The organism is Nonomuraea turcica (assembly GCF_030718205.1).
GTDB lineage: Bacteria > Actinomycetota > Actinomycetes > Streptosporangiales > Streptosporangiaceae > Nonomuraea.
Map to the genome: position 1 here is coordinate 278,723 of NZ_JAUZQF010000012.1, position 57,545 is coordinate 336,267.

A 57,545-nucleotide genomic window follows, 5' to 3' on the forward strand; every position below is an offset into this window, starting at 1 on the left:
TCCTCTACGTCCTGGAGGCCAACCCGCGGGCATCCCGCACCGTGCCGTTCGTGTCCAAGGCCACGGCGGTGCCGCTGGCCAAGGCGGCGGCCCGGGTGATGCTCGGCACCACGATCGCCGAGCTGCGCGAGGAGGGCATGCTGCCGGCCACCGGCGACGGCGGCACGCTGCCCATGGACGCGTCCATCGCGGTCAAGGAGGCGGTGCTGCCGTTCAACCGGTTCCACGGCGTGGACATCGTCCTGGGGCCGGAGATGCGCTCCACGGGCGAGGTCATGGGCATCGACGAGTTCTTCGGGATCGCCTACGCCAAGTCGCAGGCCGGCGCCTACGGAGAACTTCCCACGAAGGGACGCGCGTTCGTATCCGTGGCCAACCGCGACAAGCGTGCGATGATCTTCCCGGTGAAGGCGCTCGCGGATCTGGGCTTCGAGATCCTCGCCACCGAGGGCACGGCCGAGGTGCTGCGCCGCAACGGCGTCCATGCCAAGATCGTGCGAAAGCAGAGCGAGGGGCCCGGGCCCGGAGGTGAGCGTACGAGCGTGCAAGCCATCCTCGACGGCGAGGTCGACCTGATCATCAACACGCCCTTCGGCAGCCCGGGGCAGTCGGGGCCGCGCCTCGACGGCTACGACATCCGCACCGCGGCCGTGCTGCGCGGCGTTCCGTGCATCACCACGGTGGCGGGACTCGCCGCGGCGGCGGCGGGCATCCAGGCCATCGTGCGCGGCGACGTCGGCGTACGGTCTCTCCAGGAGCACGCGCAGGCGCTGCGGGGCTGACACCGCACGGGAGGTGAAGACGACTGGCCGGCACTCCGGTGCAGGTGACGGGCACGGTGCTGACGACGCGCCGGGTCGACGCCTACCATGCGCTGACGGTGGTGGCGCCCGGCATAGCCGAGCGCTTCCGCCCCGGTCACTTCGTCTCCGTGGCCGTCGGCGGGGCCCACACGTCGATGGTGACGCGCCGCGCGTTCTCCATCCACGACGTCAAGTCCGACTACGGCGGCACGGTCGAGCTCGTCTTCACCGCCGGCGGGCGCGGCACGGCCTGGCTGGCCGAGCGGCGCGCCCGCGACACGCTCGACCTGGTCGGGCCGCTCGGCCGGCCCTTTCCGCTGCCGCGCGACCCCGTCCACTGCGTCCTGGTCGGCTCCGAGTACGGCTCCGCCGTGCTCTTCCCGCTGGCTGACGCGCTGCTGGCGCGGGGCTGCCGAGTGGACTTCGTGCTGGGCGGGGCCGGGGCCGAGCGGGTCTTCGGCGCCATGCGGGCCCGCAGGATCGCCGAGACCACCACGCTGACGACCGAGGACGGCTCGCTCGGGCTGCGCGGCAAGGTCACCGACGCGCTGCCGTCGGTGATCGCCGACACGCGGGCCGACGCCGTCTATGCCTGCGCGCCCATGGAGACGCTGCGGGCCGTGACGGCGGTGGGGATGGAGTTCGACATTCCGGTGCAAGTGGCGGTCGAGGAGCAGATGGCCTGTGGCATCGGGGTGTGCATGACGTGCGTGATCCCGGTCATCGGGGACGACGGGGCCACCAGGATGGTCCGGGCATGCGCTGAGGGGCCGGTGTTCCGGGGGGAGCGGGTGCGGTTCGAGGACGTGGGAACGATCCCGTTCGACGCGCTCGGCGCCCCCGGAGGCGGTGTACGACATGTCGGTTGATATGCGGACATTTCTGGCGCATGTGGAGCTGGCGAACCCGATCACCACGGCCGCCGGATGCGCCTCCTCCGGGCGGGAGCTCGCCCAGTTCTTCGACCTGCACCGGCTCGGGGCGCTCACCACCCGCTCGATCACCATGGCGCCGCGCGCCGGGCGGCCCACGCCGCGCATGGCCGAGACGCCGTCGGGCATGCTCAACGCCGTGGGGCTGCAGGGACCGGGCATCGAGGTGTTCCTGGAGCGGGAGCTGCCCTGGCTGGCCCAGCGCGGGATCAAGACCATCGTGTCCATCGGCGGCGGCACCGTCGCCGAATACTCCGAGCTGGCCCGCAGACTGGCCGACGCGCCCGGAGTGACCGCGCTGGAGGTCAATCTCTCCTGCCCGAACATGGAGGACCGCGGCCGGGTCTTCGCCCGCGAGGGCAGCTCGGCGGCCGAGGTGATCGCCTCCGTGCGCTCCATCATGCGCTACGACGTGCCGGTCGTGGCCAAGCTCGCGCCCGACGTGGCCGACATCGTCGCGGTGGCGCGGGCCTGCGTGGACGCCGGCGCGGACGCGCTCTCCATGATCAACAATCCGCTGGGCATGGCCATCGACACCGAGACGCTGCGGCCCTCGCTCGCCGCCGTCACCGGCGGGCTGTCCGGGCCCGCCGTCCTGCCGCTGGCCGTCCGGTGCGTGTGGCAGGTCCACGCCGCGCTGCCCGGGGTGCCGCTGATCGGCATCGGCGGGGTGATGAGCGGCAGGGACGCCTTCCAGCTCGTGCTGGCGGGCGCCTGTGTGGTCGGTGTGGGCACCGCGCTGTTCCACGACCCGTACGCGTGCCTGCGCATCGAACGCGAGCTGGAGGACCTGCTGAGGGCTCGCGGGCTCCAGCGGCTCGCCGACGCCGTGGGGCTGGCCCACCGGCCGCCGGGGAGCGCTCCCCGGCACCTGCTCGTCGACACCGAGGAGAGCACCTCTTGACTCCCGCACCCATCGCCGTCGCCCTCGACGCTCCTGACCTGGAGACCGCCGCCCACTGGGCGGCCCTCGTGACACCCCATGTCAGCACGGTGAAGGTGGGCCTGGAGCTCTACCTGCGCTACGGCCCCGACGTGATCGCCTCCGTGCGGGGCGCCAGCGGCGTGCAGGTGTTCCTCGACCTCAAGCTGCACGACATCCCGAACACCGTCGCCGGCGCCGCCCGGGCCGTCGCCCGGCTGCGGCCGTCGATCCTCACGGTCCACGCGGCCGGCGGGCCCGCCATGATCCGGGCCGCCGTGGAATCCGCGCCCCACACCAAGATCGCCGCGGTGACGATCCTGACCTCGCTCACCGAGGCCGACCTGGGCCGCATCGGGCTCCTCGGCCCCGCCGACGACGCGGTGCGCCGCCTGGCCACCCTGTCGGTGGAGGCGGGCGCCACGGCGCTCGTGTGCTCGCCCAACGAGGTGTCGGCGGTGCGGGCCGAGGTGGGGGGCGGCATCACGCTCATCACGCCCGGCGTGCGGCCCGCGGGGGCGGCCACGCAGGACCAGATGCGGGTGGCCACGCCTGAGCGGGCACTGGCGGACGGCGCCGACCTGCTCGTCATCGGCCGCCCCATCACGGGCTCCCCGGACCCGGGCGCCACGGCCGCCGCCATCGCCGCCTCCCTCCGCCGCGCGTCCTGACCCGGCACCTGACCCGGCACCGGCTTCGTCCGCATCAGCCGGACGCGGTCCGGGCGTTGTGCGTGCCTCTGGGTGCCGTGCGCGACCGGGCCTCGCCGGGCGCGTCGATCCTTCCCACGGCACGTCGATCTTTCCCATGGCAAGCGGTGTTCCGCGCCTCGGAGGCGCGGTCGTCGCGTGCCGGGGTTCGTCAGCGGGGTGCCGGCCGTACTGGGCAGAAGATCTTTTACGGCAAGCCACCTTGCCCGCACGCGCCGTACCCCGTTGCCGTCTGTCATGGCCGGTCGTGAAGGCTCACGCGGTGCTCGCCGTGACGAACGCGTCCTTGACCGACGCCGTGGTGATGCGACAAGGCGTCGCGGGGTCGCCACGGGCCCCGCGTGCAAGATCATAGCGGGTCTCGAAGGCAAGATCCACATGCATCGTCCGCAAGCCTTGATCGAGATTTCGGGCCTGGTCCGGGGTGGGTTTCGGACATCGGGCGATGGCTGGAATGCGATCATCGTTGCGTTTCGCGACATCGTCGCGCGCCGACGCGTGAATCCGGAAGTGAGGGCGATTTGATCGGCACTGTGTGATTTTGCGATCGCGCAGAGTGATGAAGTGGATTTTGTGGGCAGAGAAACCGCGCTTGACGTTGCTTAGGGGGCGATGACCAGCTAGTTTCCCTTCCCGTCCGAGTACATCGACAGAAATTCGAGGTGACCCGGCGTGGCTCTTCCTCCCCTGACCCCTGAGCAGCGCGCCGCAGCCCTGGAGAAGGCTGCCAAGGCCCGTAAAGAGCGTGCCGAGGTCAAGAACCGGCTCAAGCATGGCGCGGTTTCTCTGGCTGAGGTGCTCAAGGATGGGCAGACCGACGACGTCATCGGCAAGATGAAGGTGTCGGCTTTGTTGGAATCGCTCCCTGGCGTGGGCAAGGTCCGCGCCAAGCAGCTCATGGAGCGGCTTGCCATTGCCGAGTCCCGCCGCGTGCGGGGGCTCGGTGCGAACCAGAGGGCCTCCCTCGAGCGCGAGTTCGGTGGCAACGAGAGCTAATCTCTGTTCCACACGAAAGCGCAGGTTCATTGGGGGTAGGAAGTGACCGACAGGTCCTGGTCCGGCGAGGTCAGTGCCCACGAGGCGATCGGACCGGGGATGGAGGTCGGATTCCTGCCCATGAGCGAACGGCGCCTGACGGTCCTTTCAGGGCCGTCCGGCGTCGGCAAGTCCACGGTCGTCGCCGAGCTCCGGCGGGCACACTCTGAGGTGTGGCTGTCGGTCTCGGTGACCACCAGGAGGCCCCGGCCCGGCGAGGTCAACGGGGTCCACTACTTCTTCGTCGACGGCGAGGAGTTCGACCGGCTGGTGGAGGCCGGCGAGCTGCTCGAGTGGGCGGAGTTCGCGGGCAACCGCTATGGCACACCACGCGAGGCCGTGCTGAAGAAGCTCGCCGAGGGCGTGCCCACCGTGCTCGAGATCGACCTCGAGGGCGCCAGGCAGGTGCGCAGGACGATGCCGGACGCGCTGCTGGTGTTCCTGGCCCCGCCCTCCTGGGAGGAGCTGGAGAAGCGGCTGCGCGGGCGCGGCACCGAGCCCGAGGACGTCATCGAGCGGCGCCTGGAGGCAGGGCGGATCGAGATGGCGGCCGAATCGGAGTTCGACCTGACGCTGGTCAACACGAGCGTCCAGGATGTGTGCCGCCGGCTGATAGCCTTGATGACTGACCCTCAGGGGGTCACGACAACCACCAAACGAGAGGTCTGACCATCGTGGCAGGCACCACCGCGGCTCCGGAGGGCATCACCAACCCGCCGATCGACGCGCTGCTCGACATCGTCGACAGCAAATACTCCCTGGTGATCATGGGCGCCAAGCGCGCTCGTCAGATCAACGCCTACTACTCCCAGCTCGGCGAGGGTCTGCTGGAATACGTCGGCCCGCTGGTCGAGACGCACGCCCAGGAGAAGCCGCTGTCCATCGCCCTGCGCGAGGTCTCCGAGGGCCTGCTCAACGCCGAGCCCATCGAAGGCGCGGTCTGACCCCTTCGATGAAGGTCGTCCTGGGCGTCAGCGGCGGCATCGCCGCTTACAAGGCGTGTGAGCTGCTGCGCCTGTTCACCGAGTCCGGGCATGAGGTGCGGGTCGTCCCGACCCGCGAGGCCCTCAAGTTCGTGGGCGCGCCCACCTGGGCCGCCCTGTCGGGCAACCCCGTGTCGGCCGAGGTGTGGGACGACGTTCACGAGGTGCCCCACGTGCGGATCGGCAAGCAGGCCGACCTCGTCGTGGTGGCGCCCGCGACCGCCGACGTGCTGGCCAAGGCCGCGCACGGGCTGGCCGGCGACCTGCTGACCAACACGTTGCTGACCGCGACGTGCCCGGTCGTGTTCGCGCCCGCGATGCACACCGAGATGTGGCAGCACCCCGCCACCCGCGCCAACGTCGCGACGCTGCGCGAGCGCGGCGCCATCGTGATCGATCCGGCCGTCGGGCGGCTCACCGGCGCCGACACGGGACCCGGCCGCCTGCCCGACCCGGCCGAGATCTTCCAAGTCTGCCTGCGCGTGCTGCGCGGCCGGCCGCGTGACCTGGCCGAGCGCAAGATCGTGGTGTCCGCCGGCGGCACCCGCGAGGCGATCGACCCGGTCCGCTACCTCGGCAACCGATCCTCCGGCCTGCAGGGTTACGCGCTGGCCCGCACCGCGCTCGCGCGGGGCGCCGAGGTGACGCTCGTGGCAGCGAACGTCGCGCTGCCCGATCCTGCCGGGGCCACCGTGGTGCGGGTGGAGTCGGCGGCCCAGATGCGTGAGGCGGTGCTGGCCGCCTCCGACGACGCCGACGTCGTGGTGATGGCCGCGGCCGTGGCCGACTTCCGGCCGGCGGCGCGGCACGAGGCGAAGATCAAGAAGACGGACGCGGAGCCGGAGCCCATCCGCCTGGTCAAGAACCCCGACATCCTGGCCGAGCTGGGCCGGCGCCGCCAGGCGCGGGACGCCGCCCTCCGGGCGGGGGAGGCGGACGGGGCGGCGCTCGGTGGTGGCCGCCCGCTTCCGCACTCGGACGGCAGCATCCGTACCGAGCTCGGGCCGGGGTCCGAGGCATACCCGCTGGTGATCGTCGGATTTGCGGCCGAGACGCACGACGTGCTCGCCAACGGGCAGGCCAAGCTGGCGCGCAAAGGCTGCGACCTGCTGGTCGTCAACCGCGTGGGGGAAGGGCTGGCCTTCGGCACCCCCGACAACGCGGCCACCGTGCTCGTCGCGGGCGCAGAGCCGGTCGAGGTGCCGCTAGGGCCCAAGGAGGACGTCGCCGACGCCGTCTGGGATCTGGTCGCCGCACGCCTCGGCTGAGCGCGGACGACGTACGACGCATATGGCGTAGATCGTACAAATAGTGCAAGACCGATTACCCGATCAGATGTTGCAACACCCCCGGACGCCTGCGGATACTTGGCTGGAAGGGGGACAGAATGCCGGTGGGTTCCGCTGTCAGGGATCGTTGTAGGACATTGCTCGGGGATCAAGGGGAGATCCAGTACGTCTTCCCGGCTTTAGCCTCAAGTGCGGCGGGCACGGGGCATTTCCTGATCGTGGTCACGGACGCGTCCATAGCGGTGCTGGCCACCAGAACGCTCAAGAGCGACCGGCCGGTGTCGGTGTTCGCGGAGTACCCCCGGCACACCAGGCTGGGTCCCATCCTGCCTGGGCCGATCATCGAGCTGGGCTCGGTGGCGTTCGAGTTCGACGAGGAGTACGCGGCGGTGGTCTCGGCCGCCGACGCGGAGGTCTTCGCCCCGGAGACCCTGCCTCCCGATCCTCTCCCCGACCTGTGATCGGGGAGAGAGGTAGTGTCGGTTTCACGACTCGGCACCGGGTAGGGCTAGACTTCGGCGAAGCCCTGGCATGTGTCTCTGTGTCCGGGCCTTGAATTCGTCAGCAGCCGCTGCATGAGGAGCCACTGAGTTGTCACGTCGCCTGTTCACCTCCGAGTCGGTCACTGAGGGCCACCCGGACAAGATCGCCGACCAGATCAGTGACGCGATTCTCGACGCCATGCTCAAGGATGACCCCAAGAGCCGGGTCGCCGTCGAGACGATGATCACTACCGGCCAGGTTCACGTCGCAGGCGAGGTCACGACCGAGACCTACGTCGACATCCCCGGCGTCATCCGGGAAAAGATCCTGGAGATCGGCTACGACGCCTCCTACAAGGGCTTCGACGGCGCCTCGTGCGGCGTGTCGGTGTCCATCGGCGCCCAGTCGCCGGACATCGCCCAGGGCGTCGACGACGCCTACGAGCACCGCGTGGACGGCGATATCGACGAGCTCGACCGGCAGGGCGCGGGCGACCAGGGCCTGATGTTCGGCTACGCCTGCCGCGAGACCCCCGAGCTCATGCCGCTGCCGATCACGCTCGCCCACCGGCTTGCGCAGCGGCTGTCGCAGGTGCGCAAGTCCGGCACGGTGCCTTACCTGCGTCCGGACGGCAAGACGCAGGTCACGATCGAATACGACGGTGACCTGCCGGTGCGCCTGGACACCGTGGTCGTCTCGACGCAGCACGCGGCGGAGATCGACCTGAAGGAGATGCTGACGCCGGACATCAAGGAGCACGTGGTCGATCCGGTGCTCGCGGACCTCGACCTCGAGACCGATGGCTATCGGTTGCTGGTCAACCCGACCGGCCGCTTCGAGATCGGCGGGCCGATGGGTGACGCGGGACTGACCGGCCGCAAGATCATCATCGACACCTATGGCGGCATGGCCAGGCATGGTGGCGGTGCCTTCTCCGGCAAGGACCCGTCCAAGGTGGACCGTTCGGCGGCGTACGCGATGCGCTGGGTCGCCAAGAACGTCGTGGCCGCCGGCCTGGCCGACCGGTGTGAGGTGCAGGTGGCGTACGCGATCGGCAAGGCTCAGCCGGTCGGCCTGTTCGTGGAGTGCTTCGGCACCGAGAAGCTGGCGGTGGAGAAGATCCAGGCCGCCGTGCTGCAGGTGTTCGACCTGCGGCCGGCCGCGATCATCCGGGACCTGGACCTGCTGCGGCCGATCTACTCCGAGACCGCCGCCTACGGGCACTTCGGCCGTGAGGGCTTCTCCTGGGAGTCCACCGATCGTGCAGAGGCCCTGCGGACCGCCGCCGGCCTCTGACAACCTCGCTTCCGCCTGTCGCCCAGAGGCGTCGCCTTCGCATGATGGGACGCCTCTGAGCTTTGCCGGTCTGACTGCGGGTCGGCCGGCCCGTTCGGCGGTGTCCCGGGGCTTGTGGGTGCTTGGGATATACCGCTGCGGCAGCCGGTTGCCGGGGTTTTCCGGGACCTCCCGACATCGATGCGGCGCGGCTTCGTGCTGTGCGGCTCGGGGCGAACGTCCGGCGACGGCCAGGTGATCGGCGAGGGTGGCCGGTTCGTAACGGCCGGGTGGTCGGCGAGTGGCCGGTTCCTGGTGGCCAGATGGTCGGCGAGGGCTAGGTGGGCGGGGCGGTGTGGGGTGCCCGGGCGCGAAGTCCGGGCGTTGCGGGTGGTGGCGTCTGGTAGACGTTAGTCGTGACCGACTCCGACGACGCCCTTCTGCCGCTCGACGCCGTGCGGCCCCCAGCGTCGTCGAAGGACACCAAGGGCGCCGTCGTCCCCGCTCCCGAGCGGCCGGTGGCCAGGGTGGCCGTGGACAACCCCCTGCCGCACCTCGACCGCCCCTTCGACTACCTGATCCCCGCCTCCATGCACGAGACGGCCCAGCCGGGCGTTCGGGTGCGGGTACGGTTCGCGGGCAAGCTGGCCGACGGGTTCCTGCTGGAGCGGATCGAGGAAAGCGAGCATGAGGGCCGGCTGACGCCGCTCGAACGCGTGGTCTCCCCGGAGCGGGTGCTGACGCCGGAGATCGCCGGGCTGGCCAGAGCGGTCGCCGACCGGTACGCAGGCACCCTCGTCGACGTGCTGCGGCTCGCCATCCCGCCGCGCCATGCCAGGGCCGAGGGCGAGACGCCCAAGCCGGACGCGCGGGCCGCCTCGGAGGTCCCGGAGGACGCCGCCCCCCGGCCGGCCGCGCCGACGCAGGGCGGGAGCGCCTGGGATGCGTACCCGAGCGGCCCTTCGTTCCTGGACGCTCTCCACAAGGGGCGCGCGCCCCGGGCCGTGTGGTCCGCCCTGCCCGGCGCCACGGGGTGGGCCGGCGCGATGGCCGAGGCGGTGCGGGCGACGCTGGACGGCGGCAGGGGAGCCGTCGTCGTCGTCCCCGACGGCAAGGACGTGGCGCTGGCCGACGGCGAGTTCGCGCGGGTGCTCGGCCCCGGCAGCCATGTGGCGCTCACCGCCGACCTAGGTCCCGCCGAGCGCTACAGGCGGTGGCTGAAGGTGCTGAGGGGCGAGGTACGCGCGGTCGTCGGCACCCGCGCCGCGATGTTCGCCCCCGTCGCCGAGCTCGGCCTGGTGGTCATCTGGGACGACGGCGACGACCTGCACGCCGAGCGCCTGGCCCCCTACCCGCACGCCCGGGAGGTCCTCGGCCTCAGAGCGCACAGGACCGGCGCGGCGATGCTGATCGGCGGATACGCCCGCACGGCCGAGGCCACGCAGCTCATCGCCAGTCGCTGGGCCAGGCCCATCGTGGCGGCCCGCACGACGATCAGGAGCCTCGCCCCACGAGTGCGGCCCGCGGGAGAGGACGCCGAGCTCGCCAAGGACCAGGCCGCCCGCCTGGCCAGGCTGCCCAGCCTCGCGTGGCGGGCCCTGCGCCAGGGGCTGGAGAGCGGGCCCGTCCTGGTCCAGGTCCCGAGACGCGGTTATCTGCCCGCCCTCGCCTGCCGCCACTGCCGCGCCCCCGCTCGCTGCACCCTTCCGCCCACCCGCATGGCCCCGGGCCTCTTGGCGGCGGCCGTCCCGCTCGGCGGCAGCGCCGGCGCGGGCTCCCCGACGTCGCTCCCGCTGGTCGGGCCCCCGGGCGGTCTTACGCTGGACGTTCCCCTGGCGCTGCAGGTGAATCCCGCTCCCGCAGGAGGCCGGGGCGGCCAGGAGCCGTCGCGCCTTCCACCCGCGCAGGCGCCCCAAGGAGGGCCGGGCGCCCGGCCCCCGGCAGGGCCGGGCGGTCCGGAGTCCCGAGGACGGCTGGGCGGCTCAGGGACCCCGGGAAGGCCGGACGAGCCGGCGGCCCCCCGAGGGCTGGACGGCCCGGCGTCCCAGGGCGGCCCCGATGCACCGGCGGCTCCGGGAGGGCCGGGAGGTTCGGCGTTCCGGGAAGGGGCGGGTGGACCGGCGGCTGCGGGAGGTCCGGTGTCCCGGGAAGGGGCGGGTGGTCCGATGCACCTGGGCGGGGCCGGTGGGGCGGCGTCCCTGGGAGAGGCGGGCGCGCCGGAGTCCCTAGGCGGGTCGGGCGCGGCGAGGCCGCTGGGTGGCGGCTCGGCGTCCATAGGGCCGTTGGGCGAGGGCGTGGCGTTCATGGGGTCGTTGGGCGAGAGCCTGGCGTCCATGGGAGGGCATGCCGAGCCGGCGGCGTTCTGTCACGGGCCGCTCGCGCTGAGAGGCGGCCACGCAGCCCCCTACTGCCGTTGGTGCGGGCGCGTGGACGCCGACTGGCGGTGCCCCTCCTGCGGCAGCCCGCGCCTGCGCGCCGTGGTCGTCGGCGCCCGGCGCACGGCCGAGGAGCTGGGCAGGGCCTTCCCCTCGGTCCAGGTGCGCACGTCCGGCCGCGACGGCGTGCTGGCCTCCGTGCCAGCCACCAGAGCCCTGGTCGTCGCCACGCCCGGCGCCGAACCCGTGGCAGAAGGCGGCTACGCGGCCGCCGTGCTGCTCGATGGGTGGGCCCTGCTGGGCCGGGCCGACCTGCGGGCCGGCGAGGAGGCCGTGCGCCGCTGGATGAACGCCGCCGCGCTCCTGCGCCCCGCCGCCGAACTGGTGGTGCTGGCGGACGCCGCACTGCCCGCCGTACAGGCCCTGCTGCGATGGGACCCCGTCACCCACGCCGAGCGCGAGCTGGCCGACCGCGTCGAGCTGGGCTTCCCGCCCGCGGTCAGGATGGCGACGCTCACCGGCGCGGCGAGCGCGGTCAGGCAGATGCTCGACGAGGTACGCCTCCCGGCCGACGCGCAGGTGCTCGGCCCCGTCCCCGTCGACGACGCCGGCCAGGAACGCGCCATGATCCGCGTGCGCAGGAACGGCGGCGCCGCGCTGGCCGCCGCGCTGAAAGGGGCCAGCGGAGTACGCGCGGCGCGCAAAACACCAGATGTCGTGAGGGTGAGTGTCGACCCCCTCGACCTGATTTAAACCATTTCCCCGATTCGCTCATCTGGAGACCAGCCGTTAGCGTGCCCATGTGTCGATCGAATGGGTGAACCAGGCCATCGACGATCTGCGTGCCTGGGGCCGCGCGCAGGATGTCGAGGTCGATGCGGACGAGGTCCGCCTGCTCTGCGACTACGCCAGCGACTACCTCAACGTCAACGAACTCGGCGATTTCACTCCGGAAACCTTCGACGAGCTGCTGCTATCCATCTACCCGCGCAAGGTCATCACGCCTCCGGAGAGCGCGTCGGAGACCATCGCCGCCGCCCGTACCCTCGTCGGCTACCTCAGCGAGGCAGGCACGGTGCCCGAGGAGCTCGCGGCACGGATGCGCGAGCGGCTCGACGACATCGAGCCGCGCATGTCCGAGGCGCTCGCCGACCCCGCCAACTTCGGCATGGCCAAGAGCCTGTTCAGCTCCATCGGCCCGGAGTCGCTCGAGCAGTCGATCGCCATCCCGTCCGGCGAGCTGCCCGACCTCGGCGGCGATCTGGACGCGCCCTGCGACTGCCCGGGCTGCGCGCCGCTGCCGCCTGCCAGGCTGGCCTCGCCGGAGGAGCTCCTCGCCGCCCTCAGGACCGTGCCAATGCTGCGGGAGCGGCCGCTGCCGCGCACCGGCGAGCCGCTGCGCGAATGGGCCGAGGCCGTCGCCCGCATCCTCGACCGCGACACGCGCGGCGCGATCACCGGCTCCACCGAGGTCGACGAGGGTCTCTACGATCTGTTCGACATGCTCTACCGGCTCCAGGTGCGCGTGCCCGTCACCGTGATCGGCGACTACCTCGACGAGATCGCCGGCGAAGGCGAGCTCGACCTGGCCGCCGTGCTCGACCGGCTGGCCTGGTGCGGCATGATCAAGGTCGCGGGCGACGAGACCGAGCTCACCCCGCTCGCCGTCTGGGCACTGCGCGAGCACTACCTGTCGCTCGGCCTGGACGCCCCCGAAGCCCCGGACCTCGCCGACGCCGACGCGCTCGCCCTCATCGAGAGTCTGCTCGAAGGCGTGCCCGCCGAGCTCGCCGAGGGCGACATCAGCCGCTGGCTGACCGGCAGGACGGCCGGCGAGGCCGCCGGCGAGCTGCTGGCCGCCGCCTCCGGCGCGCCCGCCGTGGCCCGCGGCATCGCGATCACCATCGTCGACCGGCTCGGCGCGGAAGCCGAGCCCCAGGTCCGCGACCATCTCGACGACCAGGAGCTGCGGCCGCACGTCATCCACTGGCTGGCCGCCCGCGGCCTGTCCGCCCCGCAGCTCACCCAGGAGGAGCTGCTCTGGGTCAGCGTCGACATGCTCGCCCTGGCCATGCCGGCGGCCGAAGAGGACCCCGAGATCTTCGCCGAGAACATGGCCGCCTCCGGCCCGCCCGCCCATATGATCGAGGAGATGTGGCGGGTCGACCACCCCGACATCGTCGAGGTCCTGGAGCTGCTCGGACGCTCCATCCCCGACGGCACGGTCGCCAAGGCGGCACGCAAGGCCGCGTTCAAAGCCCGCTCCCGTGCCATCCGTTGAGTACGCCCCTGTGACTCCTGTGCAGTAAGTTTCGTGAGTGGCCAACAACGTCTTCGACCTCTCCGAGCTGCGCAAGCTGATCGATGAGCAGGCCGCTGTGCCGCCACAGCCGGCCGAGGAGCCTACCGCGGGGGAGCACGAGGCGCTGACCTTTCCGCCGGTCCTGCTGGCCCCCGACGCCGAGCTGGCCGCGACGGTGCCCACGGTGCCGCTCGTGGCCGACGCCATCAGGCTCACCACATGGACGGGCGCCCGCGAGGTGAGCGCCGACGGGCATCTCCGCGAGGCCGACGCGGCGGCCGCCGCCGACGAGCTCGCTCTGCCCGCCGTCCGGCTCAGGCTCGTCTGGATCGTCGCCGTCAACACCGGGCTGCTGCGGATCGCCGGCGGCCGGGCCTCCCGCGGGCCGCTGTCGACGCAGCTCACGGCCGAGGCGATGCTGGAGTTCTGGGACGGCGTCGTCATGGACGTGCTCGACCGCGCCGATGAGGGCCTGACCGGCTCGGCCGTGGTCGACGGCCACCTGGCCGAGATGCTCGCCACGATCTACTCCGTGCGCTCCGGCGTGGCCACCGCCAACCTCGCCAGGGGCATCCTGCAATCGCACGAGGTCGCCTGCGCGCCGGGGCCCGTCGAGATGCGCAGGATCGCCGCCGCGCTGCCCGCCGAGCTGCTGGAGGCGCTGTCGCTGCTGACCTACTGCGGCCTGGTCGAGCAGACCGCCGCGGGCCGCACCGCCCTCACCCCGCTCGGCGTCTGGGCCATCCGCCGCGATCTGCTGCGCGAAGGGCACGACGCGCCGACCACGGAGGAAGTGGAGGTGTTCGCCGACCTGTCGGCGGCCGAGCTGGTCGAGGCGCTCGTCAAGGGCTCGGCCACGCAGAGCGCCGTCGCCGGCTGGCTGGAGCGCCGCCCGCCGGAGTCCGCCGCCCGCGACCTGATCGAGATCGCCGCGTCCGGCACGGCCGGCCAGCGCGGCGCGGTCGGCGCGATCCTGGAGGAGCTGGGCCCGGAGGCCCAGGCGCCGGTCAGGCAGGCGCTCGACCACCCGATGACGCGCCGCTACGCCGCCTCCTGGCTGCACATCCGCGACCTGGAGGCGCCGCCGCTCAGCCCTGAGGATCACACGTGGATCGCGGTCGACTCCCTGGCCGCCCTCATGCACCTGTCCGGTCCCGTCGCGGGCCGGCTCGACCCGCCGGAGCCGGGGGAGGACCTGATCAAGCTCGTCGCCGCGATGCCGGGGGTCGGTCACCCCGACACGATCGCCGTGCTCGACATGCTGGCCGCCGCCCATGACGATCAGGCGGTTGTCAAGGCGGCCCGCAAAGCCGCGATGAAGGCCCGGTCGCTCGAGCACACTAAACTGGCCTGATCCACGTGCGAGAAACGGAGTGACCCCTTGGCGATCCAGTCGATCCGGCTGTTCGGAGACCCGGTGCTGCGCACCCCGGCGGCCCCGGTCGTCGACTTCGACAAGGAGCTTCGCAAGCTGGTCAAAGACCTCACCGACACGATGATGGACGCGCCCGGCGCGGGCCTCGCGGCCCCGCAGATCGGCGTCGGCCTGCGGGTGTTCACCTACTACGTGGACGAGCAGCTCGGCCACCTGATCAACCCCGACCTCGACCTGTCGTCCGAGCTCGACGAGGAGGGCGAGGAAGGCTGCCTGTCCTTCCCCGGCCTGTCGTTCCCGACGCCGCGCGCGATCCGTGCCGTCGCCAAGGGCTTCGACATGCACGGGGAGCCCGTCGTGCTGGAGGGCACCGACCTCATGGCCCGCTGCTTCCAGCACGAGACCGACCACCTCGACGGCATCCTGTTCATCGACCGTATGGACCCCAAGCAGCGCAAGCTGGCCATGAAGGCGGTCCGGGAGGCCGAGTGGAGCGGCCTGTCCGCCCCCGTGGTCAAATACTCGCCGCACGCGACCGGCGGAAAGGCGCTCTGAGAGCATGCGTCTGGTCTTCGCGGGCACACCGGAGACGGCCCTGCCGTCGCTGCGCACCTTGATCGACTCGCCGCGGCATGAGGTGGTGGCCGTCGTCACCCGCCCCGACGCACAGTCAGGGCGGGGACGCAAGGTCCACCCGTCGCCGGTGGCCGCGCTCGCCGAGGAGGCGGGCATCGAGGTGCTGCGCCCGCTGAAGGCCGGTGACCCGGACTTCCTCGACCGGCTGCGCGCGCTGGAGCCCGACTGCTGCCCGGTGGTGGCGTACGGGGCGCTGCTGCCGCAGTCCGCGCTCGACGTGCCCCGCCACGGGTGGATCAACCTGCACTTCTCGATCCTGCCCGCCTGGCGCGGCGCCGCGCCCGTCCAGCACGCGATCCTGCACGGTGACGCGATCACCGGCGCGACCACGTTCCAGATCGTCAAGGAGCTGGACGCCGGGCCCGTCTACGGTGTCGTCACCGAGGAGATCCGCACCACCGACACCAGCGGGACGCTGCTCGAGCGGCTGTCCGTCTCGGGGGCGGGGCTGCTCGCGGCCACCCTCGACGGCGTCGAGGACGGCGCCCTGGAGGCACGGCCGCAGCCGGCGGACGGTGTGACCATCGCTCCCAAGATCAACGTGGACGATGCCCGGGTGGACTGGGCCAAGCCCGCCATGCACGTGGACCGGCTGATCCGGGCCTGCGTGCCCAACCCCGGCGCGTGGAGCGAGTTCAGGGGCCATCGGATCAAGCTGGGCCCGGTCGTGCCGGTTTCCGGTGAGCGGCTGGCGCCCGGTGAGGTCGCCGTCACCAAGACGACCGTGCTGGTCGGGACCGCCACCGAAGCCGTGCGGCTGGGTGAGGTGCAGCCGCAGGGCAAGCGGCTGATGGAGGCCGTCGAGTGGGCTCGGGGAGTCCGCCCGGAGGGCAAAGAGACCTTTGAGTGACCCGATCGGGGAAGTCTGACGGTATGAGGACCAGAGGCGCGGGCGGCAGTGCGGGCAGGGATGCGGCCGGCGGCCGAGGCGCGGGCGGCGGTGCGGGCCGGGATGCGGGCGGCGGTGCGGGCCGAGGCGCGGGCGGTGGCGGAGGACGTTCGCGTGGGCCGAGCAGGCCGCCGCGCGACCCCGCCCGCAACGCCGCCTTCGACGTTGTGCGCGCCGTCGACGAACGCGACGCCTACGCCAACCTGCTGCTCCCTCGCCTCCTGCGCGACCGCGGCATCACGGGCCGTGACGCCGCGCTGGCCACCGAGCTCGCCTACGGGACGCTGCGCGGCCTCGGCACCTACGACGCGATCATCGAGCTGTGCAGCGACCGCACGCCCGACCCCGATGTACGCGACGCCCTGCGGCTCGGCGCACACCAGCTTCTGCGCATGCGCGTGCCACCGCACGCGGCCGTCGGCACCACCGTCGACCTCGTGCGCCTGCGCGTCGGCCCCGGCGCGGCCAAGTTCGCCAACGCCGTCCTGCGCAAGATCGCGTCCAGGGCGCTCGAGGACTGGCTGCCCATCGTCGCGCCGGACCCGGCCGACGACCCCGTCGGCCACCTCGCCGTCTCCTACGGCCATCCACGGTGGATCGTCACGGCCTTCCGCGACGCGCTCGGCGGGGACGGCGAGCTGGCCGACCTGCTCGACGCCGACAACGCCCGGCCGCTGGTGACGCTGGTCGCACGTCCCGGGCGCAGCTCGGTCAAGGAGCTCCAGGACGCGGGCGCCACCCCGGGGCGCTACTCCCCCTACGCCGCCTACCTGCCCGAAGGCGATCCCGGGCGGATCGAGGCCGTGGCCGGGACGCGTGCCGCCGTGCAGGACGAGGCCAGCCAGCTGGTGGCGCTCGCCCTGACCCGGGTGCAGGTCGAGCGCGAGGGCGAGGAGCTGTGGCTCGACATGTGCGCCGGGCCCGGCGGCAAGGCAGGCCTGCTCGACGCCATCGCCACCCACGGCGATCCCTCCGGGTTCCAGGGCGGTGCCCGGCTGCTGGCCGCCGACGTGCAATACCACCGGGCCCGGCTGGTCTGGCAGACCACTCGGCACGCGTCGGTGGTGACGGCGGACGGGATGGAGCCCGCGTGGCGGCCGGGGGTGTTCGACCGAGTCATGCTCGACGCGCCGTGCACCGGGCTGGGAGCGCTGCGGCGGCGGCCCGAGGCGCGGTGGCGGCGCGACCCGTCCGGCATCGCCGAGCTCGGCAGGCTGCAGCGGCGGCTGCTCGGCGCGGCGCTGGACGCGGCACGCCCCGGTGGGGTCGTGGCGTACGTCACCTGCTCGCCGCACCTGGCCGAGACCCGGGTCGTGGTGGGGGACGTGATCGGGCGCAGGGACGACGTCGAGCAGCTCGACGCCCGGGACTACCTGCCTGAGGTGGACGGACTGGGAGACGGCCCGCACGCCCAGTTCTGGCCGCACCGGCACGGCACCGACGCCATGTTCCTGGCCATGCTCCGCAAACGGACCTGACGACCGACGGGACGCGGCAGCCGGTTGATGTGCCGTTCCCCTGGGCAGATGTGGTCGGATCGATGCCGTGGACTTCCTGGACGACCTTCATCGAGCGGAGCTGGGGCCGATCATCTGGCTCCAGCAGTGGCCGGACTGGGCGCGGCCGGTGCTGGAACTGGTGTCCGTGTTCGGCACGGACACGTTCTTCCTGCTGTGCCTGCCCGTTCTCTACTGGTGCGTCGATCCCAAGCTGGCGCTGCGGCTCGCCCTCACGGTCATGGTCTCCGCGGCGGCCAACGCGATCGCCAAGCTGGCCCTCCACCAGCCCCGGCCGTACTGGATCGACGGCCGGGTGCGCCCGCTCTCCCTCGAAGGAGCCTTCGGGCTGCCGTCGGGACACGCCCAGAACGGCACCGCCGGCCTCGGCCGGCTGGCCGTGACCGCGGCAAGGCCGTGGGCGTGGTGGACGGCGGGTGGGCTCACGGGGCTGGTCTGCCTGAGCCGCGTCTACCTGGGCGTGCACTTCATCTCGGATGTGGTGACCGGGGTGCTGCTCGGCGCGGCCGTGCTGCTGCTCGTGCTGAAGCTGGAACGCCCGCTGACGGCGTGGTGGCGCGGGCTGGAGCTCTGGGCGCAGGTGGCGGCCTCAGCCGTGCTCTCCGGGGCGCTGATCGGCGCCGCCGCGCTGGCCAACGCCCCGTACGCAGGCTGGTCCCTGCCTGCGGCCTGGAGCGCTGCGGGCCAGATCGCGCCCGAGAGCCCGACCACGATCGTCACCATGGCGGGCGTGCTGTTCGGCACGCTGGCCGGGGCGTCGATCATGCACAGGATGGGCTGGTTCGACGCAGGCGGGCCGTTCGGCCTGCGCGCCGCCCGCTGGCTGCTCGGCACGGCCGTGGCCGTGCTCATCTGGTACGTCCAGAGCCGGCTGCTGCCCCAGAGCGGCGTGGTGACGTACGCCGGATACGCGGTGCTGGGGCTCTGGGTGCAGCTGGGGGCGCCGCTGGTGTTCATCAGGCTCGGGCTGATGTCCCGGGCGAGACAGGCGCAGGCCGTTCACTAGACTGAGGCAAATCATGGCCGTACAGATCTCGCCCAGCATCCTCGCCGCCGACTTCGCCCGGCTCGCCGACGAGGCCGCCGCCGTGCCCAACGCCGACTGGCTGCACGTCGACGTCATGGACTACCACTTCGTGCCCAACCTCACCCTCGGGCTGCCCGTGGTCGAGGCGCTGCGCAAGGCGACCGCGACGCCCCTCGACTGCCACCTCATGATCGCTGATCCCGACCGCTGGGCGCCGCAATACGCGGAGGCCGGGGCGGGCAGCGTGACCATCCACGCGGAGGCGGCCAGGGCCCCGATCCGCACGCTGCGCGAGATCCGCTCCCTCGGCGCGCGGGCCGGGCTCGCGCTCAACCCGGCCACCGCCGTCGAGCCCTACGAGGATCTGTTCGGCGAGATCGACATGCTGCTGCTGATGACCGTCGAGCCCGGGTTCGGCGGGCAGAAGTTCCTCGACGTGGTGCTGCCGAAGATCCGCCGCGCGCGGACGCTCGTCCAACGACACGGCGGCGCCATCTGGCTGCAGGTCGACGGGGGAGTGGACGCCGAGACCATCGGGCGGTGCGCCGAGGCGGGCGCCGACGTGTTCGTGGCGGGCAGCGCCGTCTACGGCGCATCCGACCCGGTGGCCGCCATCGACGCGCTGCGTGCCGCCGCCACCCGCGCCATGGAGTGAAAACGTAGTAGTTCGTTAACATCATCCCCGAACTGGGTAACTATCCACTTATGGGCGACCATGGGATCTTCGGCCCTGGTTCGGTGACGTGGCGGGTGATGGGGGAGCCGATCCTCCTGGTGGGCGGCATCCGGGCTCTGCTCATGCAGGGGCTCCATCCGCGGGCGATGCGCGGAGTGCTGCAGAACTCCGCGCTCATGGATCCGAACGAGGCGTGGTCGCGCTTCGTGCGCACCACCGAGTTCGTCCGCGTCCGCACGTACGGGACCCGCGCCGAGGTCGAAAAGGCCGGCCGCCGGGTTCGCAAGATCCACGCCAGGCTGACCGCCTACGATCCGGACACCGGCACCACGTTCCGCCTGGACGAGCCGGAGGCGCTGCGCTGGGTGCACGTCGGCGAGGTCGACTCCTACCTGTCCGTCGCCCGCCGAGCGGGCGTGCGGCTGACGGACGACGAGGCGGACGCCTTCGTCCACGAGTGGCGGCGGGCCGCCGAGGTCGTCGGGCTGGACGGCGCGGACGTGCCCGGCTCGGTGGCCGAGCTGCACGACTACATCGCCGCCGCGCGTCCCGGGCTGCGTTTCGTACCCGAGGCCGCCCATCCGCTGCGCCTGTCGCTCAACGCGCCGCTCCCGCGCCTGCTGCTGCCGCTCAAGCCCGCCGTGCCCGCGCTGATGATCCTCGCCTTCGCCACGCTGCCGCGCTGGGCGAGGAGACTGTACGGGCTGCCCGCCACGCCCGTCGGCGACCTGTGGGCGACCGCGACGCTGCGTACCCTGCACACCGGGCTCGGACTGGTCCCCGCCCAGGTCCGCTACTCACCGGCGGCCCGCCGCGCGCACCGGCTGACGGCGGCCTGAAGCGGACGCTTGGTTAAAACGGTGGGGGTGGTCGCGTCCGTTGTTTCGGGCATGGCACACTGATAGCGGAAGAAAGCTAGCGTGCTCCGGGGTCGGTGAAACTCCGAACCGGCGGTGATAGTCCGCGACCCGGCCGATGCCATCGGCCGGTTGACCCGGTGAAATTCCGGGACCGACGGTTAAAGTCCGGATGGGAGGTAGCGCGCGAGGTGTCCGGCATACCTGCCGGATGCCTTCTGTGGTGCATCTGTGCACCACTCGAGTCCCCCGGGGCCCGCCGTGGCTTGGAGCTACTGGCGAGTAGGAGACCCGGGTGGAGATACCCGAGCAGGACGCCGCGCACATGGCGCGCGCCGTCGCGCTGGCCGGGCACGGACACGGCACCACCAGCCCCAACCCCGTCGTGGGCTGCGTCGTGGTGGACGCCGGCGGCGCGGTGGCCGGCGAGGGGTTCCACGTGTACGCCGGCGGGCCGCACGCCGAGGTCGTGGCGCTGGCGCAGGCGGGAGAGCGGGCTAAAGGCGGCACCGCGTACGTGACGCTCGAGCCCTGCGACCACACCGGCCGGACGGGTCCGTGCAGTCGCGCGCTGCTCGACGCGGGGATCGCGCGGGTGGTGGTCGCGGTCGCCGACCCCAGTCCGAAGGCGGCGGGCGGCGCCGCGCGGCTGCGGGCCGGCGGGGTCGCCGTGACGATGGGTGTTCTGGAGGGCGCGGCCGAGCGGGTCAACGAGGAGTGGCTCACCTACGCGCGGCTCGGGCGCTCTCACGTGACCTGGAAGTTCGCCGCCACCCTCGACGGCAGGTCGGCCGCCGAGGACGGGACCAGCCAGTGGATCACCTCACCGGAGGCGCGGGCCGACGTGCACCGGTGGCGGTCGGCCGCGGACGCGATCGTGGCGGGCATCGGCACGGTCCTGTCCGACGACCCCCGCCTCACCGCCCGCCCCGCCGCCGACCCCCGTCTCGCCGCGAACGCCGGCTCCGCTCTGAACGCCGGCTCCGCTCTGAACGCCGGCGGTGCGGCGAGTCCGAACGCCGGCCGTGCGGCCGGTGCCGGCTCCGGCTTGGACGTCGGCTCTGGCGCACATGCCGATTCCTGGGATGGCGCGCATGCCGGCGATGGAGCGGGTGTCCGGGCTCCGCTGCGGGTCGTCGTCGACACCGAGGGCAGGACGCCGCCGGACGCCAAGGTCCTCGACGACGCGGCGCCGACGCTGATCGCGGTCGCCGACGACATCACGACCGATCTCAAAGCCGGCCTCTTGCGCCTGCCCCGTCACGGCGACGGCCTGGACCTGCAGGCTCTCCTCCGTGAGCTGGCCGCGCGCGAGGTCGTCAGCGTGTTTCTGGAAGGTGGGCCGACGCTCGCCGGAGCGTTCCTGCGGCAGGGCCTGGCCGACCGCGTGGTCGCCTACCTCGCGCCCGCGTTGCTCGGCTCCGGGCGGGCCGCGCTCGGCGCGGCCGGGGTGGGGACGATCGGCCACATGCACCGCCTGACATTTGACGAAATTTCCCCCATTGGACCGGATGTACGGCTAATCGCCCGGCCCATCGCACAACCATGCAGGGAGCAGTGATGTTCACCGGAATCATCGAGGAAAAAGGCGAGGTCGTCGCCATCGACCGGGCCGGCGGCGGCGCCCTGCTGGCGGTGCGCGGCCCGATCGTCACCTCCGACGCGCGGCACGGCGACTCGATCGCGGTCAACGGCGTGTGCCTCACCGTCGTGAAGACCGAGGGCGACGTCTTCACGGTCGACGTGATCAAGGAGTCGCTGGACCGCAGCTCCCTGGGCGGCCTCACCGAGGGTTCGCCGGTGAACCTGGAGCGGGCCGTACGCGCCGACCAGCGCCTCGGCGGCCACATCGTGCAGGGCCATGTGGACGGCACCGCCGTGCTGCTGTCCCGCGAGCCCGGCGACAGCTGGGACGACCTGCGTTTCTCCCTGCCGGAGCCGCTGAGCCGCTACGTCGCGGAGAAGGGCTCGATCGCGATCGACGGAATCAGCCTGACGGTCACGACGGTTGACGACGACAGCTTCGGCGTGAGCCTCATCCCGACCACGCTGAAGCTCACCACCATGGGCGAACGCCAGGTGGGCGACATGGTGAACATCGAGGTCGACGTGATCGCGAAGTATGTGGAAAGGCTGGTGGCCAGACAGTGAACTGGGCGAACGCCGGATTCACCGTATTCGGCACACACGTGCTCTGGACGGACCTGATCGGCAACATCGCCGCGCTGTCCACGGTCCTGCTCGCCATGCGGAAATCGATATGGACGTGGCCGGTGCAGTTCACCGGCTCGGTGCTGCTGTTCATCGCCTCGATCAACGCGCAGATCACCGGGAACGCGCTCAAGCAAGCCATGTTCGCGGGCCTGGCGATCTACGGCTGGTGGGCGTGGCGGCGCGGCACGCAGAACGGCAGGCAACTGCGCATCAGGCCTGCCGAGCCGATGGAGCGGTTGCTGCTGATCGCCCTCATGCTGCTGGGCACGGCGGTGGTCGGGTTGCTGTTCTTCGCCACCGGCCTGTCGTGGGGCGCGCACGAGCCCCTGCCGAAGGGCGCCTTCCTGGTGGCCGCCGACGCCTACATCTTCGTCGGCAGCGCCGTGGCCACCTGGGCCCAGGGCCGCGCGCTGGTGGACTTCTGGATCGTGTGGGTGGCCGTTGACCTGGTCGGGGTGCCGCTGGCGTTCAGCTCGGGCCTGGTGGTCTCCGGATCCGTCTACGGCGTGTTCTTCGTCCTGGTCCTCATCGGTTTCGTGAAGTGGCTGCGCGAATACCGGTCCTCCCCGCTGGCCGTGGCGGAGGCGGTTGCGCCATGAGCGAGATCAAGCTCGACCCGATCGAGCGGGCGATCGAGGACATCCGCAACGGCAAGCCCGTCGTGGTGGTCGACGACGAGAACAGGGAGAACGAGGGCGACCTCATCTTCGCCGCCGTCAAGGCCACTCCGGAGTTGTGCACGTTCACGATCAGGCACACCAGCGGGATGATCTGCGTGGCCATGGAGGGCAAGGAGCTGGACCGGCTCGGGCTGCCGCTCATGGTGTTCCAGAACAAGGAGCGCATGCGCACGGCGTACACGATCACCGTGGACGCCAGGGACGGCGTCACCACCGGCATCTCCGCCGCCGACCGGGCCAAGACCATCCGCACGCTCGCCGACTCCGCCACCGAGCCCAACGAGCTCGTCCGCCCCGGGCACATCTTCCCGCTGCGCTACCAAGAGGGCGGGGTGCTGGCCAGGCGCGGGCACACCGAGGCGGCCGTGGACCTGGCCAGGCTGGCGGGGCTGTCGGGGGCGGGCGCGCTGGCCGAGATCGTCAACGACGACGGCACCATGGCCAGGCTGCCCCAGCTGCGCCGCTTCGCCGACGAGCATGGTCTCGCCCTGGTCTCCATCGAGCAGCTCGTCGACCACCGGCGGCGGGCCGAGAGCATGGTCAGCAGGGTCGCCGAGACGCGGCTGCCGAACGTGTACGGAATGTGGCGGGCCTACGGCTACTCCAGCGCACTGGACGGCGGCGAACATGTCGCGCTCGTCTACGGCGACCTGAGCGACGGCGAGAACGTCCTGGTCCGGGCCCACTCCGAGTGCCTGACCGGCGACGTGTTCGGCTCGCTGCGCTGCGACTGCGGCGTGCAGCTTGACAACGCCATGTCGGCCATCGCGCAGGAGGGCCGCGGCGTGATCGTCTACCTGCGCGGCCACGAAGGCCGGGGGATCGGGCTGCTGGCCAAGCTCAGGGCGTACAGCCTGCAGGACAACGGCAGCGACACCGTGGACGCGAACGTGGAGCTGGGGCTGCCGGTGGACGCGCGGGAGTTCTCCAACGCCGGGCAGATCCTCGCCGACCTCGGGGTGAAGTCGGTGCGGCTGCTCACCAACAACCCGGCCAAGCTCAAGGGCATGGACGGCTACGGCATCAAGGTCCTCGGCCGCGAGCCCATGCCCGTGGCCATGAACCCTTACAACGAGCGTTACCTGATGGCCAAGCGCGACCGCCTCGGCCACGACATCTCGGAGGCGTCATGAGCGAGCGTAGCGAGCGATCAATTAGACACAGCCGGAGACCGCTCATGTGGCCGACGGAGGAGGCCACATGAGCGGAGAAGGACGGGCGGGCGTCACGGTGCCGGACGCCTCGGGGCTGACGGTGGGGGTGGTGGCGGCCAGCTGGCACGCCAAGATCACCGACCAGCTGGTGGCGCGAGCCGTGCAGGCCTGCGACGACAGCGGCGCCAGGGCCACCGTCATACGGGTGCCGGGCTCACTGGAGATCCCGGTGGTCGCCCAGGCGCTGGCCCGCCGCTGCGACGCGGTGGTGGCGCTGGGCGCGGTCATCCGGGGCGAGACCGCCCATTTCGAGTACGTCTGCGACTCGGTGACCTCGGGCCTGACCCGGATCTCGCTGGACGAGGAGACCCCGGTCGGCAACGGCGTGCTCACCTGCGACACGCTCGACCAGGCCCTGGACCGGTCGGGTCTGCCGGGGAGCAAGGAGGACAAGGGTTATGAGTCGGTCGTCGCTGCGCTCGAGACCGCCCTCCTCCTGCGGAACCTCCACTGAGCTGCGGTAGGTTTCCGTTCGTGTCAGAGCCCGTCCAGTCTCCGCCCCTGCCCGTCACCTGGCGTCCACGCCGGCCGAGGATCGTGGCGTACGGCTTCGCCGTGCTGATCGTGCTGGGGGCGGTGGTCATGGCCGTCTTCATCGCGGAGCCGTTCAAACTGCCCGACCGGGTGGCGCTCGTGGCGTTCGGGTGCGCGGTGGCCTTTGTGCTGCATTTGCTGGGGCGGGTGCGGGTGGAGGCCGACGACGAGGGCATCACGATCGTGAACGCCGTCCGTACGCATCGGTATACGTGGCCGGAGATCCTGGAGGTCACGCTGCTGGTCGGAGACCCGTGGCCGAGGATCGACTTCTCGGACGGGCGGACCATCGGCGCCATGGGCATCCAGGGCTCCGAGAAACCCCGCGCCCGCCGGGCCACGGCCGAGCTGGAGGCCTTGATCCGGGAGCGCGGGGAGGCGCGCGAGACCTAGCCATGGTGACCGGCGTCTTGGCTTACTGTGAGCGATCGATTGCGGCGGAGAATATCGTCAAAGCCGGTGACGACGTAGCCTGAAGGCGTGCTGCGGCGGACAATCAAGGCAATGGACATCGAGTCGCCCGACAAGCTCATCGAGCTTCTCGACCGGCACGCCTACCTGGCCGACGAAGGGCTGGCCACGGCCGCCTTCCTGGCGCTGAGGATGGGGCGGCCGCTGTTCCTCGAAGGGGAGGCGGGGGTCGGGAAGACCGAGCTGGCCAAGACGCTGGCGACGCTGCTCAAGGCGCCGCTCATCAGACTCCAGTGCTACGAGGGGCTGGACGCCGCCCAGGCGCTGTACGACTGGGACTTCGCCCGGCAGCTGCTCCACCTCAAGGCCGCGGAGGCCGCGGGGATCACGGACGTGAGCAGGCTCGAGGGGGAGATCTACGACCGGCGGTTCCTGATCGCGCGGCCGCTGCTCAAGGCCATCGAGACCCAGCCGAGCGTGCTGCTCGTGGACGAGATCGACCGGGCCGACGACGAGTTCGAGGCGTTCCTGCTCGAGGTGCTGTCCGACTTCACGATCTCGATCCCGGAGCTGGGCACGGTCCGGGCGACGACGCCGCCGGTGGTCGTGGTGACCTCCAACCGGACGCGAGAGGTGCATGACGCGCTCAAGCGGCGCTGCCTCTACCACTGGCTGGAGCACCCGAGCTTCGACCGTGAGGTCGCCATCCTGCTGCGGCGGCTGCCGGACTGCACCGAGACGCTGGCCATGCAGGTGGCGCGGGCGGCCGAGCGGCTGCGGCAGGCCGACCTGGTCAAGCCGCCCGGGGTGGCCGAGACGCTGGACTGGACGGAGGCCCTGCTGACGCTGGGGGCCAAGGACCTCGACCCCGGCCTGGCCGCCGCCACGCTGGGGGCGGCGTTGAAGTACCGGGAGGACGTCGCGCACGTGCTCGGCAACGGGCTGCTCACCCATGCGTGACCGTGTGGGTGATCTCGTCGCCACCGTGACGGGGTTCGCCAGAACACTGCGCGCGGCGGGGGTGGGGGCCGATCACGACCGTACGCAGAGCATGTTGCAGGCGCTCGACCACCTCGACGTGACCGACCGAGGCGAGGTCTACTGGGCCGGGCGGCTCACGTTGTGCACCACGCCCGATGACCTGCCCAGGTACGACCGATGCTTCGCCGCCTACTTCGGCGGGCGGCGGGCGGCGATGGCGCGGACCAGCACGACCACCGTCACGAGGCACCTGGCCACGCGGGAGGACGCACAGGACGGCGCCGACGACGGCACCGCCGCGCCCGCGACCGCCAGCCGGGCCGAGATCCTGCGCCACCGCGACGTGGCCAGGCTGACCGAGGCCGAGCGGGCGGAGGTGCACCGGATGCTGGCCATGCTGCGCAGCGGCCGGGCGCGGCGGCGTTCGCGCCGTTTCGAGAGCGCGCACCGGGGGAGCCTGGACCAGCGCCGCACCATCCGCGACGCGCTCAGGAAGGGCGAGGTGGCCCGGCTCCGCCACAAGAGGCACACCACCAGGCCCCGCACGGTCGTGTTGTTCGTGGACGTCAGCGGCTCCATGGCCCCGTACGCCGAGACGCTGCTGCGCTTCGCGCACGCGCTGGTCAGGAGCGAGCCGCGGGCCACCAAGGTCTACTCGGTCGGCACCAGGCTCACCCCGATCACCGCCGAGTTGCGCCACCGCGATCCCGGCACCGCGCTCAATGAGGCGTCGAAGGTCATACCGGACTGGAGCGGCGGGACCCGGCTGGGGGAGGAACTCAAGGAATACCTCACCCGTTTCAGCGCGAGAGGAGCGATTGCCGTGATCGCGTCGGACGGGTGGGAACGTGGTGATCCGGAGCTGCTGGGCACGCAGATGGCCAGGCTGGCCAGGCAGGCGTACCGCGTGATCTGGGTCAATCCGCACAAGGGGTACGAGGAGTATCAGCCGCTGACCGGTGGCATGCGGGCCGCTCTGCCGTACCTCGACGACCTGGTGGCCGGGCATAGCCTGGCCGCGTACGAGGAACTCAGCGAAAGGCTCGCCCATGCGTGACGTGCTTCGGGAAATCCTGCCGTGGTGGAAGTCGGGACTCACGTTCGGGCTCGCGACAGTGGTGAGCACGTTCAGCAGCGCGCCGCGGCCGCCGGGCGCGGCCATGGCGGTGCGCGGCGACGAGGTGGTCGGCAGCGTGTCCGGCGGGTGTGTCGAGGGCGCGGTGTTCGAGCTGGCCACAGAGGTGACCACGGTGGCCGGCGCGCCGGTCCTGCAGCGGTACGGGGTGAGCGACGACGACGCGTTCGCCGTCGGGCTCACCTGCGGCGGCATCATCGACGTCCTGGTCGAACCCATCTCGATCGAGACATTTCCGGAACTGGGGGAGATCGTGGCGGCCGTGGAGGCGCACGAGCCCGTCGCCGTGGCCACCGTCGTCTCGGGGCCCGGTCAGATCGGCGCCCGCAGGGTCATCTGGCCGGACCGCTCGTCGGGCAGCCTCGGCCTTGAACGCCTGGACGAGGCCGTGGACGACGACGCCCGCGGCATGCTCGCCCAGGGCCTGACCGGCATCCGGCACTACGGAGGGCAGGGGGAGCGCCGGCTGGACGACCTGGCGGTGTTCGTGAACTCGTTCGCGCCGCCGCCGCGCATGCTGGTGTTCGGCGCCATCGACTTCGCCGCCGCGGTGGCCAGGGTGGGCAAGTTCCTCGGCTACCACGTCACGGTCTGCGACGCCCGGCCGATCTTCGCCACTGCCAAGCGTTTTCCTGACGCCGACGAGGTCGTGGTCAAGTGGCCGCACGACTACCTGGCGTCCGTGCAGGTGGACGAGCGTACGGTGATCTGCGTGCTCACCCACGACCCCAAGTTCGACGTGCCGCTGCTGGAGGTGGCGCTGCGCACCGACGCCGGTTACGTCGGGGCCATGGGCTCGCGCCGCACCCACGAGGACCGGCTCGACCGGCTGCGCGAGGCCGGGCTCACCGACGAGGAGCTGGCCAGGCTGAGGTCCCCGATCGGACTCGACCTCGGCGCGCGCACGCCCGAGGAGACGGCCGTGTCGATCGCCGCCGAGCTGATCCAGCTGCGCTGGGGTGGCACGGGCCGGCCGCTGACCACCACCGAGGGCCGCATCCACCACGAGGCCCCATGAGGGCCGGCAAGATCGCGGGGCTGCTGCTGGCCGCCGGTCAGGGCGCCCGGCTCGGCACGCCGAAGGCGCTGGTCGAGTACGCGGGCGAGCGCCTGGTCGACCGCGGCGTGCGGCTGCTGGAGGACGGCGGCTGCCACCCGGTCGTGGTCGTGCTGGGCGCGGCCACCGTGCAGGTGCGCGGCGCGGTCACCGTACGCAATCCGGACTGGGCGTCGGGCATGGGCTCCTCCCTGCGCGTCGGCCTCGCCGCACTGCCGGAGGAGGCGGAGGCCGTCGTGATCGCCCTCGTCGACCAGCCGCTGATCCGTCCGGGCGCGGTGCGCGCGCTGATCGGCGCGGGCGCCGGCGTGGCCGTCGCCACGTACGCGGGCAAGCGCAGGAACCCGGTGCTGATCGCCCGAGAGCACTTCGCGGAGGTGGCCGAGCGGGCCGTGGGCGACGTCGGCGCCCGCCCGTTCCTCAAGGCGCACCCCGAGCTGGTCACCGAGGTGCCGTGCGACGAGCACGGCGATCCCGCCGACATCGACACGCCTGCCGATCTGAGCCTGCTACAGGCGGAATGAGGCGATCGCCGCCCGGTGGTCGCTGCCGGTCGCCGGGGCGACGCCCGCCTCGGTCGCCTTCATGCCCTTGAACAGGATGTGATCCGGCCGCGTGACCGGGAACCTCGCCGGCCACGTGAAGCCGAATCCCTCGCCCGCCACGCTCTGCGCGTCGGTCAGCGGCGGGGTCAGCCCCCGCATGCCACGGTCGGTGGTGGCGGTGTTGAGGTCGCCGAGCAGCAGGATCCGTTTGCTGGAGTCGGCGTCGACGAGCTTGCGCGCCCGCGCGAGCGAGGCGTCGCGGGAGGCGGTGTGCCCTGGCCGGGCCGAGGCCAGGTGCATGACGTAGACGGTGACCTTGCCCTTCGGCGTGGCGACCACCGCGCGCAGGGCCCGCGGCCAGCCCAGGCCGACGTCCAGCGGCTTGGTCTCGCTGATCGGGTAGCGGCTCCACAGGCCCACCGTGCTGACCGGGTAGTGGTATTTGAACATCTTGTTGAGCTGCTTGGCCGCGGGTCCGCCGCTGGTGAGCTCCTGGGCAGCCAGCAGGTCGAGGTCCTTGGCGATCGCCCGCACGGCCTCGCCCGAGGCGCTGTTGCGCACCCCCACGTTGACCGTGCCCACGGTCAGGTCGCTCGGTCCGCCCGGGGACGTGCGGAGCAGTGTGGAGCCGAACATCACCGCCCAGACCACGCCGGGCACCAGCGCAGCCACGGCGGCCGCCGTGGAGCGTGCCAGCGCGGCGCCCGCGAGCAGCAGCGGCACGGACAACCCGATCCAGGGCAGCAGGCTCTCCATGACGGGCGTGAACCCGCCGAGCGCGGGGATGAGCTGGTGCCCCGCCAGGGTCGCGGCCACCACGACCGACACCACCACCACAACCCGTCTCAGCACTCGAAACAGGCTAGCGGCTCCCTGCCCGACACGCCGACGCGGTAGCCTGTTGCGGTCTGAACGGAACAACATTCGGTTTCATCGGGAGCCCGGCATGCGGATCGGTATGGCACTCAACTACTCGGGCGGCTTCAAGGAGTCGGTCGCCGAGCTGGCCGACTACGAGAAGGCCGGACTGGACATCGTGTTCGTGGCCGAGGCCTACTCCTTCGACGCCGTCAGCCAGATGGGCTACATCGCGGCCAAGACCGAGCGGCTGGAGATCGCCTCGGGCATCCTGCCGGTCTACTCGCGCACGCCGACGCTGCTGGCCATGACGGCCGCGGGCATGGACTACGTCTCCGACGGCCGCTTCACCCTCGGCCTCGGCGCGTCGGGGCCGCAGGTGATCGAGGGGTTCCACGGGGTGCCGTACACCGCGCCGCTCGGGCGTACCCGGGAGGTCATCGAGATCTGCCGCAAGGTGTGGCGGCGCGAGCGGCTGGAGCACGAGGGCAAGCACTACACGGTGCCGCTCCCGCCGGGCCAGGGCACGGGCCTCGGCAAGGCCCTCAAGATCATCAACCATCCGGTACGCCCCCGCATCCCCATCGTGGTCGCCGCCATCGGGCCCAAGAACGTCGAGCTGGCCGCCGAGCTGGCCGAGGGCTGGGAGCCGATCTTCTACGTGCCGGAGAAGGCCGGCGAGGTGTGGGGGCCGTCGCTGGCCGCGGGCCAGGCCAAGCGGGATCCCGAGCTGGGCGAGCTGGACGTGATCGCGCAGGCGTCGCTGGCGATCGGCGACGACGCGGCGGGGCTGCTGGAGTTCGGGCGGCCGATGGCGGCCCTCTACATCGGCGGCATGGGCGCCAAGGGCAAGAACTTCTACAACGACCTGGCCAGGCGCTACGGCTACGAGAAGGAGGCCGAGCAGATCCAGGACCTCTACCTCCAGGGCAAGAAGGACGAGGCGGCCGCGCTGGTGCCGGGCGAGCTGCTGGAGAAGATGTCGCTGATCGGCAGCGAGGCCTTCGTGCGCGACCGGGTGCAGGCGCTGAAGGAGTCGGGGGTGACCACGCTCAACGTGACGCCGCTCGGCCGGACGCACGAGGACCGGGTGCGGCTGATCGAGACGATCAAGGAGATCGCCGGGTAGGGGGCGAACGAGCCCATGAGGAGGCGAAGGGGGCTGGGTGGCCCTATCGTGGGTCGGAAATCCTGATGTTCGAGTTATTGGCGGGGATATGTCCGACGCGACGCCGGTCGCCGGCCGGTACCGGCTGGACGAGCTCATCGGCAGCGGGCCCATGGGCGAGGTGTGGCGGGGGTACGACACGCGCGCCGATTGGGTCGTGGCCGTGAAGCTGCTCGGCGCCAAGGCGGCGGAGGCCGCCACGCGGGAGCGGCTCAGACGGCACGCCCAGGCCGTGGCCAAGGTGATCCATCCGAACGTGGCCATGGTGCTGGACGTCGGCGAGCGCGACGGGACCCCGTTCCTGGTGATGGAGTATCTCACCGGGCTCAGCCTGGGCGAGGAACTGGCCGCAGGCGGGCCCATGAAGATCGTCGACGTGTGCGATCTCATCGGGCAGGCGGCGGCGGGGCTCGACGCCGCGCATCGGGCCGGGGTGGTGCACGGGGAGATCGATCCTGACAGTTTCCGGCGGGCCGGGAGCGGGGTCCTCAAGGTCGTCGGGTTCGGGCTCGGTGATCAGGAGCCGTCGGCGATCGACGGCCGGTACGCGGCGCCCGAGCGGGCCGCCGGGGGCAAGGCGCAGGCCTACGGGGACGTGTACGCGCTCGGGTGCGTCTGCTATGAGCTGCTCTGCGGCCGCCCGCCCTTCGAGGGGCCGGGACGCGCTGCCGGGACCGCCGCCTCCCACGAGCGCGCCGGAGAGGCCGATGGCGCTTCTTCCGAGGTCGAAGCCGAGGTCGAAGCCGAGGTCGAAGCCGAGGCTGAGGCTGAGGCACGTGCTGAGCCCGTGCCGCCCAGCGCGTACCGGGCCGAGGTGCCCGCCGAGCTGGACCGGCTGGTGCTGGCCATGATCGCCGAGGATCCGGCGGCACGGCCGTCCAGCGGCGAGGCGATCCGCCGGTCGCTGGCCGCCATCGCCCGGCCGCGCGCCAACCCCGGCGCGACGCCGGTCGGCGGCGCCACACCCGTCACCGGCGCCGCCTTCCGCGACGGCGTGGTGACCGCGCCCGCGCGGTCCGCGGGCGGACCTGAGCCGGCGGGTTCTGTGCGACGTGACGGGCCCGCCGAGGCAGACCCAGGGGCCGCCGCGGGGCACGGCGCCACCGAGATCTATCAGACGGCCGGACCCGGCGGCGGGGCACGGGCCGGTGATACCGCCGTCTACCAGCACGACGACCTGGAGGCTGCGCCCCCGTCCAACCGCAAGCTCTTCGTGCAGCTCGGCGTGGCCGTGGCGGCCATCGTGGCGGTGACCGTGGGCATGGTGATGTGGGCCGGGGCACGCCGGGAACCCGTGGCGGTGACCACGCCGAGCGCCACGCCCACCACGTTCGCGCCCAGCCAGACGCCCACGCAGACGCCGGAGCCGGTCACCGAGTCGCCGACCGGCGATCCGTCCCCCGGAGTGGTGGCCACGATCCTGCCGGACCTCGACCAGTCCGGCGAGTCGGCGCCTCCCAAGGCCACCCTGGGACCCCAGGTACCGCCGGGCGGGTGGGGCACGTGGCTGGAGAGGTTCGACGAGGCGGTGTCGTTGCAGGAGAACTCCGGCGGGATCAACCCCGAGGTGGCCGCCAAGGTTCGGGAGAAGATCCAGAACGCGGCCAGGAAGTTCGACGAGGGGCGCCAGGGCGCGACGCTCGACCAGATCGCCGGCCTGTACCGGGACCTGCGGCGGGCGCAGCAGCAGGGCGACATGGAGTCGTCGGGACCGTTGGCGGAGTTCATGAACGAATGGCGCATCTCGGACAGGTGAGCATCATTGCCTCTTGCGCGTACATTGACGCAATGACCTTCGACTACCCGGCGCGCCGGGCGCGGCTCGCCGGGCTGCTGACCGGCCATCAGGTCCCCGCCCTGCTCGTCACCTCCCCGGTCAACGTCCACTACCTCACGGGCCTGGCCAGCTCGAACGCGGCCGTGCTCGTCAGGGCCGACGGGTCGGCGCTGCTGGCGACCGACAACCGCTACATCGACAAGGCCCGCACCCTCGAGGTGCCGGCGGTCGAGGCGCCGGACGTGGCGGGCAGGCTCGCCGAGCCGGGCGTGGGGATCGAGGCGGCGAACATGAGCGTGGCCACGTACCGGCGGCTGGGCGAGGGGCTGGTGCCGCTGGGCCCGGTGGTGGAGGTGCTGCGCGCGGTCAAGGACGACGGTGAGCTGGAGCTGCTCCGTACGGCCTGCGAGATCACTGACCAGGCATTCGCCGATATAGCAGAGACAATCGCCCCGGGCATCACCGAACGCGACCTCGCCCGGCTCCTCGACAACCGCATGACCGAGCTGGGCGCCGACAAGCCCGCGTTCGACACGATCGTCGCCGCGGGCGAGAACGGCGCGGTCCCGCACCACGCCCCCACGGACCGGCCATTGCGCGCCGGTGACCTGGTGACCATGGACTTCGGCGCCAGATACCACGGCTACCACGCCGACATGACCAGAACCGTCAGCCTCGGACCGCCCGCCGCTTGGCAGCGCGAGATCTACGACCTGGTCGCCCAGGCGCAGCGCGCCGGCCGTGAGGCGCTCGCCCCCGGCGCCGAGTCCAGGGATGTGGACGCGGCCGCCCGCACCGTCATCCAGGACGCGGGCTACGGCAGCCGCTTCAGGCACGGCCTGGGCCACGGCGTCGGCCTGGAGATCCACGAGGAGCCGTTCCTGGGCCCCTCGCGGACCGGTAGACTAGAGGATCGAGTTCCGATCACCGTCGAGCCTGGGGTCTATCTTCCGGGCCGGGGAGGGGTTCGCATCGAGGACACCCTCGTGACACGTGAGGGCGGACCGGAACTTTTCACGAAGACGACCAAGGAGCTGCTCGTCCTTTAGAGCGGCCACACGTGGGAGAAGAACGAGTGGCGACGACCAACGACCTCAAGAACGGCATGGTGCTGAAGCTCGACGGCGGTGAGCTCTGGGCCGTTGTGGAGTTCCAGCACGTCAAGCCGGGCAAGGGCGGCGCGTTCGTGCGCACCAAGCTCAAGAACGTGCTCTCCGGCAAGGTCGTCGACAAGACCTTCAACGCCGGCGTCAAGGTCGACGTGGCCAACGTCGACAAGCGCGAGATGCAGTATTCGTACAAGGACGGCGACGACTTCGTGTTCATGGACACCGAGACCTACGACATGGTCAACGTGCCCAGCAACACCGTCGGCAGCGCCGCCAACTACATGCTGGAGAACACCCTGGCCACCGTGGCCTTCAACGAGGGCTCCGCGCTCTACGTGGACCTGCCCGCGGCCGTCGAGCTGACCATCGCCAACACCGAGCCCGGCCTGCAGGGCGACCGCTCCACCGGCGGCACCAAGCCCGCCACGCTGGAGACCGGCGCCGAGGTCAAGGTGCCGCTGTTCATCACCACCGGCGAGAAGGTCAAGATCGACACCCGCAGTGGCGAATACCTCGGCCGGGCCTGAGGTGTCGGCACGCGGCAAAGCACGCAGACGGGCGCTCGACATCCTGTTCGAGGCCGAGCTGCGCAGCGAGGATCCGCTGAAGATCCTCGCCGAGCGCGTGGAGCGCCAGGAACCCCCGGTGAACGAATACACCTCGACCATCGTCGAGGGCGTCGCCAGGCACCACGCGCGCATCGACGAGCTGATCACCACCTATGCCGAGGGCTGGACGCTCGACCGCATGCCCGCGGTCGACCGCAACCTGCTGCGCGGCGGCACCTATGAGCTGCTGTGGATGCCAGACGTGCCCGAGGGCGTGGTCATCAGCGAGTGGGTGCACCTGGCCGGGGAGCTCTCGACCGATGAGTCCCCGCAGTTCGTCAACGGTCTGCTGGCGCGCTTCAAGCAACTCAAGCCAAGCCTCACCCTTTAGACAGCTTTTTCCGCGGGCCATTGCCGCGTGTTCGGGGTACGTTCCAACCACGCCGGCCGCACACGGCTTGCGCAGGCGAGGGACGTGTACCGTCACGCGGTCAGGCGTCCGGCGCCGTCACGGCGGAGCCTGGCCGTGTGATGCGGGCGCCCGCGCCCGTGCGGAGAAGTGGCGCGTCACCAGCCGCGACGCGCCTCTTTTCTGTTGGTGCCCCGCCTTCTGCGTGCGCGCAAGCGGTTCGCCAGGATGCCGGAAGAGGCGTCTCCCCCGCGGCACCGCCGTTCCCCGTGCGTCTCGGTTGCCGCCGGTGGGGAGCGGGCGATCACGTGCACGGCGTAGGCTGGGCCCGTCCGCTGAGGACACGAAGCAGCCGTGCGCGAAGAAGCAGTTCGCGGGGGAGAGGGAGGCGAGCCGACGTTGCGTGCTGAAGGCGTCACGAGGACTCCGGCGGTGCGGACCGCCGTCGTCTGGGACGCGCTGCGGTCGGTGCTGGCCGAGCGGACGGCGGCCACGGGTCGCGAAGGGCTCGACATCGTCGACGCCGGCGGCGGCACCGGCGGGTTCGCCGTGCCGCTGGCCGCGTTGGGCCACACCGTCACCGTCGTCGACCCGAGCCCTGACTCGCTGGCCGCGCTGGAGCGCCGGGCCAAGGAGAGGGGCGTGGGCGTCAGCGCCCTGCAGGGCGACGCCGACGACCTGGGCGAGCTGCTCCACCGCGACAGCGCCGACCTCGTGCTGTGCCATAGCGTGCTGGAATACGTCGAGGACCCGATCAGCGCGCTGACCGCCGTCGCGGGCGTGCTGCGCAGGGGCGGCGCGGTGAGCGTGCTGGCCGCCAACCCGGTCGCCAGCGCCATCCACCGGGCGCTCGTCGGCCACTTCGACGAGGCTCGGGCGGTGCTGGACGACCCCGTCGGCAGCTGGGGCGACCGCGACCCGACGCCCCGGCGCTTCACCGCGGAGACGCTCGTGGAGCTGATGACCGCGACCGGGTTCGCCGTCGGCGCCATCCACGGCGTGCGGGTCTTCGCCGACCTGGTGCCGAGCAGGCTCGTGGACGGTGAGCCCGGCGCCGCCGAGGCGCTCGTGGCGCTGGAGCAGGCCGCCGCGACCCATCCCGTGCTCAGGGACATCGCCACACAGCTGCACGTTCTCGGGCGCCGGGCCTGAGCCCTCGTTATCGAATCCATGTTCGGATAGAATCGGCGGCGTGTCTCGCAAGCAGATCACCGGCATCGGCCCCGCTCCACGGACCGGGGTCGATGACAGCGGCTGCCCGATCCTGCACGTCGACATGGACGCCTTCTTCGCCAGCGTCGAGCTGCTCGAGCGCCCGGAGCTGCGCGGCCACCCGGTGATCGTGGGCTCGCCCGCCGGGCGCGGCGTCGTGCTCAGCGCCACCTACGAGGCCAGGGCCTTCGGGGTGCACTCCGCGATGCCGATGAGCAGGGCGCGCCGGCTGTGCCCCCAGGCCACGATCATCCCGCCCAGCCACGGCAAATACTCCGAGGTCTCCAAGGGCGTCATGGAGATCTTCCACTCGATCACCCCGCTGGTCGAGCCCATCGCCTCCGACGAGGCGTTCCTCGACGTCGGCGGCGCCAGGCGGCGGCTCGGCTCGTCCGCGGCCGTCGCCGCCATGATCAGGGAGCAGGTCCTCGACCGCTACGGCATCACGTGCTCCGTGGGCGTGGCCAGCAGCAAATTCGTCGCCAAGCTCGCCTCCAAGCAGTGCAAGCCGGACGGGTTGCTGGTGGTGCCCGCCGATCAGGTCGTGGACTTCCTCCATCCGCTGCCCGTGTCGGCCCTGTGGGGCGTCGGCGAGCGCACCGAGCAGTCCCTCGTGCGCCTCGGCATCCGCACGGTGGGCGATCTGGCCAGAGTGCCTCCCACGACGCTCCAGCGCGAGCTGGGGCAGGCCGCGGGCGGCCATCTGGCGGCGCTGGCCTGGGGGCGCGACGAGCGGCCGGTGAGCGCCCACGTGCCCGACAAGAGCATCGGCAACGAGGAGACGTTCGCCACCGACGTCGACGACCCCGAGGTGATCAGACGGGAGCTGCTGCGCCTGTCCGAGCGGGTGGCCGCCAGGATGCGTAAGGCCGGACACGTGGGAAGAACTGTATGTGTGAAGCTTCGCCGAGCCGATTTCACCACGATCACCCGCTCGCGCACGCTGCGCGAGGCCACCGACGTGGCCCAGGTGATTTACGCCACGGCCTGCGAGCTCTACCGGGCCGCGGGCCTGGAGCGGGTGCGGCTGCGCCTGGTGGGGGTCAGGATGGAAAACCTGCGACCCGCCGAGGAGGCCACCCGGCAGCTGGGTCTGGGCGAGCGGGAGACCGGCTGGCGTGAGGCCGAGCAGGCCATGGACAAGGCGATTCGAAGATTCGGTCCCGATGCGGTGGTCCCAGCATCGCTCGTACGTGGCAAGCTTGATGAAATAGAGACATAACGCTGATGTCCGGACTCTGTGGCGCGTCGGTGTCACGATTTTGGGGGAAGGGGGGCGAGATGGGCCACAATGGAGCCATGACGTCACCTCCGGTTTGGTCTGCGTTGGACGTTTGCTTTCGCCTACGTCTACAGCCTCGTATTCTGGGGATAACCGACCGCGAGGTTCGGACACCCCGTGTCGTCCGTTGCCGTCTTCCCCGTCCTGGGGCTGTCCTTGGGAGGCGCCGTGCCGCTCTCTGAGCACGAGCAGCGCTTGCTCGACCAGATCGAGCAGGCCCTCTACGCCGAGGACCCGAAGTGGGCCAACACCGTAAGGATCAGTGACCCGCGCAGCCATTACAAGCGTCGCCTGATCAGGGCCTCCATCGGCTTTGCTCTCGGCGTCGTCATCATGATGGTCGGCGTGGTGTCGAGCGGCAGCGCTCTGATCCCGCTCGGCGTCGGCGGTTTCGTGGTCATGCTCGCCGCGTGTCTGTGGGGCCTGTCCAGTTGGAAACGTATGAACGGGTTCGGTGACTCGGCCCCGTCCTCCGGCCCGGCCGTGCCACCGGGCAAGCAGGCGCGCCGGGGCAACCGGGGCAGCTTCATGGAGCGCATGGAAGAGCGCTGGCGCCGTCGTCACGACGAGCGCTGAGCGAGCCGTTCCCGCGGTCGGCCCGGCCACGACGGCATCCCGCCCACCCGGCGGGACACCAGGCCGGGTCCTCCAGAGGACTACTCCGGGCCTCATGCCCCGATCCGGAGACGACCCAGGCCGGCGTGCCTGGGTCTAACAACGACCAGCGACGGTCCCAAAACGACGGAGCGTGCGGTCCGTCCCCTCATGGGGATGGGCGCACGCTCCGTCTTTTGCGTCCCTCAGGAGCCCTTCTGGGCCGCCGTACGCCGCAGCCTGATGGTCTCCAGCAGGTCGAACCCGTCCAGCAGGCGCTCGCCGAAGCCCCGCAGCCGCCGCAACGTCGACGGAGGCATCAGCACCGCCCGCACCCGCCGCCCGCGTGACACCGTGGCCGCCAGAGCCTGCCGCACCGTACGCAGGTCCTTCTTCATGGGCCCGATCCGGCCGGGGTCCCTGGCGAACAACACCCGCTCGACCGCCGAGGCGATGGCGGACACGGCCGCCGAAGAGGCGGCGTCGAACTCGTACTGCTGGGTCAGCCGCCGCGCGAGCGCCCGCGGGGTCTCGCTGGCCTGGCGGCCCATGCCGTAGTCGTACAGGATGTCGTCCAGCTCGGCCCAGGCCGCGGCCACCGACGGATGCCGGCCCGCGGCCCCCTCACCCGACACGATCCTGGCCGTCAGCTCGTCCGACGGTTGCGACACCTTCCAGCCCAGTGTGCGCACGCGCCGGTTCCTGGTGATCAGCCGCATGCCCGCGGGGATCAGCAGGACGAGGAGCAACGCCAGGGCTCCGATGCCGATCTGGGCGATCAGCGGCATCGACTCCTCCGTGGGCAGGGCGCCGGGGATGAGCTGGCTCTCCCGGTCGAGCGCGCGGATGTTGTCCCGCGCCTGCGGGTCGACCGGCTCGTCGGCGGCCGAGGAACCGGTGGCCCCCGGCGTCGGCGCCGCGGAGGAGTCCGTGGGGCGGGGCGCGGGCTGCGTGTACGCGGGCACCCGCGCGCTGCCCTGGCCGAGCGCCCCGGCCGGAGTCGGCTCGAACGGCAACCAGCCCACGCCCTCGAAGTACAGCTCGGGCCAGGAGTGGGAGTCGGTCGTGCTGACCTCCCACCGGTTGCCGATCTTGGTACCGCCCGTGTAGCCGATCGCCACCCGGGACGGGATGCCGACCAGCCTGGACAGCACCGCCATCGACACCGCGAACTGCTCGCAGTAACCCGCCCGGGTCTGGAGCAGGAAGTCCCGCAGCGCCGAGGTGCTGTGCCCCTGCGTGCGCAGCGTGTAGGTGAAACCGCCGGTCTTCGTGAAGAACTGCTGGAGCTTCACCGCCGCGTCGTAGTCCGACGTGGCATTCGCGGTCTCCCTGTCGGCCAGCTCTCTGATGTCGGGAGGCAGGTCGTCGGGCAGCCTCAGATAGCGCTGGTCCACCGCCTCCTGGTTGCCGTTCAGCGACTCCAGCAGGTCGGAGGTCGGCTCCGGCTCGCTGGTGGCCACGTCGTACTCCAGCCCGGCGGCCTCGTCGCGGGTGGAGAAGACCATCAGCGAGCTGACGTCGGCGCGCCAGTCGCCGTCCACCTGGACCTGCCTGGGCGGGTACGGCAGCGGCAGGAACTTCAACGCCGCGATCTCGTCGCTGATCTGAATGTTCGTCAGCACGCTGTTGATCTTCGGATTCCCGGTGAGCCCGGGCGGCGGCGGCAGCGGGCCGTTGTCCGTCCTGTTGTCGGGAGACCCCTTCGGCTGCGTCATGCCGAACTGCTGGCCGTCGAACGTGTCCAGCGCGTAGATCCGCAGGTAGCGCGGCTTGTCGTCGTTGTTGGCGTAGGTGAGGACCGTCCGCCGCTCCGGCAGGTCCAGCTGCCCCTTCAGGTTGGCGATCGGGTTGGGGATGCTGATCGAGTTGCCCCGGCCGCCCGTGCCGCTGCCGCCCACGCCGAACTGGAAGAACGACACCGGCTCCATCGTCGGCAGCAGGGCCGGCACCAGCACGGCCAGCGCGATCGCGGCGAATCCGATGCGCTTGCCCGACACCCGCAGGCCACTGGTGTCGGCGGAGGCCTGCGGGCCTCTCGCGGACGGACCCGTGGCCGGCCGCGCCGCCAGCCGCGTGCGGCGCACCAGCACCGCCCGGCCCCAATGGCCCACCCGCTCACGCCCGTCGGCGATCAGCAGGCCGACGAAGCCGAGCGCGGCGATGATGAACGCCGGCCAGCTGATCGGATCGGGCAGGATCGTCGCCGGGACCGTCGCCAGCGCCAGCAGCGGCAGCCCGGCCAGTGCCGCCCGCCGCAGCCGCGCGGCGAACAGATCCACGATGATCGCGATGAGCGCCACCCCGCCGGCGGTCAGCAGCGTGATGCCTTCCGTCGGGGGCACGGGCGCGGCGAACCGCTGGATGTCGGCCCACCCGACGCCGAGCAGCCGGCCCAGTTCCACCACCGACCCCCTGGTCGGCACGAACACCGCCCAGGCCTCCTCGGCGGCGAACGACGCGGTCAGGTAGATCCACGTCGCGGCCACGCCCAGGAGCGTCGCCGCCCACGCCGGCAGCGACAGCCGGCTGCTTACCAGTCCCGCCGCCACCACGGCGAGCACGGCCCCCAGCGAGGCCCAGAACCACGTCCCGCCCTCGAAGAGCGGATAGAGGAGCATGGCCGCGGCGAACGCGGCCACGCCCGAGGCGATCGTCAGCCTCATGCCGCACCTCCCGCGGGGTTGACCGCATACCTGCCGCGGTTGGCGGCGTCCTGCCAGACCGATGCGATCGAGGTGCCCGCGGGCATCCGGACGATGCGCCAGCCGTACCCGGCCAGAACGGTCTGCGCGGCCTGATGATCGTCCGCAGTCTCCTTGTCGCCCCCGTCCCATGTGTCCACGTCGAGCAGGACCGCCACCCCGGTGATGCCGCTGTGCCGCAACCTGGCCAGTTCTCTTGCCTCCTCCGCGTCCAGCGCGCCGAGCACGGCCACGATCAGACCGTCGCCGCCGCCCTGGCGCAGGGCGGACACGCCCATCTCCAGGGAGCGGGCCGGGCTGTGCCGTACCACGGCGAGGGTGTCGAGCAGCGAATGGCTCAGGCCGGTGTCCGTCAGGTGCTCGGCGCCCTGGTCGGTCACCAGCCGCAGGCCGAGGCCCTCGCGGGCGAGATGCACGCCGATGGAGGCCGCGGCTGAGACCGCCACCTCGAACGACGAGCGCGGCCCCTCGCCGCGATGCGCGTGCCTGCGGGTGTCGAGCAGGAGCGCGCCGCGGCTCTGCCACTGCTGCTCCTCGCGGCGCACCATCAGCTCGCCGTGGCGGGCCGTCGAGCGCCAGTGCACCCGCCGCAGGTCATCGCCCTGCCGGTACTCGCGCGGCGCCACGTCGTCGTCGCCCGCGGCCGCCACGCTCCTGGTACGGCTGTCGCCGCCGCCCGTCCACTCGCCCGACAGCCGTACGTGCGGCAGCGCCGCCACGTGCGGCGTCACCACGAGCGTGTCGCTGATCGTGAACGAGCGGGTCAGCTCCACCAGCCCGAACGGGTCGGCGATGCGGATGGACAGCGGCCCGATCGTGTAACGGCCCCGCAGGTCGGAGCGCACCCGGTAGTCGATCTCCCGCACGCCGCGCGGCTCGACCCGGTCGAGCACGAACCTAGGGCGGACGCCCAGCGCGTAGGGGACGGTGTCCTCGATGAGCAGCAGGCCGGTCGGCAGCCTGGTGACGTTCTCCAGCCGCAGGGTCACGGTGGCCTCGCCGCCCACCTCGGCCCTGGGCGGGTCGAGCCGCCTGGCGCAGCTGAGCCGGTAGCGGGTCCGTGCCACGACCAGCGCGGCCAGCAGCGGCAGCGCCGTCACCAACACCCCGATCCTGAACAGGTCGTTCTCACCCAGGAAGAGCGCCATGAGCAGCGCCGCGATCCCGGAGGCGAGGAACGACCTGCCCCTGCTGGTCAGCGCCCGCAGTCCGGCCCTCACAGCGCCTCACTCAACCCGTGCCGTTGATGGATGTCCTCGCTTCGCTGCGGATCCATCAACGGCCCCGGGTCTCCGGCACCGGCACGCGCCTGATCAGATCGGTCACCACCTGCTCGGGCAGGCGGCGCTGGCCCTGGGCCTCGACGCTGGGCAGCAGCCGGTGCGCCAGCACCGGAACGGCCAGGTCCTGCAGATCGTCCGGGATGACGTAGTCGCGTCCCGCCAGTGCCGCGTGCGCCCTGGCCGCCCTGACCAGCTGCAGCGTGGACCGGGGTGAGGCGCCCAGCCGCAGGTCGGGGGAGTGGCGGGTGGCCACGACCAGGTCGATGGCGTATTTCTTGACCGCCTGCGAGACGTAGACGCCGCGGACGGCCTCGATCAGCGCGCGCACCTCCGACGTCTTGGCCACCGGCTGCAGCTTGTCCAGCGGCGAGGTGCCGCCGTGCACGTCGAGCATCTCCAGCTCGGCCGTCGGCTCGGGGTAGCCCATGGCGACCCTGGCGGTGAAGCGGTCACGCTGCGCCTCGGGGAGGGGATAGGTGCCCTCCATCTCGATCGGGTTCTGGGTGGCGATCACCATGAACGGCGCGTCGAGCTCGTACGTCACCCCGTCCACCGTGACCTGGTGCTCCTCCATGCACTCCAGCAGCGCGGACTGGGTCTTGGGGGAGGCGCGGTTGATCTCGTCGCCGACGACGATGTTGGCGAAGACGGGTCCCGGCTTGAACTCGAACTCCCGGGTCTGCTGGTTGTACGCGCTCACGCCGGTGATGTCGCTCGGCAGCAGGTCGGGGGTGAACTGAACCCGGCGGACGGGACAGTCGATGGAACGAGCCAGCGCCTTGGCCAGCATGGTCTTGCCCACTCCTGGGACGTCCTCGATCAGGAGGTGGCCCTCGGCGAGCAAGACGGTCAGCGTGAGGCGGACGGCGTCACTCTTGCCCTCGATCACCGATTCGATCGCTTCCCGGATCCGGTGGGCTGTGGTGACCAGCTCGTCGAGCTGGGGAGGGACGTCATGGGTTACTGCCACCAGGCCTCCATGAGAAGTGCTACGGCTGTCCCGGGGTGCTTTGCGGGAGCCATGCCATTCCTTTTCATTGTGGTTACGACCCTACGACGCTGTGGGTTCTCGAGCGACATTTGTGGATATTCCAGGGAACCTGGGTGATGTTCCCGTTCTTGTCGCATGGCGGTGCGAATCCCGTGACAGAGCACCCGCGAACCGCCCCACTTTCCCCCACCCCGACCATCGCGAAGGGTCTCGGCCCCTATTTCTTCGATCTTTTGAACCCTCGACACGCCCATGAGGGTTGACCGCGCGGCCACCGCGCTCCACCCGGCTTCATCGCGCTGACCTGCGGTAACGCAACGGAAACGAGTGATGAAGACGGTTCGAATCAGTTGACGGTGGGGAGAAGTGGAGTATGGTGGTGCGCAGTGGAGAGCCCGGTGCACCAGCGCTGAGCGCTTCGCAAGGCACGGGAGGTGGGGCCGGTGTTCCTCGGCACCCATCAACCGCGTCTGGACGACAAGGGACGGCTGTTCCTGCCGGCTAAGTACCGTGAGGAGCTGGCGGAGGGTCTTGTGATCACCAAAGGCCAGGAGCGATGCCTCTACGTCTTTCCTGTGGAGGAGTTCCAGCGCATTACCGAGGCTCTCAGCACCGCCCCGGTCACCGCCAAGGCGGTGCGTGACTACAGCCGCGTCTTCTTCGCCAGCGCGTCCGACGAGAAGCCAGACAAACAAGGACGCATCACGATCCCGCAGGGCCTGCGGCAATACGCCGGTCTGGAGCGTGACTGCGTTGTCATCGGGGCCAACACCCGGCTGGAGATCTGGGACGCGGGGGCCTGGGACACCTATCTCAGTGACCAGGAGCAGGCGTTCGCCGATCTGTCGGAGGAGGTGCTGCCAGGGATCTTGTAGGAGTCACGGTCGATCCGTCGGTGATGTCGTTCGGCGAGGTCTCCACCCGCAACCACTGTCTGCCAACTGATGCACCTTCCCCGGTGTCAGAGGGCAGACGTCCACGAAGAGGGTGCGGATGGGGACCTGGCCGGGCGGCGCCGGGTGGGGACCCAGGAATGACCACGATCGACCGATAAGCGCGTCATCCGCGAGCAAGGGCGCGAGAGGGGGGTTTGGAGATGGACGACAACGTCGGCACCGGCGGTCACGTTCCGGTGATGCTCGAGCGCGTTCTGGAGCTGCTCGGTCCCGCGCTGTCCGGGCCGGCACCGGTCGTCGTCGACGCCAACCTCGGCCTCGGCGGCCACTCGGAGGCCCTGCTCGCCGCCTACCCGGCGCTCCACCTGATCGGGATCGACCGCGATCCTTTCGCGATCGAGTTCTCGACCCGCAGGCTGAGCCCGTACGCAGACCGGATCACCCTGGTCCACGCCTCCTCCGGCGACCTGGCCGAGGTGCTCGCCCACGCGGGGCGCACCACGATCGACGGAGCGCTGTTCGACCTGGGGGTCTCCTCGCCGCAGCTGGACGAGGCCGAGCGCGGGTTCGCCTATTCCTACGACGCGCCTCTCGACATGCGGATGGACACCTCGCAGGAGCTGACGGCGGAAACGGTGGTCAACACCTACTCCGCCGCGGAGCTGACCCGCATTCTGCGCGACTACGGCGAGGAGCGCTTTGCTCCGCGTGTCGCGGGCCTGATCATTAAGGAACGGGCTAAAGAGGCAATAACCTCGACGAAGCGGCTAGCGGACATCGTTCGCGAGGCGATTCCCGCCGCTACTCGGCGCACCGGGGGAAACCCCGCCAAGAGGACTTTTCAGGCGCTGCGCATCGAGGTGAACGCGGAGCTGACCGCCCTGGAGGCGGCGCTTCCCGCGGCGCTCGACGCGCTCGCGCTGGGTGGGCGAGTCGTCGTGCTCTCCTACCACTCACTGGAGGACCGGCTCACCAAGCAGGCCCTCACGGCGCGAACCAGGGACACCAGCCCCCCCGGGCTGCCCGTCCCGCTGGAGGCTCATCAGCCCAGGTTCCGCATGCTGACGAGGGGAGCAGAGCTCCCAAGCGAAGAAGAGCTCGCCCGCAACCCGCGGGCGGCCTCGGCCCGGCTACGGGCGGCAGAGAGGATCCGTGTTGACCACTGAGCAGGAGACCGGCCGGGGTACGGCCGTCCGTCGCGCGGTGCCCAAGACGGGCACGCGCCGGTACGCGGCGCCGCACCAGTCCAAGCCGCGTCCCCGTCCTGACACGCGCCCTGAGACCGGCGGGACGGCGCCGGACGCCGAGCGGACGCGCACCGACGCCGGCCGCCGCGAGACGCGGGCGGGCGCCCGTGCCGTGCCGCGGCGCCCATCCGCGCGCCGCCAGCGCACGCCGTTCGTGCTGCTCGTCGTCGGGCTCATGTCCGGCGGCCTGGTCAGCCTGCTGTTGCTCAACACCATGCTGGCCAAGGACACCATCACCGACGCGACGCTGCGCGAGGAGATCGCGGTGGCCCGGCGGGAGAACGAGAAGCTTGAGCAGGAATACCAGCTCAAGACGCAGCCCGAAGCGATCGCCAAGCTGGCCGAGCAGCAGGGGCAGCAGCCCGACTGGGACAACGTCAACGGCTGGACCAGCGCCGGTGACCGGGTCGGCCGGGTGGACACGGAGCGGTGAGGGACTCAGGCGGCAGGGGGCAGGGTCCCGGCCGCGGCGCTGGCGGCGCCGGCTCTCAAGGAGGGCCAGGCGCCGCTCGTCGTACGCCGGGCGGCCCGGGACGGGCAGGGCGCCAAGGGGGCCCTGCCCGTTCTGACGGGGACCGTTCTGACGGGGCGGGCAGCCCGGCGCCGCCGGAGAACCCGCCGCGCCGGCCACGCAAGCGGCCCGATCCCCTGGACCTGCCGTTCGGGCACGACGACGACGCTCGCGGGCGTCCCCCGCAGGACCCGGCTGACACTCCGGGAGAGTCCGGCGGCGCCCGCCGCTCCGACGCCGACCGCCCCCGTCCGGGTGGCTCCGACCGGAGCCGGCAGGACCGCGCGGACCGTTCCGGGGCCGACCGTTCGAGGGCCGACCGTTCCAGGAACGACCGTTCCAGGAACGACAGGCCTGCGCGCGTCCGACGGGACGACGATCGCCTCCGCGCCCAGGACGATGGCAGCCGCGCTCGACGCGACGGCGCCGACGACGACGCAGGCGTCCGCAGGCGTCCGCGCGACGACGCCGACCCCGCGAAGGGCCGCGTCGCTCAGGGCCGCGACGGCGGCGACCGTCCACGGCGTCCCTCCCCAGGGCGGGACGACCGGCTCCGGGGCCGCGTTCAAGGGCGGGACGAGCGCGTGCGCGGGGACGGCGGCCCGTCCGACGCCGCGGCGCGCGGTCCCCAGGCGCGCCGGTCCCGGCAGGGCGACGGTCCGCGGAGCCGGTCCCCGCAGGACGACGGCCTCCGGCAGCGGGAGCGGCGTGAGGACGACCTGCGGGGTCGCGACAGGCGTGAGGACGACCTGCGGGGCCGTGACAGGCGTGAGGACGACCTGCGGGGCCGTGACAGGCATGGAGACGGGCCGCTGCGCCGGGCGCAGACCGGGGGTTCCCGGTCCGAGCAGGTGCGGGGCCGTGAGCGGGTGGCGGCGCGTCGCGGCGGAGACGTGCCGCCACCCCGAGGACCCCGGCGGCCCCCCACGCCGCCGCGCCCGCCCAGGCCGCCGCTTGTGCTGCGGCTGGGCAGCCCGCGCAGGCGCATCAACATCGGCCTCATCGGCATGACGTTCGTGCTGTCGATCTTCGCGGGCCGGCTGATCCAGATGCAGGGCCTGGACTCCAAGGTCTACGAGGCCGCCGCCGCGGATCAGCGCCAGCACACCGAGACCATCCCCGCCAAGCGCGGCTCGATCACCGACGTCAACGGCCACGACCTGGCCGTGACCATCGAGGCCCGAGAGCTGTCGATCGACCCGTCCAAGATCAGCGCCGACGTGCGCGGGAAGATCGCCACGATCCTGGCCAGGCAGCTCGGCAAGAGCGAGCAGGACATCGCTGCCAAACTGGCCAGAACGGACACCCGCTACCAGCGCCTGGCGACCGACGTCGACCCCGTCGTGGCCACCCGCCTGCTGCAGGCGGGCGTGCCGGCGCTGTCGGCCAAGAAGACCTACCGCAGGCTCTACCCGGCGGGCGATCTCGCGGGCAGCCTCATCGGCTTCGTCGGGGACGAGGGCACCGGCCTGGCCGGCCTCGAGCGGACCAAGAACACGCTCCTGGGCGGCCGCGACGGCGAGCAGCGGGTGGAGACCGGCCGCGACGGCCAGCGCATTCCGATGACCAGCAGCCAGCGCACCGCCCCCGAGGACGGCCGGGACATCCGGCTGACCATCGACCGCGACATCCAGTGGGCCGCCCAGAAGTCGATCGGCGAGCAGGTCCAGAAGGCCGGCGCGGACAGCGGCACCGTGATCGTCATGGACGTCCGGACGGCCCAGATCATCGCCATGGCCAACGCCCCCGAGCTCGACCTGAACAACTGGCGCAAGGCCCCCCAGTCCAGCCAGATCAACAAGGCCGCCGCCGACGTGTTCGAGCCCGGCAGCACCAACAAGGTGATCACCGCCGCCGCCGCGCTCGAGGCCCGTGCGGTGTCCCCCGGCACCGTGTTCCATGTGCCCGACCGGATCAGGTGCGCCGACCAGGTCCTGCGTGACGCCCATGCGCACAAGGCGGAGTCGATGACGTTCCGCCAGGCCATGGCCCAGTCCAGCAACGTGGCCACGATCATGGCCGCGCGGAAGGTCGGCAGCGCGCGCCTGTACCAGATGCTGAAGGCCTTCGGCTTCGGCGCCGAGCCGGGCGGCGGCGTGCCGGGCGCCGAGGCCGGCCTGCTGCCCGACTACAGGAAATGGTCCGGCAGCCAGAGCTGCACCGTCGCCTACGGTCAGGGTGTGTCGGTGACGGCGTTGCAGATGGCCAGCGTGTACCAGACCATCGCCAACGGCGGCGTCAAGGTCGAGCCGCAGATCGTCGCGGGGACCACGGACGGCGAGGGGAGGTTCGTGCCCGCTTCCGCTGGTAAGCAGACCAGAGTGGTGAGCGAGACGACGGCCAAAGAGATCACGACGATGCTGGAGGGCGCGGTGGGCGAGGAGGGCACCGGCCAGCTGGCCGCCATTCCCGGCTACCGGGTGGCGGGCAAGACCGGCACGGCCAACCGCTACGACGCCGAGCTCGGCCGCTACGACGGCTACACTGCCTCCTTCGCCGGGTTCAGCCCGGCGGACAAGCCCAGGCTGGTGGTGCTGTCGGTGCTGCAGAACCCGAAGAACGGCCACTTCGGCGGGCAGCTGGCGGCCCCCGTGTTCAAGGATGTGATGACGTTCGCCATCAAGAGCAAGAAGATTCCTCCCACAGGCTCCGTCGTGCCGCCGGTGCGTACGGGCGCCGGACAGTGACCAGGGAAGGTACGCTGCCGCCGTGCGTCCCCCGTCGTCTATGCGTCCCACGACCAGCCCGCCCCGCCCGCTGACCGGGCTCGCGACCATGCTCGATGCCGATTCGGGCACCTCGCGCTCGCGACACGCCGCCCTGACCGGCGTCACCATCGACTCCCGCGACGCCAGACGCGGGGATCTCTACGTCGCGCTGCCCGGCAGCCGCGCCCACGGCGCCGCGTTCGCCGCCGAGGCGATGGCCGGCGGCGCGGTGGCCATCCTCACCGACAAGGAGGGGCGCGACGCGGCCGTCGCCACCGGGCTTCCCGTCCTGATCGTGCCCGACCCGCGGGCCCTGCTCGGGCAGATCTCCAGCTGGGTCTACGGGCAGCCGGCCCATGACATCCAGATCCTCGGTGTGACCGGCACCAGCGGCAAGTCCACCACCACGTTCATGCTGGAGGCGGGCCTGCGGGCCGCCGGGCACCGGACGGGCCTGGTGGGCGGCGTCGAGATCCGCGCGGGCGACCTGCGCTTCCAGCCGACGCTGACCACGCCGGAGGCGTCGGTGCTGCACGGCCTGTTCGCGCTCATGCGTGAGGAGGGCGTCGGCGCGGCCGCCATGGAGGTCTCCAGCCACGCGCTCGCCCTCGGCAGGATCGACGGCGTCTACTACGACGTGGCCCTGTTCACCAACCTGTCCCAGGACCACCTCGACTTCCACAAGGACTTCGAGGACTACTTCGCCACCAAGGTGCGATTGTTCCAGCCGGAGCTGAGCCGCGTCGGCGTCACCAACATCGACGACCGCTACGGTCGTGAGCTGCTGGACCTGGCGAAGGTCCCGATGACGACGTTCTCGGCGCAGGGCGACCCGGAGGCCGCGTGGCGGGCGCTGGAGGTCAGGCTCGGCGCGGACGGCAGCGCGTTCCGCGTGGTCGGCCCGGGCGGCGTCGAGGCCGACGCGCAGATCGCGTTGCCGGGGCCGTTCAACGTCGCCAACGCGCTCGGCGCCATCGTCACCTTGGTCGAGGCCGGGGTGCCGCTGCAGACGGCGGTGCACGGCGTCGGCACGCTCATCGGCGTGCCCGGGCGCATGCAGCGCGTCACGACCGGCGAGGACGAGTTCCAGGCGATCGTGGACTACTCACACAAACCCGGCGCCGTGGAGTCGGTGCTGCGGTCCCTGCGTACCGTCACCGCGGGCCGGCTCGTGATCGTGCTCGGTTGCGGTGGCGACCGCGATAAGGGCAAACGGCCCATCATGGGCGAGATCTCCGCACAGTTGGCAGATGTGGCCATTTTCACGAGCGACAATCCCCGTTCCGAGGATCCGCTCGCCATCCTCGCGACGATGATGGAGGGAGCGCTCCGCGTTCCGCAGCACGACCGCGCTCATGTGATCATTGAGCCCGATCGCGCGGCCGCCATCGGCCTGGCGATCGCCGGCGCCGGGCGCGGCGACGTGATCGTCGTGGCAGGCAAGGGTCACGAGCAGGGTCAGTACATGTCAGGCGAGGTGATCCCCTTCGACGACCGGGAGGTGGTCGCCGAGGCGATCGACGCACGCAAGGAAAGCAGGAAGCACCAATGATCCCGTTGCCTCTGGCCAGGATCGCCGAGATAACCTCGGGCGCCCTGTCGGGCATGGCCGATCCCCGCGCAGTGGTGCGCGGGCCCGTCGTGATCGACTCGCGGGCCGTAGAACCGGGATCGCTGTTCGTCGCCTTCAGAGGCGCGCGGGTCGACGGTCACGACTACGCCGCGCAGGCGATCCGGGCCGGAGCCGTCGCCGTCCTGGCCACCCGCCCGGTCGACGCGCCCGCGGTGATCGTGCCGGACGCCGCCGTCGCGCTGGCCGAGCTGGCCGCCGCCCAGGTCGCCGCGCTGCCCGACGCCACCGTGATCGGCGTGACCGGGTCGGCCGGCAAGACCAGCACCAAGGACCTGCTGGCCCGGCTGACCGCCCGGATCGGGCCCACCATCGCGCCGGTCGGCAGCTTCAACAACGAGCTCGGCCACCCGCTGACGGTGCTGCGCGCCGACGCCGGCACCCGGTTCATGGTGCTGGAGCTGGCCGCGCGCAACCTCGGCCACATCAAGGACCTGACCCGCATCGCGCCGCCGAAGATCGGCGTGGTGCTCAACGTCGGCACCGCGCACCTCGGCGTGTTCGGCGGCAAGGAGGCCATCGCCAAGGCCAAGGGCGAGCTGGTGGAGGCGCTGCCGCGCACCGGCGTGGCCGTGCTCAACGCCGACGACCCCTACGTGCGGGAGATGGCCGCGCGCACCGACGCGCGGGTCACCTACTTCGGGCGGGGCGAGGACGCGGCGATCCGGGCCGAAGATGTCGTCGTGGACGTCCGCGGGCGGGCCTCCTTCACGCTGCGCACCCCGTCGGGGGCCGCGCACGTGTCGCTGAAGCTGTACGGGGCGCACGCGGTCGACAACGCGCTGGCGGCCGCGGCGGCCGGATACGAGCTCGGGCTGCCCGTCGCCACGATCGCCGCGGAGCTGTCCGAGGCCACGCCGCGCAGCCGGTGGCGGATGGAGGTCACGGACCGGGCCGACGGGGTGATCGTGGTCAACGACGCCTACAACGCCAACCCGGACTCCATGCGCGCCGCCTTCGAGGCGTTCGAGGTGCTGGGGCGGGGGCGGCGGCGCTTCGCCGTCATCGCGGCGCTGCGGGAGCTGGGCGACGAAGGGCCCGCGCTGAACGCCGAGCTCGGCCGCATGGCCGGGGGCGCCGGCCTGACGGGCCTCATCGTGGCGGGCCCGGACGCCGAACCGGTCCTGCAGGGCGCCCACGCCGCAGCCCACGCGCCCGCACCAGGCGCCCCGCACACCCCCGGGCCCCACGCCCCAGCCGCGCAGCACGCCCCGGGGCCCCACCCCCCGGCCGCGCAGCACGCCCCCGGGCCCCACCCCCCGGCCGCACAGCACGCCCCGGGGCCCCAGGCCCCAGCCGCACAGCACGCTTCCGGCCCTCAGGGGCCGGCCTGGCCTGCGCCGGTGATACCGCCGCAGGGCGCGCCGGTGCCCGGTCCGCAGGACGACGCCCCGCAGGGGTGGCAGGCGCCCGACGCCGGTGTGCCCCAGGGCCGGCAGGGACCTGAGGCCGGTGGAGCGCCGGCCGCGGGCGGGCCGTACGCCGGCGGGCCGCCGACCGTCGGTGGGCCGCCCGGAGGCGGGGGAGCGGCGCATCCGACGCGGATCGTGCACGTTCCCGACGCCGAGGCCGCGGCGGCCGAGCTGAACCAGTGGCTGCGCCCCGGGGACGCCGTGCTGATCAAGGGTCCGCGGGCGATGGGCCTGGAGCGGACGGCCGAGCTCCTGCTCGGAGGTGCCGCCCAGTGATCAACATCGTCATCGCCGGCGCGGTGGGTTTGATCATCTCGATGCTGGGCACCCCGCTGGCGATCAGGCTGTTCTCGCGGCGCGGCTACGGCCAGCAGATCCGCGAGGAGGGCGTTCAGGCCCACCACGGCAAGCGGGGCACCCCCACCATGGGCGGCACGGTGTTCGTGCTGGCCGCCCTGTTCGCCTACGCGGCCTCCCATTTCGCCACGCTCAGCGCGCCGACCGTGTCGGGCATGCTCGTGCTGTTTCTCATGACGGGGCTCGGCGCGGTCGGGTTCCTCGACGACTTCATCAAGATCTACAAACAGCGCAGCCTCGGCCTCCGCAGCGGCGCCAAGGCGCTCGGCCAGCTCGTCGTCGGCGCCATCTTCGCCGTCCTCGTCGTACGCAACCCCAACGTCTACGGCATCACCCCCGCCGAGACCCGCGTGTCGTTCCTGCGTGACATCGGCCCGTCGATCGGCATCGTCGGCTTCACCATCTGGGTCCTCATCATGATCGTCGGGTTCTCCAACGCGGTGAACCTCACCGACGGCCTCGACGGCCTGGCCAGCGGCGCGTCCGGGGTGGTGCTGGGCGCGTACGTGCTGATCGGCAACTGGCAGCTGCGCAACAACTGCATCGACCAGCTCGGGCCCAACTGCTACTGGGTGCGCGATCCGCTCGACCTGGCCGTGGTGGCGGCCGCCGTGCTCGGGGCGCTCATCGGTTTTCTGTGGTGGAACGCCCCGCCCGCCCGGATCTTCATGGGCGACACCGGCTCGCTGGCGCTCGGTGGCGTGCTGGCCGGACTGGCCATCGCCACCCGTACCCAGCTGCTGCTGATCATCCTCGCCGGGCTGTGCGTGATCATCACGCTGTCCGTGATCATCCAGGTCGGGTTCTTCAAGATGACCCGCAAACGGGTGTTCAGGATGGCGCCGCTGCAGCACCACTTCGAGCTGAAGGGCTGGGCGGAGACCACGATCGTGGTCCGCTTCTGGCTGATCGCGATGTTGTGCGCGGCGCTCGGGCTCGGCCTGTTCTATGTCGAATGGATGCCCAAGCCATGAGCATGACCTGCGTCGCCGGGCTCGGCGTCTCCGGCACCGCCGTGGCGAGGGTGCTGGCCGAGCGCGGCGAGCACGTCGTGGTCGTGGAGGCCAAGGCGGGGGAGCCGCAGCTCGCCGCCGCGGCCGAGCTGGCCAGGCTCGGCGTCGAGACCCGGTTCGGGGAGATGGCGCTGCCGGAGGGCGCCACCCGGCTCGTCACCACGGGCTGGGCGCCGCACCACCCGCTCATCGCCGCGGCGACGAAGGCCGGGGTCGAGGTCGTGGGCGAGGTGGAGCTGGCCTGGCGGCTGCGCCCGGCCCAGGCGGCCACGTGGCTGGCGCTGACCGGCACCAACGGCAAGACCACCGCCGTGCGCATGCTCACCTCCATCCTGCTCGCCGCCGGCCACAAGGCCCTGGCCGTGGGCAACGTGGGCGTGCCGGTCGTACGCGCCGTCGGCGAGCCGTACGACGTGCTGGCCGTCGAGTTGTCCAGCTTCCAGCTGCACTGGTCGAGCACGCTTGCCCCGCACGCCGCGGCCATCTTGAACATCGCGCCCGACCACCTCGACTGGCACGGCTCCCTGGAGGCGTACGCCGCCGCCAAGGGCCGTATCTACGAGCGCGCCGGCACCGTGATCTTCAACGCCGACGACCCCGAGGCGACCCGGCTGGCCGCGCCCTACCCGGGGGCCGTCGGGTTCACCCTCAGGGTGCCCAAGCGCGGCGAGGTCGGTGTCGTGGAGGACCTGCTGGTGGACCGGGCGTTCGTGGCCGACCCGGTGGAGGCGGCCGAGGAGCTGGCGACGCTGGAGGACGTGCGGCCGTTCGCGCCGCACAACGTGGCCAACGCCCTGGCCGCCGCCGCCCTGGCCCGCTCACTCGGCGTCCCGTCCGAGGCGGTGGCGCGCGGCCTGCGGGACTTCACGCCCGACCCGCACCGCCTGTCGCACGTCGACAGGATCGGCGACGTGGACTACGTCGACGACTCCAAGGCCACCAACCCGCACGCCGCCGCCGCGGCGCTGGCCTCGTACCCGTCGATCGTGTGGGTGGCGGGCGGCCAGCTCAAGGGCGCCGACGTCGACGATCTCGTACGCCAGGCCGCTCCCCGGCTGCGCGGCGCGGTGCTGCTCGGCGTCGATCGAGCCATGATCGCCGAAGCCGTCGCGCGACACGCCCCGAATGTCCCCGTCGTGGACATCGCTGATCGGGACACTGGTGCGATGGACAGAGTCGTCATCGAAGCCGCCCGCCTGGCCTCGCCGGGCGACACCGTGCTGCTCTCCCCGTCGGCGGCCTCCCTGGACATGTTCGCCGGCTATCCCGCGCGAGGGGAGGCCTTCGCGCGTGCCGTACACGAGCTGAGGCGGCGACGTGAGCACGACCGCTGAGGAGAAGCCGGGCGCCGCGCCGAGGTCCGGCAGCCCGCTCCGCGAGCAGCTGGCCGCGCTGAAGGAGCTGCTCGAGAAACCGCTGACCACCTACTACCTCATCATCATGTGCAGCGCGCTGCTGCTGGCGCTCGGGCTGATGATGGTGTTGTCGGCCTCCAGCATCGAGGCGCTGCAGAAGACCGGCAGCCCGTTCTCGTGGTTCATCAAGCAGTCGCTGTCGGCCGCGGTCGGCGTGCCCCTCATGTACGCCTGCGCGCGCCTGCCGGCCAAGTTCTTCCGCTGGGCCGGCTACCCGCTGATGGCGCTGTCGATCATCGCGCTGGTCATGGTGCTCTTCATCGGCTCGTCCGAGCTGGGCGCGCAGAGGTGGATCTACCTGCCCGGCGGGCTGACCATCCAGCCGTCCGAGCCGGCCAAGCTCGGGCTCGTGCTGTGGGGCGCCGACCTGCTGGCCAGGCGGGCGCGGCTGGGCCGGATCGAGTGGCGGCAGATGCTGATCCCGCTCATGCCGGGCACCGTGCTCCTGGCGGTGCTCGTCATGCTGGGCCGCGACCTGGGCACCACGCTGGTGCTGTTCATGATCTTCCTGGCGCTGCTGTGGGTGGTGGGGGCGCCGGTCAAGCTGTTCGGCGGCCTCATGGCTCTGGCGATGCTGGCCGCGATCATCATGATCAAGGTGGAGCCGTACCGGATGGCGCGCATCGGCGCCTTCCTCGACCCGTGGGCCGACGCGCAGGGCGCCGGCTACCAGGCCGTGCAGGGGCAGATCGCGATGGGCTCGGGCAGCTGGTTCGGGCTCGGGCTGGGCAGCAGCCGGCAGAAGTGGAGCTGGCTGCCGCACGGCGAGAGCGACTTCATCTTCGCCATCGTCGGTGAGGAGCTCGGGCTGATGGGCACGCTGATGGTGGTGGCGCTGTTCGGGCTGCTGGGCTATGCGGGGTTGCGGGTCGCGGTGCGGGTCAATGACCCCTTCGTCAGGCTGGCGGCCGCCGCCATGGTGGCCTGGATCGTGGGGCAGGCCACCGTCAACATGGGCGCGGTGCTCGGCGTGCTGCCGATTACCGGCATCCCCCTCCCACTGGTCTCCTACGGCGGATCCGCGCTGCTGCCCACGCTCGCGGCGCTCGGCATGCTGGTGTCGTTCGCCAAACGCGAGCCGGGCGCGAAGGAGGCCTTGGCGGCCCGTGGCCCCGGACCCGCCGCCCGGGCCCTAAGCTGGCTTGGCCTGGGAGGTACGACCAGACGCCGAGTGACACGTTAGGGAGTGACCGAGATGAGGGTGGTCCTCGCCGGTGGCGGGACGGCCGGGCACATCGAGCCCGCGCTCGCCCTTGCGGACGCGCTGCGCCGTCTAGACCCCAGCATCGGCATCACCTGTGTGGGCACCGAGCGCGGCTTGGAGACGCGGCTCGTGCCGGCCAGGGGCTATGAGCTGGAGCTGGTGCCGGCCGTGCCGCTTCCAAGGGCGATCACCCCGAGCCTGCTCACTGTCCCTGGCAGGCTCGCAGGCGCGATCAACGCCACGGCCGGCATACTCGACCGCGTCAAGGCCGACGTGCTGGTCGGCTTCGGCGGTTATGTCGCAACTCCAGCCTACCTGGCCGCCAAGCGGCGTGGCCTGCCGATCGTCGTCCACGAGGCCAACCCGCGGCCCGGCCTCGCCAACCGGCTGGGCGCCCGGCTCACCGAGCACGTGTTCACCGGCTTTCCCGACGCCGCGCTGCCCAAGGCCGAGTTCATCGGCACCCCGCTGCGCCGCGAGATCGTCGGCCTCGACCGGCTGTCGATGGGCGACAAGGCCCGCTCCTGGTTCGGCCTGGAGAACGACCGGCCCACGCTGCTGGTGTTCGGCGGCTCGCAGGGGGCCAGGTCGCTCAACCAGGCCGCGCTGGCCGCCGCGCCGGTCCTGCGCCGGGCGGGCGTGCAGGTGCTGCACGTGCTCGGCCCGAAGAACACCGTGGAGCGCGAGCCGCCGCCCGGTGACCCGCAATACGTGCTGCTGCCCTACGTCGACCGCATGGACCTCGCCTACGCGGCCGCCGACGTGGCGCTGTGCCGCAGCGGGGCGCTGACGTGCGCCGAGCTGACCGCGGTCGGGCTGCCGGCGGCCTACGTGCCGCTGCCGCACGGCAACGGCGAGCAGCGCATCAACGCCGAGCGCATCGCCCGGGGCGGCGGCGGCCTGATGGTCGACGACGCCGGCCTGTCACCCGATTGGATCATCCAGAACGTGCTGCCCATGCTCCACGACCCCGAGCGGGTCGCCGCCATGTCGGAGGCCGCCTCCCGGCTGGGGCGCAAGGACGCCGATATCATGCTTGCCAGGAAAGTGTTGGAGATAGCCCGATGAGTCTCGTCAAGCTGGTCGATCCCGTCCGCGTCGAAGATCTGGGACGCGTGCACTTCATCGGTATCGGTGGCGCGGGCATGTCCGGCATCGCCCGCATCCTGCTCAAGCGGGGCGTGCGCGTGTCGGGCAGCGACGCGCGCAGCTCCGAGCTGGTCACCGAGCTGCGCGAGCTGGGCGCGACCGTGCACATCGGCCACGCCGCCTCCCACATCAGGGACGTCGACACCGTGGTCGTCTCGACCGCCATCCGCGACTCCAACCCGGAGCTGGGCGAGGCGCTCAAGCAAGGGCTGCGGATCATCCCACGGGCGGCCGCGCTGGCCTCGGTGATGGCCGGGCGCACCGCCGTGGCCATCGCGGGCACCCACGGAAAGACCACCACGACCTCGATGCTGACCGTGGCGCTGCAGAAGTGCGGCGCCGACCCGTCCTACTGCGTGGGCGGCCAGCTCGTCACCACCGGGCTCGGCGCCGACGACGGGCAGGGCACGGTGTTCGTGGCCGAGGCCGACGAGAGCGACGGGTCGTTCCTCATGCTGGCGCCCGACATCGCGGTGGTGACCAACGTCGAGGCCGACCATCTGGACAACTACGGCGACCCGCGGGCTGTGCACGACAGCTTCGCCAGGTTCGCCGACCGGGTCGGCTCGCTGCTCATCGCCTGCGCCGACGACCCCGGCGCGGCGGAGGTGGCCCGCATGGCGCGGGAGCGGGGGCTGCGGGTCAAGACCTACGGCGTCGAGGGCGAGGACTACCGCGTGAGCGGCATCCGGCCCGACGGGTTCGGGACCGTGTTCGAGATCGAGGGCCGGGGCGTCGTGCGGCTGGCCGTTCCCGGGGCGCACAACGCGCTCAACGCCGCCGCGGCGCTGGCCGTGGCCGACGAGCTGGGGCTGCCCTTCGAGGAGATCAGAGAGGGGCTGGGGGCCTTCACAGGGGCCAAGCGGCGTTTCGAGGCCAAGGGCGAGTCCGGTGGGGTCGCCGTGTTCGACAGCTACGCCCATCATCCGACAGAGTTGGCCGCCGATCTTCGGGCCGCCCGCGACGTGGTCGCCTCCTACTCCGGCACCGGGCGGGTCATCGCGATCTTCCAGCCGCATCTCTACTCGCGCACCCGGTTCTTCGCCGAGGAGTTCGGCGCGGCGCTCGGGCTCGCCGACGAGGCCATCGTGCTCGACGTCTACGGCGCCAGGGAGGATCCCGAGCCCGGGGTGTCCGGCGCGATGGTGGCCTCGCGGGTGCCGCTGCCGGCCGAGCGAGTGGCGTACGCCCCGGACCGGGCCGCGGTGCC

Annotated in this window: 52 protein-coding genes, 1 pseudogene and 1 riboswitch (2 of these 54 running past the window's edge); of the genes and pseudogenes, 48 read left to right on the forward strand and 5 right to left on the reverse strand. The window is 71.7% G+C overall.

Features of this window, described 5'->3' with window-relative positions; all coding sequences use genetic code 11:
- The 29 genes from carB to Q9G87_RS30800 form a co-directional block, all read left to right on the forward strand.
- Positions 1 to 782, forward strand: the end of a protein-coding gene (gene carB, locus Q9G87_RS30660; RefSeq protein WP_305919982.1) for a carbamoyl-phosphate synthase large subunit. It extends 2,506 nt beyond the left edge of the window; 782 of the gene's 3,288 nt are visible here — the last part of the coding sequence; its start codon lies off the left edge, out of view; the stop codon is at positions 780 to 782.
- A 23-nt stretch (positions 783 to 805) separates the two neighbouring features.
- Entirely contained in the window at positions 806 to 1,672 is an 867-nt protein-coding gene (locus tag Q9G87_RS30665; RefSeq protein WP_371825856.1) for a dihydroorotate dehydrogenase electron transfer subunit, read from the forward strand.
- Positions 1,662 to 2,639: a dihydroorotate dehydrogenase gene (locus tag Q9G87_RS30670; protein ID WP_305919984.1), complete on the forward strand. Its 978-nt coding sequence runs from the start codon at positions 1,662 to 1,664 to the stop codon at positions 2,637 to 2,639. Before Q9G87_RS30665 ends, Q9G87_RS30670 begins: the two co-directional genes overlap by 11 nt.
- The gene (gene pyrF / locus Q9G87_RS30675; RefSeq protein ID WP_305919985.1) at positions 2,636 to 3,328 is read left to right on the forward strand and encodes an orotidine-5'-phosphate decarboxylase; all 693 of its coding nucleotides are present in this window, start codon (positions 2,636 to 2,638) and stop codon (positions 3,326 to 3,328) included. The genes Q9G87_RS30670 and pyrF overlap by 4 nt, the downstream gene beginning before the upstream one ends.
- A 711-nt stretch (positions 3,329 to 4,039) precedes the next feature.
- On the forward strand, positions 4,040 to 4,363 hold the full coding sequence (gene mihF / locus Q9G87_RS30680; protein WP_020541698.1) for an integration host factor, actinobacterial type: 324 nt from the start codon (positions 4,040 to 4,042) through the stop codon (positions 4,361 to 4,363).
- A 99-nt stretch (positions 4,364 to 4,462) separates the two neighbouring features.
- Positions 4,463 to 5,071: a guanylate kinase gene (gene gmk, locus Q9G87_RS30685; RefSeq protein ID WP_305920064.1), complete on the forward strand. Its 609-nt coding sequence runs from the start codon at positions 4,463 to 4,465 to the stop codon at positions 5,069 to 5,071.
- A gap of 5 nt (positions 5,072 to 5,076) precedes the next feature.
- A complete protein-coding gene (gene rpoZ, locus Q9G87_RS30690; protein WP_305919986.1) occupies positions 5,077 to 5,346 on the forward strand; it encodes a DNA-directed RNA polymerase subunit omega in 270 nt (89 codons plus the stop codon).
- A gap of 8 nt (positions 5,347 to 5,354) precedes the next feature.
- Positions 5,355 to 6,653, forward strand: coding sequence for a bifunctional phosphopantothenoylcysteine decarboxylase/phosphopantothenate--cysteine ligase CoaBC (coaBC, locus tag Q9G87_RS30695; protein WP_305919987.1), 1,299 nt, complete (start codon positions 5,355 to 5,357; stop codon positions 6,651 to 6,653).
- A gap of 158 nt (positions 6,654 to 6,811) precedes the next feature.
- The gene (locus Q9G87_RS30700) at positions 6,812 to 7,135 is read left to right on the forward strand and encodes a hypothetical protein (protein WP_305919988.1); all 324 of its coding nucleotides are present in this window, start codon (positions 6,812 to 6,814) and stop codon (positions 7,133 to 7,135) included.
- A 130-nt stretch (positions 7,136 to 7,265) separates the two neighbouring features.
- Positions 7,266 to 8,453 (forward strand): methionine adenosyltransferase, encoded by a 1,188-nt coding sequence (gene metK / locus Q9G87_RS30705; protein ID WP_305919989.1) that lies wholly within the window; start codon positions 7,266 to 7,268, stop codon positions 8,451 to 8,453.
- 395 nt (positions 8,454 to 8,848) lie between these two features.
- Positions 8,849 to 11,560 carry a primosomal protein N' family DNA-binding protein gene (locus Q9G87_RS30710; protein ID WP_371825852.1) on the forward strand — a complete coding sequence of 904 codons (2,712 nt, stop codon included), beginning with the start codon at positions 8,849 to 8,851 and terminating at the stop codon, positions 11,558 to 11,560.
- A 49-nt stretch (positions 11,561 to 11,609) separates the two neighbouring features.
- Positions 11,610 to 13,088 (forward strand): hypothetical protein, encoded by a 1,479-nt coding sequence (locus tag Q9G87_RS30715; protein WP_305919990.1) that lies wholly within the window; start codon positions 11,610 to 11,612, stop codon positions 13,086 to 13,088.
- A 37-nt stretch (positions 13,089 to 13,125) separates the two neighbouring features.
- Positions 13,126 to 14,463: a hypothetical protein gene (locus Q9G87_RS30720; RefSeq protein ID WP_305919991.1), complete on the forward strand. Its 1,338-nt coding sequence runs from the start codon at positions 13,126 to 13,128 to the stop codon at positions 14,461 to 14,463.
- A gap of 27 nt (positions 14,464 to 14,490) precedes the next feature.
- The gene (def, locus tag Q9G87_RS30725) at positions 14,491 to 15,039 is read left to right on the forward strand and encodes a peptide deformylase (protein ID WP_305919992.1); all 549 of its coding nucleotides are present in this window, start codon (positions 14,491 to 14,493) and stop codon (positions 15,037 to 15,039) included.
- A gap of 4 nt (positions 15,040 to 15,043) precedes the next feature.
- The gene (gene fmt / locus Q9G87_RS30730; RefSeq protein WP_305919993.1) at positions 15,044 to 15,970 is read left to right on the forward strand and encodes a methionyl-tRNA formyltransferase; all 927 of its coding nucleotides are present in this window, start codon (positions 15,044 to 15,046) and stop codon (positions 15,968 to 15,970) included.
- A 23-nt stretch (positions 15,971 to 15,993) separates the two neighbouring features.
- Positions 15,994 to 17,487, forward strand: coding sequence for an RsmB/NOP family class I SAM-dependent RNA methyltransferase (locus Q9G87_RS30735; protein WP_305919994.1), 1,494 nt, complete (start codon positions 15,994 to 15,996; stop codon positions 17,485 to 17,487).
- Positions 17,488 to 17,554: 67 nt separating this feature from the next.
- Entirely contained in the window at positions 17,555 to 18,532 is a 978-nt protein-coding gene (locus Q9G87_RS30740; RefSeq protein ID WP_305919995.1) for a phosphatase PAP2 family protein, read from the forward strand.
- Positions 18,533 to 18,545: 13 nt separating this feature from the next.
- Positions 18,546 to 19,208: a ribulose-phosphate 3-epimerase gene (gene rpe, locus Q9G87_RS30745; protein ID WP_305919996.1), complete on the forward strand. Its 663-nt coding sequence runs from the start codon at positions 18,546 to 18,548 to the stop codon at positions 19,206 to 19,208.
- Positions 19,209 to 19,258: 50 nt separating this feature from the next.
- Positions 19,259 to 20,068 (forward strand): oxygenase MpaB family protein, encoded by an 810-nt coding sequence (locus tag Q9G87_RS30750; protein ID WP_305919997.1) that lies wholly within the window; start codon positions 19,259 to 19,261, stop codon positions 20,066 to 20,068.
- Between the two features lie 77 nt (positions 20,069 to 20,145).
- A riboswitch (FMN riboswitch) is annotated at positions 20,146 to 20,276 on the forward strand.
- A 105-nt stretch (positions 20,277 to 20,381) separates the two neighbouring features.
- Positions 20,382 to 21,647, forward strand: coding sequence for a bifunctional diaminohydroxyphosphoribosylaminopyrimidine deaminase/5-amino-6-(5-phosphoribosylamino)uracil reductase RibD (ribD, locus tag Q9G87_RS30755; protein ID WP_305919998.1), 1,266 nt, complete (start codon positions 20,382 to 20,384; stop codon positions 21,645 to 21,647).
- A complete protein-coding gene (locus tag Q9G87_RS30760; protein WP_305919999.1) occupies positions 21,647 to 22,237 on the forward strand; it encodes a riboflavin synthase in 591 nt (196 codons plus the stop codon). Before ribD ends, Q9G87_RS30760 begins: the two co-directional genes overlap by 1 nt.
- A complete protein-coding gene (locus Q9G87_RS30765) occupies positions 22,234 to 22,899 on the forward strand; it encodes a nicotinamide mononucleotide transporter family protein (RefSeq protein ID WP_305920000.1) in 666 nt (221 codons plus the stop codon). Before Q9G87_RS30760 ends, Q9G87_RS30765 begins: the two co-directional genes overlap by 4 nt.
- Complete coding sequence (locus Q9G87_RS30770; RefSeq protein WP_305920001.1) at positions 22,896 to 24,113, forward strand: bifunctional 3,4-dihydroxy-2-butanone-4-phosphate synthase/GTP cyclohydrolase II; 1,218 nt, start codon at positions 22,896 to 22,898, stop codon at positions 24,111 to 24,113. The genes Q9G87_RS30765 and Q9G87_RS30770 overlap by 4 nt, the downstream gene beginning before the upstream one ends.
- Positions 24,114 to 24,180: 67 nt before the next feature.
- Positions 24,181 to 24,648 (forward strand): 6,7-dimethyl-8-ribityllumazine synthase, encoded by a 468-nt coding sequence (ribH, locus tag Q9G87_RS30775; protein WP_305920002.1) that lies wholly within the window; start codon positions 24,181 to 24,183, stop codon positions 24,646 to 24,648.
- A 20-nt stretch (positions 24,649 to 24,668) separates the two neighbouring features.
- Positions 24,669 to 25,121 (forward strand): PH domain-containing protein, encoded by a 453-nt coding sequence (locus tag Q9G87_RS30780; RefSeq protein WP_305920003.1) that lies wholly within the window; start codon positions 24,669 to 24,671, stop codon positions 25,119 to 25,121.
- 111 nt (positions 25,122 to 25,232) lie between these two features.
- The gene (locus Q9G87_RS30785; protein WP_305920004.1) at positions 25,233 to 26,099 is read left to right on the forward strand and encodes an AAA family ATPase; all 867 of its coding nucleotides are present in this window, start codon (positions 25,233 to 25,235) and stop codon (positions 26,097 to 26,099) included.
- Positions 26,092 to 27,177, forward strand: a complete 1,086-nt coding sequence (locus tag Q9G87_RS30790; protein ID WP_305920005.1) for a vWA domain-containing protein — start codon at positions 26,092 to 26,094, stop codon at positions 27,175 to 27,177. Before Q9G87_RS30785 ends, Q9G87_RS30790 begins: the two co-directional genes overlap by 8 nt.
- Positions 27,170 to 28,273, forward strand: a complete 1,104-nt coding sequence (locus Q9G87_RS30795; protein WP_305920006.1) for an XdhC family protein — start codon at positions 27,170 to 27,172, stop codon at positions 28,271 to 28,273. Before Q9G87_RS30790 ends, Q9G87_RS30795 begins: the two co-directional genes overlap by 8 nt.
- Positions 28,270 to 28,836 carry a nucleotidyltransferase family protein gene (locus tag Q9G87_RS30800; RefSeq protein ID WP_305920007.1) on the forward strand — a complete coding sequence of 189 codons (567 nt, stop codon included), beginning with the start codon at positions 28,270 to 28,272 and terminating at the stop codon, positions 28,834 to 28,836. Before Q9G87_RS30795 ends, Q9G87_RS30800 begins: the two co-directional genes overlap by 4 nt.
- Here the strand turns inward: Q9G87_RS30800 and Q9G87_RS30805 are convergent.
- Positions 28,822 to 29,709, reverse strand: a complete 888-nt coding sequence (locus Q9G87_RS30805; protein WP_305920008.1) for an endonuclease/exonuclease/phosphatase family protein — start codon at positions 29,707 to 29,709, stop codon at positions 28,822 to 28,824. The genes Q9G87_RS30800 and Q9G87_RS30805 overlap by 15 nt on opposite strands.
- Positions 29,710 to 29,803: 94 nt before the next feature.
- On the opposite strand from Q9G87_RS30805, the gene Q9G87_RS30810 reads away from it, so the two are divergent.
- From Q9G87_RS30810 to Q9G87_RS30845, 8 genes are all read left to right on the forward strand, one after another.
- Complete coding sequence (locus tag Q9G87_RS30810) at positions 29,804 to 30,844, forward strand: LLM class F420-dependent oxidoreductase (RefSeq protein ID WP_305920009.1); 1,041 nt, start codon at positions 29,804 to 29,806, stop codon at positions 30,842 to 30,844.
- An 88-nt stretch (positions 30,845 to 30,932) separates the two neighbouring features.
- Positions 30,933 to 32,639: a serine/threonine-protein kinase gene (locus Q9G87_RS30815; protein WP_305920010.1), complete on the forward strand. Its 1,707-nt coding sequence runs from the start codon at positions 30,933 to 30,935 to the stop codon at positions 32,637 to 32,639.
- Positions 32,640 to 32,671: 32 nt separating this feature from the next.
- The gene (locus Q9G87_RS30820; RefSeq protein ID WP_305920011.1) at positions 32,672 to 33,709 is read left to right on the forward strand and encodes a M24 family metallopeptidase; all 1,038 of its coding nucleotides are present in this window, start codon (positions 32,672 to 32,674) and stop codon (positions 33,707 to 33,709) included.
- Positions 33,710 to 33,735: 26 nt separating this feature from the next.
- Positions 33,736 to 34,296, forward strand: a complete 561-nt coding sequence (efp, locus tag Q9G87_RS30825; RefSeq protein WP_305920012.1) for an elongation factor P — start codon at positions 33,736 to 33,738, stop codon at positions 34,294 to 34,296.
- A gap of 1 nt (position 34,297) precedes the next feature.
- Positions 34,298 to 34,708, forward strand: coding sequence for a transcription antitermination factor NusB (gene nusB, locus Q9G87_RS30830; RefSeq protein ID WP_138667324.1), 411 nt, complete (start codon positions 34,298 to 34,300; stop codon positions 34,706 to 34,708).
- A gap of 450 nt (positions 34,709 to 35,158) precedes the next feature.
- Positions 35,159 to 35,878 (forward strand): methyltransferase domain-containing protein, encoded by a 720-nt coding sequence (locus tag Q9G87_RS30835; RefSeq protein WP_305920013.1) that lies wholly within the window; start codon positions 35,159 to 35,161, stop codon positions 35,876 to 35,878.
- A gap of 40 nt (positions 35,879 to 35,918) precedes the next feature.
- Positions 35,919 to 37,160, forward strand: coding sequence for a DNA polymerase IV (dinB, locus tag Q9G87_RS30840; protein WP_305920014.1), 1,242 nt, complete (start codon positions 35,919 to 35,921; stop codon positions 37,158 to 37,160).
- A 228-nt stretch (positions 37,161 to 37,388) separates the two neighbouring features.
- Positions 37,389 to 37,796: a DUF3040 domain-containing protein gene (locus Q9G87_RS30845; RefSeq protein WP_305920066.1), complete on the forward strand. Its 408-nt coding sequence runs from the start codon at positions 37,389 to 37,391 to the stop codon at positions 37,794 to 37,796.
- A gap of 224 nt (positions 37,797 to 38,020) precedes the next feature.
- On the opposite strand, the gene Q9G87_RS30850 is transcribed toward Q9G87_RS30845, so the two are convergent.
- Genes Q9G87_RS30850 through Q9G87_RS30860 form a run of 3 tightly spaced genes read right to left on the reverse strand, consistent with a single transcriptional unit; the run spans position 38,021 to position 42,772 of the window.
- On the reverse strand, positions 38,021 to 40,480 hold the full coding sequence (locus Q9G87_RS30850) for a transglutaminase family protein (RefSeq protein WP_305920015.1): 2,460 nt from the start codon (positions 40,478 to 40,480) through the stop codon (positions 38,021 to 38,023).
- A complete protein-coding gene (locus Q9G87_RS30855; protein ID WP_305920016.1) occupies positions 40,477 to 41,739 on the reverse strand; it encodes a DUF58 domain-containing protein in 1,263 nt (420 codons plus the stop codon). The genes Q9G87_RS30850 and Q9G87_RS30855 overlap by 4 nt, the downstream gene beginning before the upstream one ends.
- Before the next feature lie 55 nt (positions 41,740 to 41,794).
- Entirely contained in the window at positions 41,795 to 42,772 is a 978-nt protein-coding gene (locus tag Q9G87_RS30860; protein WP_305920017.1) for an AAA family ATPase, read from the reverse strand.
- Between the two features lie 464 nt (positions 42,773 to 43,236).
- Here Q9G87_RS30860 and mraZ point away from each other — a divergent pair, with 464 nt between their 5' ends.
- The 3 genes from mraZ (at position 43,237) to Q9G87_RS30875 (ending at position 45,369) form a co-directional block, all read left to right on the forward strand.
- A complete protein-coding gene (gene mraZ / locus Q9G87_RS30865) occupies positions 43,237 to 43,668 on the forward strand; it encodes a division/cell wall cluster transcriptional repressor MraZ (protein WP_305920018.1) in 432 nt (143 codons plus the stop codon).
- A 221-nt stretch (positions 43,669 to 43,889) separates the two neighbouring features.
- The gene (gene rsmH / locus Q9G87_RS30870; RefSeq protein ID WP_305920019.1) at positions 43,890 to 44,855 is read left to right on the forward strand and encodes a 16S rRNA (cytosine(1402)-N(4))-methyltransferase RsmH; all 966 of its coding nucleotides are present in this window, start codon (positions 43,890 to 43,892) and stop codon (positions 44,853 to 44,855) included.
- On the forward strand, positions 44,845 to 45,369 hold the full coding sequence (locus Q9G87_RS30875) for a hypothetical protein (RefSeq protein WP_305920020.1): 525 nt from the start codon (positions 44,845 to 44,847) through the stop codon (positions 45,367 to 45,369). Before rsmH ends, Q9G87_RS30875 begins: the two co-directional genes overlap by 11 nt.
- Before the next feature lie 5 nt (positions 45,370 to 45,374).
- Here Q9G87_RS30875 and Q9G87_RS30880 read toward each other — a convergent pair whose 3' ends face one another.
- Positions 45,375 to 46,247 (reverse strand): hypothetical protein, encoded by an 873-nt coding sequence (locus Q9G87_RS30880; RefSeq protein ID WP_305920021.1) that lies wholly within the window; start codon positions 46,245 to 46,247, stop codon positions 45,375 to 45,377.
- A 156-nt stretch (positions 46,248 to 46,403) separates the two neighbouring features.
- Here Q9G87_RS30880 and Q9G87_RS30885 point away from each other — a divergent pair, with 156 nt between their 5' ends.
- From Q9G87_RS30885 to murC, 8 genes and pseudogenes are all read left to right on the forward strand, one after another.
- Entirely contained in the window at positions 46,404 to 48,134 is a 1,731-nt protein-coding gene (locus Q9G87_RS30885) for a peptidoglycan D,D-transpeptidase FtsI family protein (protein ID WP_305920022.1), read from the forward strand.
- Between the two features lie 40 nt (positions 48,135 to 48,174).
- Positions 48,175 to 49,707 (forward strand): UDP-N-acetylmuramoyl-L-alanyl-D-glutamate--2,6-diaminopimelate ligase, encoded by a 1,533-nt coding sequence (locus Q9G87_RS30890; protein WP_305920067.1) that lies wholly within the window; start codon positions 48,175 to 48,177, stop codon positions 49,705 to 49,707.
- A pseudogene (locus tag Q9G87_RS30895) lies at positions 49,704 to 50,921 on the forward strand (UDP-N-acetylmuramoyl-tripeptide--D-alanyl-D-alanine ligase); the annotation flags it as partial. The gene Q9G87_RS30890 and the pseudogene Q9G87_RS30895, both read left to right, overlap by 4 nt.
- Positions 50,922 to 51,469: 548 nt before the next feature.
- Complete coding sequence (gene mraY, locus Q9G87_RS30900) at positions 51,470 to 52,528, forward strand: phospho-N-acetylmuramoyl-pentapeptide-transferase (protein WP_305920023.1); 1,059 nt, start codon at positions 51,470 to 51,472, stop codon at positions 52,526 to 52,528.
- Positions 52,525 to 53,901, forward strand: a complete 1,377-nt coding sequence (gene murD / locus Q9G87_RS30905) for a UDP-N-acetylmuramoyl-L-alanine--D-glutamate ligase (protein ID WP_305920024.1) — start codon at positions 52,525 to 52,527, stop codon at positions 53,899 to 53,901. Before mraY ends, murD begins: the two co-directional genes overlap by 4 nt.
- Positions 53,885 to 55,165: a putative lipid II flippase FtsW gene (ftsW, locus tag Q9G87_RS30910; RefSeq protein WP_305920025.1), complete on the forward strand. Its 1,281-nt coding sequence runs from the start codon at positions 53,885 to 53,887 to the stop codon at positions 55,163 to 55,165. The genes murD and ftsW overlap by 17 nt, the downstream gene beginning before the upstream one ends.
- Before the next feature lie 12 nt (positions 55,166 to 55,177).
- On the forward strand, positions 55,178 to 56,254 hold the full coding sequence (murG, locus tag Q9G87_RS30915; protein ID WP_305920026.1) for an undecaprenyldiphospho-muramoylpentapeptide beta-N-acetylglucosaminyltransferase: 1,077 nt from the start codon (positions 55,178 to 55,180) through the stop codon (positions 56,252 to 56,254).
- Positions 56,251 to 57,545 carry the 5' portion of a UDP-N-acetylmuramate--L-alanine ligase gene (murC, locus tag Q9G87_RS30920; protein WP_305920027.1) on the forward strand. 103 nt of this gene lie beyond the right edge of the window, so 1,295 of the gene's 1,398 nt are visible here — the first part of the coding sequence; the start codon lies at positions 56,251 to 56,253; its stop codon lies off the right edge, out of view. The genes murG and murC overlap by 4 nt, the downstream gene beginning before the upstream one ends.

Bases quoted from the DNA above. Each gene is read 5' to 3' on its own strand.
- Q9G87_RS30670 (WP_305919984.1), top strand. From the start codon at position 1,662: ATGTCGGTTGATATGCGGACATTTCTGGCGCATGTGGAGCTGGCGAAC.
- gmk (WP_305920064.1), top strand. From the start codon at position 4,463: ATGGAGGTCGGATTCCTGCCCATGAGCGAACGGCGCCTGACGGTCCTT.
- coaBC (WP_305919987.1), top strand. From the start codon at position 5,355: ATGAAGGTCGTCCTGGGCGTCAGCGGCGGCATCGCCGCTTACAAGGCG.
- fmt (WP_305919993.1), top strand. From the start codon at position 15,044: ATGCGTCTGGTCTTCGCGGGCACACCGGAGACGGCCCTGCCGTCGCTG.
- Q9G87_RS30735 (WP_305919994.1), top strand. From the start codon at position 15,994: ATGAGGACCAGAGGCGCGGGCGGCAGTGCGGGCAGGGATGCGGCCGGC.
- rpe (WP_305919996.1), top strand. From the start codon at position 18,546: ATGGCCGTACAGATCTCGCCCAGCATCCTCGCCGCCGACTTCGCCCGG.
- Q9G87_RS30750 (WP_305919997.1), top strand. From the start codon at position 19,259: ATGGGCGACCATGGGATCTTCGGCCCTGGTTCGGTGACGTGGCGGGTG.
- Q9G87_RS30760 (WP_305919999.1), top strand. From the start codon at position 21,647: ATGTTCACCGGAATCATCGAGGAAAAAGGCGAGGTCGTCGCCATCGAC.
- Q9G87_RS30770 (WP_305920001.1), top strand. From the start codon at position 22,896: ATGAGCGAGATCAAGCTCGACCCGATCGAGCGGGCGATCGAGGACATC.
- ribH (WP_305920002.1), top strand. From the start codon at position 24,181: ATGAGCGGAGAAGGACGGGCGGGCGTCACGGTGCCGGACGCCTCGGGG.
- Q9G87_RS30785 (WP_305920004.1), top strand. From the start codon at position 25,233: ATGGACATCGAGTCGCCCGACAAGCTCATCGAGCTTCTCGACCGGCAC.
- Q9G87_RS30790 (WP_305920005.1), top strand. From the start codon at position 26,092: ATGCGTGACCGTGTGGGTGATCTCGTCGCCACCGTGACGGGGTTCGCC.
- Q9G87_RS30795 (WP_305920006.1), top strand. From the start codon at position 27,170: ATGCGTGACGTGCTTCGGGAAATCCTGCCGTGGTGGAAGTCGGGACTC.
- Q9G87_RS30800 (WP_305920007.1), top strand. From the start codon at position 28,270: ATGAGGGCCGGCAAGATCGCGGGGCTGCTGCTGGCCGCCGGTCAGGGC.
- Q9G87_RS30810 (WP_305920009.1), top strand. From the start codon at position 29,804: ATGCGGATCGGTATGGCACTCAACTACTCGGGCGGCTTCAAGGAGTCG.
- Q9G87_RS30815 (WP_305920010.1), top strand. From the start codon at position 30,933: ATGTCCGACGCGACGCCGGTCGCCGGCCGGTACCGGCTGGACGAGCTC.
- Q9G87_RS30820 (WP_305920011.1), top strand. From the start codon at position 32,672: ATGACCTTCGACTACCCGGCGCGCCGGGCGCGGCTCGCCGGGCTGCTG.
- Q9G87_RS30850 (WP_305920015.1), bottom strand. From the start codon at position 40,480: ATGAGGCTGACGATCGCCTCGGGCGTGGCCGCGTTCGCCGCGGCCATG.
- rsmH (WP_305920019.1), top strand. From the start codon at position 43,890: ATGGACGACAACGTCGGCACCGGCGGTCACGTTCCGGTGATGCTCGAG.
- Q9G87_RS30880 (WP_305920021.1), bottom strand. From the start codon at position 46,247: ATGCCTGTCACGGCCCCGCAGGTCGTCCTCACGCCTGTCACGGCCCCG.
- Q9G87_RS30890 (WP_305920067.1), top strand. From the start codon at position 48,175: ATGCGTCCCACGACCAGCCCGCCCCGCCCGCTGACCGGGCTCGCGACC.
- murD (WP_305920024.1), top strand. From the start codon at position 52,525: ATGAGCATGACCTGCGTCGCCGGGCTCGGCGTCTCCGGCACCGCCGTG.
- murG (WP_305920026.1), top strand. From the start codon at position 55,178: ATGAGGGTGGTCCTCGCCGGTGGCGGGACGGCCGGGCACATCGAGCCC.